At 66.4% G+C, this 56,901-nt stretch carries 53 protein-coding genes (1 of these 53 only partly in view); 24 read left to right on the top strand and 29 right to left on the bottom strand.

The genetic code is table 11. The annotated features are described in order from the left end of the window. The first annotated feature begins 43 nt into the window (after nucleotides 1–43). Entirely contained in the window at nucleotides 44–793 is a 750-nt protein-coding gene (locus P9A17_RS22150; RefSeq protein ID WP_278040889.1) for an acetyltransferase, read from the top strand. 17 nt (nucleotides 794–810) lie between these two features. On the opposite strand, the gene P9A17_RS22145 is transcribed toward P9A17_RS22150, so the two are convergent. The 8 genes from P9A17_RS22145 to P9A17_RS22110 all read right to left on the bottom strand — a co-directional run bounded on the left by P9A17_RS22145 (nucleotide 811) and on the right by P9A17_RS22110 (nucleotide 11,608). Beyond that, entirely contained in the window at nucleotides 811–1,998 is a 1,188-nt protein-coding gene (locus P9A17_RS22145; protein ID WP_278040888.1) for an N-acetylmuramoyl-L-alanine amidase, read from the bottom strand. An 84-nt stretch (nucleotides 1,999–2,082) separates the two neighbouring features. After that, nucleotides 2,083–2,412, bottom strand: coding sequence for a thioredoxin (gene trxA, locus P9A17_RS22140; RefSeq protein WP_278040887.1), 330 nt, complete (start codon nucleotides 2,410–2,412; stop codon nucleotides 2,083–2,085). After that, a complete protein-coding gene (gene trxB / locus P9A17_RS22135) occupies nucleotides 2,409–3,404 on the bottom strand; it encodes a thioredoxin-disulfide reductase (protein WP_278040886.1) in 996 nt (331 codons plus the stop codon). Before trxB ends, trxA begins: the two co-directional genes overlap by 4 nt. Nucleotides 3,405–3,528: 124 nt before the next feature. Continuing rightward, nucleotides 3,529–4,137, bottom strand: a complete 609-nt coding sequence (locus tag P9A17_RS22130; RefSeq protein WP_278040885.1) for a hypothetical protein — start codon at nucleotides 4,135–4,137, stop codon at nucleotides 3,529–3,531. Between the two features lie 21 nt (nucleotides 4,138–4,158). Next, complete coding sequence (gene sigM / locus P9A17_RS22125; protein ID WP_278040884.1) at nucleotides 4,159–4,737, bottom strand: RNA polymerase sigma factor SigM; 579 nt, start codon at nucleotides 4,735–4,737, stop codon at nucleotides 4,159–4,161. 67 nt (nucleotides 4,738–4,804) lie between these two features. Then, nucleotides 4,805–8,413 (bottom strand): murein biosynthesis integral membrane protein MurJ, encoded by a 3,609-nt coding sequence (gene murJ, locus P9A17_RS22120; protein WP_278041055.1) that lies wholly within the window; start codon nucleotides 8,411–8,413, stop codon nucleotides 4,805–4,807. Continuing rightward, nucleotides 8,406–10,826, bottom strand: a complete 2,421-nt coding sequence (locus P9A17_RS22115; protein ID WP_278040883.1) for a DUF6049 family protein — start codon at nucleotides 10,824–10,826, stop codon at nucleotides 8,406–8,408. The genes murJ and P9A17_RS22115 overlap by 8 nt, the downstream gene beginning before the upstream one ends. Continuing rightward, nucleotides 10,823–11,608: an NUDIX hydrolase gene (locus tag P9A17_RS22110; RefSeq protein WP_278040882.1), complete on the bottom strand. Its 786-nt coding sequence runs from the start codon at nucleotides 11,606–11,608 to the stop codon at nucleotides 10,823–10,825. Before P9A17_RS22110 ends, P9A17_RS22115 begins: the two co-directional genes overlap by 4 nt. Nucleotides 11,609–11,710: 102 nt before the next feature. Between P9A17_RS22110 and P9A17_RS22105 the strand changes: the two genes are divergently transcribed. Further along, entirely contained in the window at nucleotides 11,711–13,156 is a 1,446-nt protein-coding gene (locus tag P9A17_RS22105) for a CCA tRNA nucleotidyltransferase (RefSeq protein WP_278040881.1), read from the top strand. 18 nt (nucleotides 13,157–13,174) lie between these two features. Next, entirely contained in the window at nucleotides 13,175–13,672 is a 498-nt protein-coding gene (locus P9A17_RS22100; protein ID WP_278040880.1) for a pullulanase, read from the top strand. Here P9A17_RS22100 and P9A17_RS22095 read toward each other — a convergent pair. Together P9A17_RS22095 and P9A17_RS22090 are read right to left on the bottom strand one after the other, a co-directional pair. Further along, nucleotides 13,669–14,445 carry a TIGR03084 family metal-binding protein gene (locus tag P9A17_RS22095; protein ID WP_278040879.1) on the bottom strand — a complete coding sequence of 259 codons (777 nt, stop codon included), beginning with the start codon at nucleotides 14,443–14,445 and terminating at the stop codon, nucleotides 13,669–13,671. The two genes, P9A17_RS22100 and P9A17_RS22095, sit on opposite strands and share 4 nt — an antisense overlap. A 10-nt stretch (nucleotides 14,446–14,455) precedes the next feature. Continuing rightward, complete coding sequence (locus tag P9A17_RS22090; protein ID WP_278040878.1) at nucleotides 14,456–15,739, bottom strand: MFS transporter; 1,284 nt, start codon at nucleotides 15,737–15,739, stop codon at nucleotides 14,456–14,458. Between the two features lie 78 nt (nucleotides 15,740–15,817). Here P9A17_RS22090 and P9A17_RS22085 point away from each other — a divergent pair, with 78 nt between their 5' ends. After that, the gene (locus P9A17_RS22085) at nucleotides 15,818–16,432 is read left to right on the top strand and encodes a YqgE/AlgH family protein (protein WP_278040877.1); all 615 of its coding nucleotides are present in this window, start codon (nucleotides 15,818–15,820) and stop codon (nucleotides 16,430–16,432) included. Here the strand turns inward: P9A17_RS22085 and P9A17_RS22080 are convergent. Both P9A17_RS22080 and P9A17_RS22075 read right to left on the bottom strand, forming a co-directional pair. Then, on the bottom strand, nucleotides 16,429–16,797 hold the full coding sequence (locus P9A17_RS22080; protein WP_278040876.1) for a hypothetical protein: 369 nt from the start codon (nucleotides 16,795–16,797) through the stop codon (nucleotides 16,429–16,431). The two genes, P9A17_RS22085 and P9A17_RS22080, sit on opposite strands and share 4 nt — an antisense overlap. Before the next feature lie 74 nt (nucleotides 16,798–16,871). Then, on the bottom strand, nucleotides 16,872–17,822 hold the full coding sequence (locus P9A17_RS22075; RefSeq protein WP_278040875.1) for an LpqN/LpqT family lipoprotein: 951 nt from the start codon (nucleotides 17,820–17,822) through the stop codon (nucleotides 16,872–16,874). A 175-nt stretch (nucleotides 17,823–17,997) separates the two neighbouring features. Between P9A17_RS22075 and leuS the strand changes: the two genes are divergently transcribed. Both leuS and P9A17_RS22065 read left to right on the top strand, forming a co-directional pair. Then, a complete protein-coding gene (gene leuS, locus P9A17_RS22070; RefSeq protein ID WP_278040874.1) occupies nucleotides 17,998–20,844 on the top strand; it encodes a leucine--tRNA ligase in 2,847 nt (948 codons plus the stop codon). Between the two features lie 99 nt (nucleotides 20,845–20,943). Next, entirely contained in the window at nucleotides 20,944–21,798 is an 855-nt protein-coding gene (locus tag P9A17_RS22065; RefSeq protein ID WP_278040873.1) for a DUF559 domain-containing protein, read from the top strand. A 45-nt stretch (nucleotides 21,799–21,843) separates the two neighbouring features. Here the strand turns inward: P9A17_RS22065 and P9A17_RS22060 are convergent, their stop codons facing one another. After that, nucleotides 21,844–22,509: an SDR family oxidoreductase gene (locus P9A17_RS22060; protein WP_278040872.1), complete on the bottom strand. Its 666-nt coding sequence runs from the start codon at nucleotides 22,507–22,509 to the stop codon at nucleotides 21,844–21,846. Nucleotides 22,510–22,565: 56 nt separating this feature from the next. Here P9A17_RS22060 and P9A17_RS22055 point away from each other — a divergent pair, with 56 nt between their 5' ends. Further along, entirely contained in the window at nucleotides 22,566–23,906 is a 1,341-nt protein-coding gene (locus P9A17_RS22055) for a glycogen debranching protein (RefSeq protein ID WP_278040871.1), read from the top strand. Nucleotides 23,907–23,909: 3 nt separating this feature from the next. Here P9A17_RS22055 and P9A17_RS22050 read toward each other — a convergent pair whose 3' ends face one another. The 6 genes from P9A17_RS22050 to P9A17_RS22025 all read right to left on the bottom strand — a co-directional run bounded on the left by P9A17_RS22050 (nucleotide 23,910) and on the right by P9A17_RS22025 (nucleotide 30,624). After that, nucleotides 23,910–24,350, bottom strand: coding sequence for a MarR family transcriptional regulator (locus tag P9A17_RS22050; RefSeq protein WP_278040870.1), 441 nt, complete (start codon nucleotides 24,348–24,350; stop codon nucleotides 23,910–23,912). 82 nt (nucleotides 24,351–24,432) lie between these two features. Beyond that, nucleotides 24,433–25,164 carry an amino acid ABC transporter ATP-binding protein gene (locus P9A17_RS22045; protein WP_278040869.1) on the bottom strand — a complete coding sequence of 244 codons (732 nt, stop codon included), beginning with the start codon at nucleotides 25,162–25,164 and terminating at the stop codon, nucleotides 24,433–24,435. Further along, complete coding sequence (locus tag P9A17_RS22040) at nucleotides 25,164–26,954, bottom strand: ABC transporter substrate-binding protein/permease (RefSeq protein WP_278041054.1); 1,791 nt, start codon at nucleotides 26,952–26,954, stop codon at nucleotides 25,164–25,166. Before P9A17_RS22040 ends, P9A17_RS22045 begins: the two co-directional genes overlap by 1 nt. A 50-nt stretch (nucleotides 26,955–27,004) precedes the next feature. After that, entirely contained in the window at nucleotides 27,005–27,670 is a 666-nt protein-coding gene (locus tag P9A17_RS22035) for a GntR family transcriptional regulator (RefSeq protein ID WP_278040868.1), read from the bottom strand. Nucleotides 27,671–27,722: 52 nt separating this feature from the next. After that, nucleotides 27,723–28,520, bottom strand: a complete 798-nt coding sequence (locus P9A17_RS22030) for an LLM class F420-dependent oxidoreductase (RefSeq protein WP_278040866.1) — start codon at nucleotides 28,518–28,520, stop codon at nucleotides 27,723–27,725. Nucleotides 28,521–28,548: 28 nt separating this feature from the next. Continuing rightward, nucleotides 28,549–30,624, bottom strand: coding sequence for a PhoX family phosphatase (locus tag P9A17_RS22025; RefSeq protein WP_278040865.1), 2,076 nt, complete (start codon nucleotides 30,622–30,624; stop codon nucleotides 28,549–28,551). A gap of 328 nt (nucleotides 30,625–30,952) precedes the next feature. Between P9A17_RS22025 and P9A17_RS22020 the strand changes: the two genes are divergently transcribed. Together P9A17_RS22020 and P9A17_RS22015 are read left to right on the top strand one after the other, a co-directional pair. Continuing rightward, on the top strand, nucleotides 30,953–32,668 hold the full coding sequence (locus P9A17_RS22020; RefSeq protein WP_278040864.1) for an Ig-like domain-containing protein: 1,716 nt from the start codon (nucleotides 30,953–30,955) through the stop codon (nucleotides 32,666–32,668). Nucleotides 32,669–32,860: 192 nt separating this feature from the next. Beyond that, nucleotides 32,861–35,755 carry an Ig-like domain-containing protein gene (locus P9A17_RS22015; RefSeq protein WP_278040863.1) on the top strand — a complete coding sequence of 965 codons (2,895 nt, stop codon included), beginning with the start codon at nucleotides 32,861–32,863 and terminating at the stop codon, nucleotides 35,753–35,755. On the opposite strand, the gene P9A17_RS22010 is transcribed toward P9A17_RS22015, so the two are convergent. Continuing rightward, the gene (locus P9A17_RS22010) at nucleotides 35,752–36,654 is read right to left on the bottom strand and encodes an alpha/beta hydrolase (protein ID WP_278040862.1); all 903 of its coding nucleotides are present in this window, start codon (nucleotides 36,652–36,654) and stop codon (nucleotides 35,752–35,754) included. The genes P9A17_RS22015 and P9A17_RS22010 overlap by 4 nt on opposite strands. 65 nt (nucleotides 36,655–36,719) lie before the next feature. Between P9A17_RS22010 and P9A17_RS22005 the strand changes: the two genes are divergently transcribed. Next, the gene (locus tag P9A17_RS22005; RefSeq protein ID WP_278040861.1) at nucleotides 36,720–37,913 is read left to right on the top strand and encodes an enhanced intracellular survival protein Eis; all 1,194 of its coding nucleotides are present in this window, start codon (nucleotides 36,720–36,722) and stop codon (nucleotides 37,911–37,913) included. A 52-nt stretch (nucleotides 37,914–37,965) separates the two neighbouring features. On the opposite strand, the gene P9A17_RS22000 is transcribed toward P9A17_RS22005, so the two are convergent. The 3 genes from P9A17_RS22000 to P9A17_RS21990 form a co-directional block, all read right to left on the bottom strand. Beyond that, the gene (locus tag P9A17_RS22000; protein ID WP_278040860.1) at nucleotides 37,966–39,054 is read right to left on the bottom strand and encodes an inositol-3-phosphate synthase; all 1,089 of its coding nucleotides are present in this window, start codon (nucleotides 39,052–39,054) and stop codon (nucleotides 37,966–37,968) included. Nucleotides 39,055–39,103: 49 nt separating this feature from the next. Continuing rightward, nucleotides 39,104–39,649: a PadR family transcriptional regulator gene (locus P9A17_RS21995; RefSeq protein WP_278040859.1), complete on the bottom strand. Its 546-nt coding sequence runs from the start codon at nucleotides 39,647–39,649 to the stop codon at nucleotides 39,104–39,106. A gap of 115 nt (nucleotides 39,650–39,764) precedes the next feature. Continuing rightward, nucleotides 39,765–40,634 (bottom strand): DUF1707 domain-containing protein, encoded by an 870-nt coding sequence (locus P9A17_RS21990; RefSeq protein WP_278040858.1) that lies wholly within the window; start codon nucleotides 40,632–40,634, stop codon nucleotides 39,765–39,767. Nucleotides 40,635–40,734: 100 nt separating this feature from the next. Between P9A17_RS21990 and P9A17_RS21985 the strand changes: the two genes are divergently transcribed. The 3 genes from P9A17_RS21985 (at nucleotide 40,735) to P9A17_RS21975 (ending at nucleotide 45,324) form a co-directional block, all read left to right on the top strand. Beyond that, nucleotides 40,735–41,169 carry a DUF5318 domain-containing protein gene (locus P9A17_RS21985; RefSeq protein WP_278040857.1) on the top strand — a complete coding sequence of 145 codons (435 nt, stop codon included), beginning with the start codon at nucleotides 40,735–40,737 and terminating at the stop codon, nucleotides 41,167–41,169. A gap of 79 nt (nucleotides 41,170–41,248) precedes the next feature. Further along, nucleotides 41,249–43,726 carry a transglycosylase domain-containing protein gene (locus P9A17_RS21980; RefSeq protein ID WP_278040856.1) on the top strand — a complete coding sequence of 826 codons (2,478 nt, stop codon included), beginning with the start codon at nucleotides 41,249–41,251 and terminating at the stop codon, nucleotides 43,724–43,726. Further along, complete coding sequence (locus P9A17_RS21975; protein ID WP_278040855.1) at nucleotides 43,723–45,324, top strand: glycosyltransferase family 87 protein; 1,602 nt, start codon at nucleotides 43,723–43,725, stop codon at nucleotides 45,322–45,324. The genes P9A17_RS21980 and P9A17_RS21975 overlap by 4 nt, the downstream gene beginning before the upstream one ends. Here P9A17_RS21975 and P9A17_RS21970 read toward each other — a convergent pair. Beyond that, on the bottom strand, nucleotides 45,290–45,814 hold the full coding sequence (locus tag P9A17_RS21970; RefSeq protein WP_278040854.1) for a hypothetical protein: 525 nt from the start codon (nucleotides 45,812–45,814) through the stop codon (nucleotides 45,290–45,292). The two genes, P9A17_RS21975 and P9A17_RS21970, sit on opposite strands and share 35 nt — an antisense overlap. A gap of 171 nt (nucleotides 45,815–45,985) precedes the next feature. Between P9A17_RS21970 and rpsF the strand changes: the two genes are divergently transcribed. The 5 genes from rpsF to dnaB all read left to right on the top strand — a co-directional run bounded on the left by rpsF (nucleotide 45,986) and on the right by dnaB (nucleotide 49,539). Beyond that, nucleotides 45,986–46,276 (top strand): 30S ribosomal protein S6, encoded by a 291-nt coding sequence (rpsF, locus tag P9A17_RS21965; RefSeq protein WP_278040853.1) that lies wholly within the window; start codon nucleotides 45,986–45,988, stop codon nucleotides 46,274–46,276. Between the two features lie 117 nt (nucleotides 46,277–46,393). Further along, nucleotides 46,394–46,903, top strand: a complete 510-nt coding sequence (locus P9A17_RS21960) for a single-stranded DNA-binding protein (protein WP_278040852.1) — start codon at nucleotides 46,394–46,396, stop codon at nucleotides 46,901–46,903. Between the two features lie 36 nt (nucleotides 46,904–46,939). Beyond that, nucleotides 46,940–47,206 (top strand): 30S ribosomal protein S18, encoded by a 267-nt coding sequence (gene rpsR / locus P9A17_RS21955; RefSeq protein ID WP_278040851.1) that lies wholly within the window; start codon nucleotides 46,940–46,942, stop codon nucleotides 47,204–47,206. A 10-nt stretch (nucleotides 47,207–47,216) separates the two neighbouring features. Next, the gene (gene rplI / locus P9A17_RS21950; RefSeq protein ID WP_278040850.1) at nucleotides 47,217–47,666 is read left to right on the top strand and encodes a 50S ribosomal protein L9; all 450 of its coding nucleotides are present in this window, start codon (nucleotides 47,217–47,219) and stop codon (nucleotides 47,664–47,666) included. Between the two features lie 484 nt (nucleotides 47,667–48,150). Beyond that, nucleotides 48,151–49,539 carry a replicative DNA helicase gene (gene dnaB, locus P9A17_RS21945; protein WP_278040849.1) on the top strand — a complete coding sequence of 463 codons (1,389 nt, stop codon included), beginning with the start codon at nucleotides 48,151–48,153 and terminating at the stop codon, nucleotides 49,537–49,539. A gap of 172 nt (nucleotides 49,540–49,711) precedes the next feature. On the opposite strand, the gene P9A17_RS21940 is transcribed toward dnaB, so the two are convergent. After that, nucleotides 49,712–50,071 carry a hypothetical protein gene (locus tag P9A17_RS21940; RefSeq protein ID WP_278040848.1) on the bottom strand — a complete coding sequence of 120 codons (360 nt, stop codon included), beginning with the start codon at nucleotides 50,069–50,071 and terminating at the stop codon, nucleotides 49,712–49,714. A gap of 156 nt (nucleotides 50,072–50,227) precedes the next feature. Between P9A17_RS21940 and P9A17_RS21935 the strand changes: the two genes are divergently transcribed. Beyond that, the gene (locus P9A17_RS21935; RefSeq protein WP_278040847.1) at nucleotides 50,228–50,596 is read left to right on the top strand and encodes a hypothetical protein; all 369 of its coding nucleotides are present in this window, start codon (nucleotides 50,228–50,230) and stop codon (nucleotides 50,594–50,596) included. Here P9A17_RS21935 and P9A17_RS21930 read toward each other — a convergent pair whose 3' ends face one another. Both P9A17_RS21930 and P9A17_RS21925 read right to left on the bottom strand, forming a co-directional pair. After that, the gene (locus P9A17_RS21930; RefSeq protein WP_278040846.1) at nucleotides 50,597–51,490 is read right to left on the bottom strand and encodes an aldo/keto reductase; all 894 of its coding nucleotides are present in this window, start codon (nucleotides 51,488–51,490) and stop codon (nucleotides 50,597–50,599) included. A 16-nt stretch (nucleotides 51,491–51,506) separates the two neighbouring features. After that, nucleotides 51,507–52,421, bottom strand: coding sequence for an alpha/beta hydrolase (locus P9A17_RS21925; protein ID WP_278040845.1), 915 nt, complete (start codon nucleotides 52,419–52,421; stop codon nucleotides 51,507–51,509). A 105-nt stretch (nucleotides 52,422–52,526) separates the two neighbouring features. On the opposite strand from P9A17_RS21925, the gene P9A17_RS21920 reads away from it, so the two are divergent. Then, entirely contained in the window at nucleotides 52,527–53,366 is an 840-nt protein-coding gene (locus P9A17_RS21920; RefSeq protein WP_278040844.1) for an IclR family transcriptional regulator C-terminal domain-containing protein, read from the top strand. 93 nt (nucleotides 53,367–53,459) lie between these two features. Next, entirely contained in the window at nucleotides 53,460–54,044 is a 585-nt protein-coding gene (locus P9A17_RS21915) for a DUF308 domain-containing protein (RefSeq protein WP_278040843.1), read from the top strand. Nucleotides 54,045–54,066: 22 nt separating this feature from the next. Here the strand turns inward: P9A17_RS21915 and P9A17_RS21910 are convergent, their stop codons facing one another. After that, nucleotides 54,067–54,795, bottom strand: a complete 729-nt coding sequence (locus tag P9A17_RS21910; protein WP_278040842.1) for a Sua5/YciO/YrdC/YwlC family protein — start codon at nucleotides 54,793–54,795, stop codon at nucleotides 54,067–54,069. 120 nt (nucleotides 54,796–54,915) lie between these two features. Here P9A17_RS21910 and P9A17_RS33245 point away from each other — a divergent pair, with 120 nt between their 5' ends. Genes P9A17_RS33245 through P9A17_RS21900 form a run of 3 tightly spaced genes read left to right on the top strand, consistent with a single transcriptional unit; the run spans nucleotide 54,916 to nucleotide 56,705 of the window. Next, nucleotides 54,916–55,191: a hypothetical protein gene (locus P9A17_RS33245; RefSeq protein WP_347403853.1), complete on the top strand. Its 276-nt coding sequence runs from the start codon at nucleotides 54,916–54,918 to the stop codon at nucleotides 55,189–55,191. Further along, the gene (locus tag P9A17_RS33240) at nucleotides 55,128–55,382 is read left to right on the top strand and encodes a GyrI-like domain-containing protein (RefSeq protein ID WP_347403852.1); all 255 of its coding nucleotides are present in this window, start codon (nucleotides 55,128–55,130) and stop codon (nucleotides 55,380–55,382) included. The genes P9A17_RS33245 and P9A17_RS33240 overlap by 64 nt, the downstream gene beginning before the upstream one ends. Before the next feature lie 36 nt (nucleotides 55,383–55,418). Then, complete coding sequence (locus P9A17_RS21900; protein WP_278040841.1) at nucleotides 55,419–56,705, top strand: MFS transporter; 1,287 nt, start codon at nucleotides 55,419–55,421, stop codon at nucleotides 56,703–56,705. Nucleotides 56,706–56,723: 18 nt separating this feature from the next. Here P9A17_RS21900 and P9A17_RS21895 read toward each other — a convergent pair whose 3' ends face one another. Then, nucleotides 56,724–56,901, bottom strand: the 3' end of a protein-coding gene (locus P9A17_RS21895) for a class I SAM-dependent methyltransferase (RefSeq protein ID WP_278040840.1). The gene runs 449 nt beyond the window's last position; only the last 178 of its 627 coding nucleotides appear in the window; the start codon falls outside the window, past its right edge; the stop codon is at nucleotides 56,724–56,726.

Here is a 56,901-nt window from a genome sequence, read left to right as displayed (position 1 = left end):
GGCAGCCGCCTGTCAAAGCGCGGCGAGAAGACCGGGGAGATTAGTGGCCGCACGTATCACGCCCCTTCGGCTCGAGGCGTTCGAGCAGTTGCCGAAGCATGCGCGTCGCTGCGTGTACTGGGAAGTTGATCCGGCGATCGTCGGCGGAGCAGAGCAGCTGTCCGATCCCGAGTTCGAGAAGGAAGCGTGGCTGTCGATGGTCATGCTCGAATGGGGGTCCTGCGGGCAACTTGCCGTCGACTGTCCGACGACCGGACTCGATGAAGCCCCGGCCCCGGAAACCGGAGACGAACCGTGCCTCGGGTACGCGTTCTATGCGCCACCGCGATCCGTGCCGCGAGCGACCCGTTTTCCGACAGGGCCCGTCAGCGCCGACGCCGTCTTGCTGACAACACTCGGAATCGAGGCAGGCGACAACAGCGAGGACATGTCGCGCACGCTCATCGCCGCGGTCGTCGGAGATCTGGTCCGCCGAGGTGTTCGCGCGCTCGAGGCGTTCGGCCGCACCCCGCAGGTGGGCGAGCTGTCCGGACTGGAGTCGGTGCCGCCGGACATTCGGCCGGTCGTCGAGGCACTGGGGGACTGCTCGGTTGAGCAGTGCGTGCTCGATGCCGATCTCCTGATCGATGCGGGATTCGTCACCGTGTCTCACCACGCGTACTTTCCGCGGTTACGGCTTGAGCTCGAGCAGGGACTTGGGTGGAAGGCCGGCGTCGAGGCAGCGCTGGAACGACTGTTGCAGAGTGCGCAGCTTCAGCAGCCGGTGGGGGCAGGCGCGAGTCCCTGCGCCTAGCGGTGTGACTAGTGCGACTAGCCTCGGCGGGCCTGCTCCACGGCGAGCTCGTGAGCGAGCAGCTCGGCGAACGTGAAAGTGCCTGTGGGACGGTCGTTCTTACCGAGCAGGTACAGCCGTTTCACCGCGGCAAGGATGCCTTCGGCGAGTGCGTCACGGGACTCGGGCGAGACCAGGGTGTCACGATCGTTCGGGTTGGTGATGTATCCGACGTCGACCTGGACGGTGGGCATCCGGGTCAGGCGAAGCAGGTCCCAGGTCCGCCCGTGCACCCGGCAGTCGCGTAATCCGGTACGCGCCACCACTTCCCGCTGGATGAAGTCGGCGAGATTGCGTCCGATCGTGGACACCGAGCCGTGGGAGTTCCCGAAGTGGAAGGATGCGACGCCGCTGGCCGCCGGGCTGATGTGCGTGGCGCAGCGGAGGCTGATCATCATGTCAGCGCCGACGGTGTTGGCCGTCGCAGCGCGTTCGGCGTCGGTGGGTGCGGCATTGACCGGCCGGGACACAAAGGTCTCGATCCCGATGGCCGTCATCCGGCCTTCGAGCCGACTCGCCAAGTCCCACAGGATGTCCGCTTCGCTGATCGGGCCGGCGGGGCCGTTCATGATCAGCCCGTGGTCGGAACCTCCGCGGCCCGGATCGACGATGATGCGCTTACCGGACAGCCGCGGTCCGGAGCTGCGGACGAGTTCCTCTTCGCGGATGGCGTGCGGCGAGCCGCCGGTGACCCGTGATCCGAGGAAGTACAAGGAGCGCAACGTTTCTGGACCACAGATACCGTCGGGGTAGAGGCCGTACTCACGTTGATAGGACGACAGCGCGTTATGCGTCTGTAGCCCGAAGTGCCCGTCGACCAGACCGGTGTAGAAGCCGAGATCCTGCAGTCGGGCCTGGAGAGTGGCGACGTCGTCACCGTACATCGGTGCCCCGAACTGGTGGTTCAATGTGCGCGCACCCAGCCGGTAGGACGCCTCTTTGAGCGCGCGGTAGGTCGCCTCGCCGACTACGCCGTCCACCAGAAGCCCACGGTGCTGCTGGAATGCTCGGACCGCATGATCGAGGTCATCGTCGAACATGTCCGCGGCGAAGTGCTTACCGGTGGTCAGGTCGTCGTCTGAGCCGGCGAGCATCCCGAGCGCGGCGAGTGCGGCCCTGATCTCGGCGACCGCACCACCGCGGTCACCGCGACGCAGACTCGACATAGGCAGCATTGTCTCAGACCGTCAGGGGATTCGGAAAAACCCCAGGCAGCTGTTCATGCCACGTTTCGCGGCGCGAGGGGGTCCTCAGATGATGTCGGCGAGCTCGCGCAGCAGCGCTGCTTTGCCCTTGGCACCGACGATGCGCTTCACGGGCTGACCGTCTTTGAAGACGATCATCGTCGGGATGGACACCACCTGGAAGTCACGTGCGGTGGCCGGGTTCTCGTCGACGTCGATCTTGGCGACGGTCAGCGCGCCGGCCTTCTCGGACGCGATCTCCTCCAGGACGGGCGCGACCATCTTGCACGGTCCGCACCACGTCGCCCAGAAATCCACCAGCACGGGGGTGCCGCTGGTGAGGACATCGTCGGAGAACGAGTCGTCGGTGACGGTCACCGTGCTGGATTCACTCATTGCTGCGCTCCAATCAGATCAGTGTCTTCTGTTGTTGTAGAGGTTCTTTCACCGGGCTCAGCGTGTTCGGCGAGCCAGCGCTCGGCGTCGATCGATGCAGCACAACCACTTCCGGCGGCGGTGATGGCCTGCCGGTAGGTGTGATCGACGAGATCGCCTGCGGCGAAGACACCTTCGAGTGAGGTGTACGTGGTGCGGCCCTGGACCTTCACATAGCCTTCGTCGTCCAGGTCGACCTGACCGCGCACCAGCTCGGAGCGAGGATCGTGGCCGATCGCAACGAACACGCCCGTGACCGCCAAGGTGGACTCTTCACCAGTCACGCTGTCGCGCAACTTGATTCCGGTGACCTTGGGGTCACCTTCGATGCCGGTCACCTGGGTATTGGTGAGGATGGTGATCTTTTCGTTCTGCTGCGCACGCTCAAGCATGATCTTCGACGCGCGGAACTCCTCGCGGCGGTGGATCAGCGTCACACTGCGAGCGAAGCGGGTCAGGAAGGTGGCCTCCTCCATCGCGGAGTCGCCACCGCCGACGACGGCGATGTCCTGGTCGCGGAAGAAGAAGCCATCACAGGTGGCGCAGGTGCTGACGCCCATACCGAGCAGATCGTCTTCGCCGGGCACGCCGAGATGACGCGCCGCGGCGCCCATCGCCAGGACGACCGAGCGGGCGCGGTAGGTCTCGTCGCCGACGGTGACCGATTTCACCGGGCCGGCCAGGTCGACCTCGTCGACGTCTTCCATGCGCAGGTCGGCACCGAAGCGCAGCGCCTGTTCGCGCATCTCGTCCATCAGCTCGGGACCGGTGATGCCGTTGCGGAACCCGGGGTAGTTCTCGACCTCTGTGGTGGTCATCAGTGCACCGCCGAACTGCGAGCCCTCGAAGACCAGCGGCTTGAGCTGGGCGCGGGCCGCGTACACGGCCGCGGTGTATCCGGCCGGGCCGGACCCGATGATAATGACGTCGTGGACGGTCTCTGAGGAGGTCATGCGAACCTTTCTGCCTAGGGCAAGAGTTCTCCAGAACCGCAGCTGAGTAAACAACTGCAATTACTGAACAACAGGGTAGGCGTGGGTGTTCCCTAAGGCGCACCCGGCGCGTCCAGTGCCCCTGTCAGCGGTCGATGACGGTTTCGGCGAGCCGTCCGGCGTGGACGGCGCTGCACCCCGGTTCGACCGCCACCGCATCGATCTGATCCGGTGTTTCGCCGGGGAGCAACAGCAGGACGCCCGGTCGTCCGGACACCTCGAGCTGCCGCCCACCGAGGGGTTCGAGGGTCGGGGCGTACCCGAGGCCGGCCAGGCACGACGCGCGGCGCTGCGGATCGGTCAGCGGGCCGAGGTCGGTCGGGGCGCCGACTGCGGCGCGTAGCTCGTCGTCGGATACCGGGAAGCCGGGCCGCTCCACGGTGATCTGCGACGCGGTCGCCTCGGCGGGGAAGGTGGGCGCGGGATCGCGGGTGAGGGTCAGGACGCTGACCACCGCGGCGGTGCCGATGGCGGCGATCCCGGCGATGAGACCGATCCGTTGAGGACGGGTCAGTGTAGGGCGAGGAAGCGCGTGTGCCGTCGAGGGGTGGGGTGCGTCGCGCAGCGCGGCGCCGATGCGGGCGACGACGTCGGCGGGAGCCTCGGGTGCGGAGTCGGCGTCCAGGTGCGCCAGTTCGCGGCGGACGCGGTCGTCGATGTCGGGATCGTCGACGGGCCCCGCGCCGTCAGTCATCGCTCGAGGCTATCTGACAGGTCAGTCGGCGCCGGCTCCCGCCGCCAGGCAGTTGAGGGATTGCGCCAGTTTAGCTCTGGCGCGCGAGCATCGGGATTTGACGGTCCCCTCGGCGACGCCGAGCATGTGCGCGGTCTCGGCGACCGAGAACCCTTGCATGTCGACCGCGACGATCGCAGCGCGCTGCTCGACGGGCAGGCGCAGCAGCGCACGTTCGATGACGATGGCCGTCTCCAGCCGGCCCGTCGGATCGACCGCGCCGCACGCGTCGTCCTCGAGGGTGTCCCAGGCTCGGGTTCTGTTGCGGCGCAGACGATCCAGGCACGCATTCACGACGATGCGGTACAGCCAGCTGCTGACGGCGGAATCGTGGCGGAACGAGTGGGCTCTGCGGTGCGCCGCGAACATCGCGTCTTGCAGAGCATCGGCCGCGTCGTCAGGATCACGGCTGGTCAGGTGCGCGAGGCGGTAGAGCTGGCGGTGGTGGCGGTAGAACAGTTCTTCGAAGGCGTAACGGTCTCCGTCGACGTGAGCGGCCAACAGCTCGGCGTCGGTGCGCAGCCGTCCCGACTGCTCCGGCTCGCCCCCGAATATCCCCACAGCCGAACACTAATCGGGCGCCGGGGAGGGTCAGGACACCAGTTTCACGGTGCCTTGAGGAGTGCCGTCACGACTTCGCGTTGAGCGTGACCTCGGCGATATCGCTGCGGCTTTCGCCGCCCACCTTTCCGAGGGTCGTCACCCACACCAGAACGTTCGATGTCGCCTCGGCGTCCTCGACCTCGATGGTGTTGGAGCCCGGTTTGAGCGGCGTGGGCTCGGTCAGCGCGGTGGTGGCGTCGAGCGAGGACGGCGTCGCGGAATCCGACGAGCGGATCTGAACTGACGTCCCGGTGCTGTTGAGGTTGATCGTGACGGAGCCGATGGTGGCCGGCTCGGACAGCTGCAGCATCAGCCCGACGCCGTTCTTGAAGTTGGGGAACGGCACCGGGTCGGTGTAGGTGTCGATGGGCCACACAGTCGTGGGGTTCCCGTCGATCGCCAGCGGCGCGAGCTCGGGCGCGTCGGCCTCACCCTCGGGCGAGAAGACCGTTGCGCGAACGGGTTTGATCGCAGAGCCGGTCCCACTCGGGCTCTCGGCCTCCGTCGACGATGGGGCGTTGAGGCCGAGTTCGTCGCCGCCGAGACCGTTGCCGACGTCCCCGAAAATCCGGCTCAGCACCGTGGCGAGCAACACGACCGCGACGATGACGATCGCCCCGGCGACCGTCAGGCCGATGACGACGCCCTTGCGCCGGCGCGCATCGGCGTCCGGGTCGGCATCCTGGTCGAACCCGGAATCAGTGCCGGCGCCGCGTGTTTCGGGGGCCGGCTCGCTGACCGGAGCGATGTGGTCGGTCCGATCGGCGATCGCCGTCGCCTGTTGCAAGAGGTTCAGCAGTGTCGGTGCGCTGCGGATCCCGCCGCCCTCCTGGACGGCACGCGCCGCGGCCGCCGAGATCTGGAACGGGATGTCGCGATCGACCGAGCGGGGTTCCACCGGCTGGCCGGCGGCGTCGAGATCGGCTTGTGCGAGCCCGCTGGGGTCTCCGGCTTCGGGCAGCGGCCACTTGTCGACCAGCAGGGCGTACAGCGCGGCGCCGATGCCGCGGATGTCATCGTCGGGCGACGCGCTGGAAAGCGTCGCGGGAAAGGCGAGGGCGACGTCGCCGTCGATGCTCACCCTGATGCGGCTCGGATGGTCGATGGACAGCGCCACACCGTTGCGGTGGGCCACCTCGGCCGCGGCGGCCAGCGACTGGATGGCCCGGGCGCCGCCGATCGGCGACGGGTTGGTCTCGGCGACCTCGGCGAGCGAGCCTCCCCGGATCCATTCGGAGACCACCAGACCGCCGGTGCCGGACTTCACGACGTCGAGCACGCGGGCGACGCCGGGCATGTCGATGCGGCTGAGCCGCTGGGTGCGATCCAGGATCTCCTGGACCGCGGAGTCGGACATCGTTCCGTCCGGGTCGACGAAGGTCAGTGCCACCGGCCGGTCGAGCGCCGTATCGAGGGCCTGCCAGAACTGCAGATGCTCCGGACCGCCGTGGGCGACGAGAAGGCGGTATCGCCCGCTGACGGTGGCGCCGGGGATGAGGTGGACCTCGTCGGCCGCTGTCGCTGTCTCGATGGCCGGCTCGCGGGGCGGGTCGAACGCCAGCGCTTCGCGGGTGGGGTCACCGCCGTAGTCGGACGGAGGGCGGACGGCGGGGTTTGCCGTGGGAATTGCGGTGGTCGCCGAGTCGTCGGAGACAGTCTCCGGGATGTCAGGCACGTCGGGCTGGAAATCGTCGGGATGCACTGTCGATTCGGAATCAGATGCACCCGGCCGGACGAAGCGCGTCGTCGCAGTGGAATCGGGGTCGGGCGAAGAATCGCCGGTGGGTTTGTCGCTCACCGCAGATCCTCTCCGCCTCCCGTCGTCGGCAACTTCGGCCCGTGGTCCCCGCGGCACCGATCTGGGAAGCTGACCTCGGCTTGGCGGGGGCCGATCACTTCGATCAGCGTACGTGAGGGGACGCGGCGACATGTCCCGGACGGGCGGGGTGACCGGCTGCGGGCGCCGTCCGAGGCGGCGTTGCACCGCGGCCACCGCCGATCGGGCGTCGGGGACCTTCGCGGCCAGCATGATGCCGACGATGATCGGCACCATCACCAGGCCGAGGGCGACCAGCCGCAGCAGCGAACCGCCGGCACCCCAGTGGTTGGTGAGGTTCTCCAGACCGAGAAGCTGGTCGACCACGTGCGCGATGAGGCCGGCCGCCAAGGACGCCGTGATGGTGACGAGGATCGTCCGGATCACGTCGTTGTCGAGGAGCCGTCCGCCAGGTGGGTCCAGCCGGGCACGGAGCAGCAGGTAGCCGACCGTGGCGCCGGCGAGGAAACCCAGGCCGTTGGCAAGGCCGAGGTAGCCGGCGACCAGGTCGGGGTTGTCGGTGACGTGCGGGGCGGCCAATGACGCGGCGACCTTGACGATGGTGATGACGACGATCAGCAGGATCGGCGTCCACGGCTCTTCGCGCGCGTAGAACACGCGCAGTTGCAGCAGCACCAACGCGTACGGGATCAGCGTGAACGACGACAGCGTGATGGCCACGCCGAGATAGCCGGCGTCGACCGCGCCGAAGTTTCCGTAAGAGAACAACGCGCTGCCGATCGCGGGGCCGCCGACCGTCATCATCGCGACGATCGGGATGAGCGTCACCATGGTCAGCCGGGTGGCCAGGGACAGGTCGGCGAGCACGGCGGGGCCGTTCTCGGCGGCGGCGTTGCGGGACAGCCTCGGCATGACGACGGTCAGGACGGTGACGCCGACGATCCCGAACGGCAGCTGCAGGATCAGCCACGTGTAGTTGTAGATCGCGGGCCCGGATGCCGCGGCGGCGCTGGCGACCTGGTTGCCGACGATGAAGCCGACCTGGCTGATGAGGACGTAGAGGACCATCGCCACGGCCATCATCCCGAACTTCTTCAGCCGGGCGTCGATGCCCCACAACGGTCGGAGGCTGACCCGCTCGCGCCGGATCGCGACGAACAGCACGCTGGCCTGCGCGACGACGCCGAGGGTGGTGCCGATGCCGAGGACGAGGAGCTTGGCATCGCCCATCTCGACGGGGTTGAGTGAAAGTTCGCCGGGGACAACGACGTACAGCCCGAGCGTGGCGATCGCGACGATGTTGTTGACGACGGGGGCCCAGGCGGGTGGCCCGAACACGTTGCGGGTGTTCAGAATTGCCATGAACACCGCGTTGAGGCCGTAGAAGATGATCTGCGGTAGCAGTAGGTAGGCGAACGCGGTGGTCAGGGACCGGTCGACGAGCGGATCTGACCCCAGCATGAGGTCGACCAGCAGCGGGGCCGCCACCGTCGAGATCAGGGTGACGGTGAGCAGCAGTGCGGTGGCGAGCGTCAAAAGCCTTCGGATGAAAGCGGTTCCGCCGTCGGGATCGTCGCGCTCGGCGCGCGCCAGCACCGGCACGAAGATCGCCGTGAACGTCGCTTCCAAGACCAGCGCGGCGATCATGTTCGGCAGCTGGTTGGCCACCGTGAACGCGCTCGACAGCGCGGCACCGAGGATCGCCGCAAGCAGCACGATGCGTGCGAACCCGGTGAGCCGGCTGACGAGGGTGGCCAGCGCCATGCCCCAGGAACGGGACACCACTGCGGCGTCGGACATCTCGGGCCGGGGTGCCGCCGGGCGTGGCGGCGGCATGGGGGGAGGAGCGTCACGCATCGTCGCCGCCGGATGCTGTTCGGGCGCGGCGCTCGGCGCGCCGATCGGGGAAGGCTTCGTCATGGCCGTAGGAGAGCGCCACCTCGATCGGGTCGGGACGGTCGAGGTCCGCGCGGTCGGGTTGGCCGCGGAACCGGTGCCACAGCCGCCGGCCGACGAGCAGCGCCAGGATCCCGCCGCCGGTCAGCGTGATGAAGAACAGCACCTTGCCGTATGCGTTGGAGTGCACCGACAACCGGGCGGGTTCGCCGAGCGGCACACCGTCGGCGGTGCGAAGGGCTACGTCCACGGCGACGCGCTGGGTGAAGTGCACCTCGATCGGCACCTTGAGCGGCAGGAAGCCCGGCGGCAGCACGATCTCGCCCATGTCGGTCACCGTCATGCCGGGGGGCGCGTCGATGTCGAGTCGGACGCGGATCGGCACCGGAAGGTCGTTGCGCAGTGCCAACGGCAACGGACTGCGCTCGGTCGCCAACGTGTAGGAGCCGCCGGGGTTGACGATCGTCACGGCATTGAAGAGGTCCTCCACGGTTCGGCCCACCGTCGTGAGCCGCTGCTGTGCGAGCCCGTTGCGCGCATCCGGTGGCACCGAAAGGCTCAGTGCGCGAAGGAGATCCTCACGCAGCGGGGCCGTGTACTGGTATCCGGTGAGGCCGGTGCGCTCGTCGGTCGTCAGTGCCGAGGTCAGGCCCCACAGACGTCCCGTCGCCGCGGCGATGCCCGTCACCACGCCTGCGTCGAACCGGCCCCGCGGGTTGCCGAGTGGGCCGGTGGGCAACGGGGCGTTCATCGCCGCGGTGTTGGCCTCGTTGATCAGCACGGGCAGCGGGCGCGGCATCGCGAGGCCGGACCGGATGCTGGTGGCGAGCGCGGTCAGGACGGACTGCGCGTCCTCCGGCGTCAGATTCCACATCAGCGGCGGCATCAGCACCTGGGTCCGCGGGGTGGTCTCGGGGTGCAGGCTGCGCCACAGCAGGGAGGCGAGTCCGTCCTGGCGCCGAGCCGCCGCCGAGTCCTGCTTGACGGAGATGTCGAGGGATGGGTCGACGTAGGAGGGCGACTCCGGGGCGGGGCCCATGCCGGCCAGGGCGGCGCCGACGGCGGGATCGAACGGTGCCGCGACGACGTTGGGGGTGTATCGCACCGGCGCGGTGTCGGCGGTCGCGGCGGTGCCGTCGGAGGTCTCTTCGGGGCCGACGAGATTTGCCGCCCCGATCGCGACGGTGGGGCCCTGCCCGGAGAGCAGTTGCACCGCCGAGGCGGTCAGCGGTCCGTCGCCGACGAGGCTCACACCTTTGGTCGACGTGATGCCGAGGATCTGGTCGACGATGCCGCCCGCACCGTTGGTGGCGGTCGCGGACAGGCCGGGGTCGGCGACGCGGTTGAGGGCGTCGAGGTCGGCCTGTGCGTAGGTGGTTGGTGCCACACACATCCGCTGCGCCAGCGCTTTGAGCCGGTTGAGCCAGTCGACCGCGGCCTGCTGCCCGACGCCGGGGTGGGTCGGGGTGCCGGGGCCGGCGTCGGCGGCGTCGTTGACGACGTAACCGTTGGTCATCGCGTTGACCGTCACCAACAGGTCGGGGTCGACGGCCAGACACAGCGATCGGGTGACGGCGCCGCCGGGATCGACCTCGGGGCTGGTGGCGAAATCGACGGCGGTCAGCATCGTGTCGAGCCGCCCGCCCGTACCCAACGACGTCGCCAGCTCGTCGTCGATGAGCCGCACTGGAGTCGTACCGCCCGGGGCGCCTGCGGCCAGCCGGGGCCGGTCGGCCAGCGGCCAGAACATGGTCAGCCCGACGGGGCGGGTGGTGTCAGGAGGTACGGCCGAATCCAGCGCCTCACTGTCGGTGTCCCCGCCGTCGGGGCTCTCCAGCGGAGGGACCCCGAGCACCGGCAGCAGGAAACGCGAGTCGTCGAGGCGCGCCGCCGAGCCGTAGTCGGGTGTGCCGTTGACGTTGACCATCAGAGGGTAGACGCCAGGGCTGTCGATGCGCATCGACGCCCCGTCGGCTGTTCGCAGCGGATAGGCGAGGCGGAACGGAACTTGTTGTCCGCGAGCAAGCTCCGGTGCGGCGGTGATGAAGTCGGCGACGGGCTGGTACTGGTCGACGTTGCCCGCGAGATCGGTGCGCAGCGCGCTCGACGATGTCACGGCCGGGCCGCGTTCGAGGCGGACGACGACGTCGCGCACAGCGCGGTCACCGATGTTGCTGATCGAGCCGGTCACGGTGACCATCTGGTTGCTGGTCGTGGTGATGACGTCAGGGGTGATGCTGTCGATCTGGACGCGCAGGAACGGGATGGATGCGGGTTGAGCGCCGGCGGGTGGGGGAGCGGCGACCGGTGCCACGGCAAACAGGAGCGCGACGATGACGGCGAGCAGGCGCCCGGAGCGCCCGGGCTCCGTCACGGTCCTTGACCGCAGCCGTTCGTCCGCCTGCCGGGCTGTGGCTGCGCGGTGGGGTCGGGCCTGCGTTGGCGCGTGTGCGAATGCGTCTGGCCGCGCCGCCGCGGTGCCGTGCGCGGTAACGGTGGCAGCGCGTCGGGCCCGTCGGTGTGCAGTTTGTCGATGAGTTCGTCGGCGACCTCGGCGAGCTTGCGTTCGTCGGCGTAGGCCAGCCGCGACGGAAGTTCACGCAGCGGTACCCAGGCCACCTCGGTGACTTCGACGTCCTCGTCGGAGAGCTCACCCCCGAGGAAGCGCATCAGATAGTGGTGCACCGTCTTGTGGACCCGTCTGCCCTCGGTGACAAACCAGTAGTCGATGCTGCCGAGCGCGGCGAGGACGCTGCCTTGGATGCCGGTCTCCTCGGCCACCTCGCGGATCGCGGTCTGTTCGGCCGTCTCGCCCATTTCGATATGGCCCTTTGGCAGCGACCACAGCATGCGGCCGCGGCGGTCGATGCGCCCGATGAGGGCGGCCACCTGGCTGTCCTTCGGACCGTCGAGTCCGTCGATGACCAACCCGCCGGCCGACGTCTCGTGCACGGTGCGCAGACGTTCCTGCGGGCGGCGGGTGCGGGTCTTCTGGGGCTTGGGGGCTTGGCCGGGTTTGTCGGTGGACGCGGTGCTGGGAGTCTGCTGGCGGTGGCCGGCGGGCTGTTCCGAGCCGCTCTCCGGGGGACCTGCCGCGCGTCGGCCGCGGCGCCGACCCCGGCGCCGTCGTGGTTTGGCCTGCTCGCCGTCCGACACCCAAGCGATAGTAGTTGGCATGAACATTGCCTTTCACCGCACTCGCCGGTCGGTGACATGGCTGTGACCAGTGGGCTCTGCTAACCAGTAGGCTCACCGGACGTGCCCGACCCCATCTCCGACGCCGAACGGCTGGCGACCGCGCAAGTCGCGTTGAATCGTCATGGCGCGGTGCTGCGCGACCTCGGCCAGGTGTTCGCCGACAACAACCACGAGTTGTATCTCGTCGGTGGGACGGTGCGCGACGCGCTGCTCGGGCGGTTCGACCCGGCGAAGAACGACCTCGATTTCACCACCGACGCGCGCCCCGAGCAAATGCTGCGCTTCCTCCGGGGTTGGGGGGACGCGCTGTGGGACACGGGCATCGAGTTCGGCACCTTGGCGGTGGGCCGGGGCAGTGACCGGCTGGAGATCACGACGTTCCGCGCCGACACCTACGACCAGGTGTCGCGCAATCCCGAGGTGCGCTTCGGCGACAACCTGGCCGACGATCTGGTGCGCCGCGACTTCACGGTGAATGCCATGGCCGTGCGGGTCACCCCGGAAGGGCCGACTGAGTTTTTGGATCCGGTGGGCGGTCTGGCGGCGCTGCGCGACGGGGTGCTCGACACCCCGTCGGAGCCGGAGGTGTCGTTCGGAGACGATCCGCTGCGCATGCTGCGGGCGGCGCGGTTCGTCTCGCAGCTCGGGTTCACCGTGGCGCCGCGGGTTCGGCACGCGCTCGAGGAGATGGCGCCGCAGCTGTCGCGGATCACGGCCGAACGTGTCGCCGCCGAACTCGACAAGCTGCTCCTGGGCGCCGATCCGGTCGCCGGTCTGGACCTGATGGTCGACACCGGGCTGGGCGACGTCGTGCTGCCGGAGATCGGTGCGATGCGGATGGCGATCGACGAGCACCATCAACACAAGGACGTCTATCAGCACTCGCTGACCGTGCTGCGTCAGGCCATCGATCTCGAGGACGAGGGCGCCGATCTGGTTCTGCGGTGGGCCGCGCTGCTGCACGACATCGGCAAGCCGGCCACCCGCAGGCACGAGCCCGACGGCGGCGTGAGCTTCCACCACCACGAGGTCGTCGGCGCGAAGATGACCCGTAAGCGCATGCGCGACCTCAAGTACTCGAAGCAGATGGTCGCCGACGTGTCGCAGTTGGTGTATCTGCATCTGCGGTTCCACGGGTACGGCGACGGCCGCTGGACCGATTCGGCGGTACGGCGGTATGTCACCGACGCGGGTCCGCTGCTGACCCGGCTGCACAAGCTGGTCCGTGCCGACTGCACGACACGCAACAAGCGGCGCGCGGCACGGTTGCAGGCGAGCTACGACGATCTGGAACAGCGCATCGAGGACCTCGCGGCCAAGGAGGATCTCGAGCGCGTGCGCCCCGACATCGACGGCAACGAGATCATGAAGATCCTCGGGATCCCGCCGGGGCCGCAGGTCGGTCAGGCGTGGAACCACCTCAAGGAGTTGAGGCTGGATCGTGGGCCTCTCGATCGCGAGCAGGCTGTCGATGAATTGATGAAGTGGTGGAACGAGCGGGCGTAGCCGTGCGTCTGATCAAGTGTGGAGTACTGCTTGGGTGACCCGGACGGGTCCGCCACGTTGTGGACTGCCGGTCCCGACACGGATTTCGACGGCGACGGGGTGTTCGACGCCGTGGGACTCGACGTCGACGACGACGGATTCGACGACGTGCTGCTCGATCTCGACGCCGACGGGACGGCCGATCACGCCGTCTTCGACCTGGACGGCGACGCGGTTCCGGAGGCGTATTTCACCGACGACGGCACGGGCACCTGGGCGGTAGCCGCGGACCGCAACGGCGCGGCACTGCGCTGGCTCGGGCTCGACGGTGTCGAGCATCCGGCGTCGTCGGCCCCTGTGGATCTCGACGCCGACGGTTCTCCCGAGCGGCTGGGCGATGTTGACGGCAACGGATTGGCGGACCGTGCGTTCGGGGCGGGGCAGGCGTGGGTCGACACCGACGGCGACGGGCGCTGGGATGTGCGGCTGTCCGACGGGGACGGCGACGGAGCGGCCGACGCCGCCGAATATCTCTAACCCCGTCCCGGCCCCGGCGGTCCCGCGAATGCCTGCGCGATCGTCAGCCACTTCTCGGCGTCGGCTCCGTGGGCGACGACATCCAGCTGCGCACGCGGCCGGCGCTGCGTGACGAGCATGCAGAAGTGTTCGGCGGAACCCGTCACGCGCTGAGCGGCGTCCTCCGGTCCCCACGTCCAACTCGAGCCGTCTGGCGCGGATAGTTTCACGTGGAACGGTTCCGCAGGCGGGGTGAGCCCGTGCACGGCGTACGCGAAATCCCGTGTCCGGACCCCGATATGGGCGATCGAGCGCAGCCGCGCCGTCGGCGTCCGCGTCACCCCGAGCGCGTCGGCGACGTCGAGGCCATGCGCCCACGTCTCCATCAGCCGTGCCGTCGCCATCGATGCTGCGCTCATCGGGGGACCGAACCACGGCAGCTTGCGGCCCTCGGCGACGGTGAGCAGTTCGTCGTGAAGGGCAGCGCGGGTCGCACGCCAGTCGGCCAGCAGTTGGGCTGGCGGCGCGAGGGCGAGCGCTTCGGCACCGGCGTCCACGAACTCCGTCGGGTTCTCCGCGCCTTCGGCGAGCACCGCGGAGAACCCGGCTTCGTCGGTGACCGATGTGAGCGCCACCCGGTCGGTCCACAACAGGTGTGCGATCTGGTGGGCGATCGTCCAGCCGGGCGCGGGGGTTTCCGTCGCCCACCGCTGCGGCGGTAGCTCCGCGATCAGGGTGTCGAGATCGTCGCTTTCAGCACGCAGATCGGCGACCATCGGGGCAGCTCCGGCCATGCCGATCACCCTAGCCGCGCCGTCGGCGGCGCTTGGCCACCGTCGCGTGCACGGCGAGCCCGACAAGGTAGAAGCCGGAGCCGGCGACGGCGAGCGCGGGTGACCGACCGTCGGGAGGAATGACGGCGGCGGTGCCGACCATCGAAAGGATGTAGGCCACCCAGAACAGCGAGTCCTGGACGGCGAACAGGTGCCCGCGCAGTGCGTCGTCGACGTCGACCTGCATCGCGGTGTCGGCACACAACTTGACGACCTGACCCGCCGCGCCGAGCAGGAATCCGCACACGATCATCACGGGCAGGTTCAGCGTCGCGCCGACGAGCTGCACGCCGGCGGCGAACACGAGGGCCCCGTTGGGCGTCACGTAGCGGCCCCACCTCTTCACCATCCACGGTGTCAGGAGCGTCGCGAGGAAGAGCCCGGCACCGCCTGACGTGAGGAACAGAAAGCTCGTTCCGAAGCCGGCTACGGTGGCCTCCTCGGCGTGGCGCACCATCACCAGCACGAGCATCGTATTGATGCCGAAAGCCATCCGATGTGCGGCCAGTCCGCCGAGGGTGGCCGTGACGGTGGGGACGGCGATGACCGTCCGCAAACCGTGCACCCAGCCGGTGGCCACCGCATAGAGGACTGAGCCGTGGACCGCGCGCACGCTGTCGTCGGGGCCGAGCAGCCGAGGCGGAAATCGCTTCGACAACCACAGCGCCAACGCCACCGGCACCGTGACGAGGACGATGACGACGGACCCGCCCGAGTCACCCGCACCGAACAGCCAGCGCGGCACCAGCATGAACACCACCCCGCCGAACGCGGCGATCGAGCCTGTCGCGGTGTACACGGAGTTCATCGCGATCACCTGGGCCCGGGGCACGACGTGCGGCAGCGCCGCCGACATCCCCGACGAGACGAATCGGGTGAAACCGTTGACGACCAACGCGCTCAACAGGATTGGAATATCTCCGACACCGGCGGCCAGCAGTGCGCTGACACCGACGACAACCACGAGACGGCCGGTGTTGGCTGCGAGCAGGACCAACCGCCGGTCCCAGCGGTCGAGGAGCGCGCCGGCGAACGGTCCGAGCAGTGAGTACGGAAGGAACAGCACGGCGAACGCGGCGGCGATCGCCCACGGTTCGGCTTCGCGTTCGGGATTGAACAGGATCGCGCCGGCGAGCCCCGCCTGGAACAGGCCGTCGGCGAACTGACTGACGGCGCGCAACTCCAGCAGCCTGCGGAACTCCGGGAGGGCTCGGACCGAACGCCACAGCGTGCGTAGAGCGTGGTCGTCGGGCACGCGACCAACAGTACAAATATCGGCGTGCGGACCGCTTGTTCGCCCCGATCCTGGTGTCGGTGGTGACATGATGGTCGGATGGCGCAGCCAGACGATCCGGAGGATTACCACGACAGGGCTGCACCCATCGCTCCCCGGGTCCGCGCGGGCACACTGCTGCTGGCCAACACCGATCTGCTGGAGCCCACCTTTCGCCGCAGCGTCATCTACGTGGTCGAGCACAACGACGGCGGCACCCTCGGTGTAGTACTGAACCGCCCGAGCGAGACGGCGGTGTACAACGTGCTGCCGCAGTGGGCGAAGCTGGCGACGAAGCCGAAGACGATGTTCATCGGCGGGCCGGTCAAGCGCGACGCCGCACTGTGTCTGGCGACGTTGCGGGTCGGGGCCGACCCGGCGGGGGTGCCGGGACTTCGGCATGTCCAGGGACGCGTCGTGATGGTGGATCTCGACGCGGAACCGGACGGCTTGGCACCGCTGGTCGAGGGAGTGCGGATCTTTGCGGGCTATTCAGGCTGGACGATCGGTCAGCTAGAGGGAGAGATCGAGCGTGACGACTGGATTGTGTTGTCCGCGTTGCCTTCTGATGTTCTCGTGGAGCCGCGCGTCGACCTGTGGGCCAGGATCCTGCGCCGCCAGCCGATGCCCCTGTCGCTGATGGCGACACACCCGATCGACCTCAGCAGGAATTAGCGCCCGCAGGACAGCGTGCATGAACCGCACGCGCTGTCGCTGCCGCATCCGCCGGTACCACTCGCGACGGTTTGCCGGGCGTTCTCCCGGGTGACGGCCTTGGCGCTCTGCCAGCATCCCGCGGCGACGGTGCCGATCGCGCCGACTATGCACACGATGAGGATCGTCAGCCCCGTCGATGGTCGGGCCGATAGGGCGACCACACCGCCCGCCCCCAGCATCACGGCGGCGGCGAGCTGGGTCGGAGCCACGGCGCGCAGCACCCGCTGCACGAAATCATCAGACGGCCGGCGCATCAGCGACCACACACCCAGAGCGGCGGTCACGAGGGCCGCGCACAGACTCAACACGGCGGCGACCAGCATGAGCTTCAGAATACGGTGTGCCGGTTAGGCCGCCGTCCCCCGGGCGCCAGGCTTCGCCCGGGGGACGACGTCGTTTATCCCTGCAGTCCCAACAGCTGTGGCGGGGGAGCCACTGCGGGGACGCTGGGAGCTTGGGGCGGCGCCGCGGGCTGCGGCGGCACCGGGCCGGCGGCAGGAGGCGCTGCCGGGGCTGCCGAGGGTGCGCTGACCTTGAAGCCGTTGACGATCGCCTCGGTGGCGCCTGCGGCGGCGACAACCTGGTCCACGCTGGTCGTGACCGCGAGCGATACCAGGTAGCTGTCCGGGCCGACGGTGGCGATGACATTGCGCCGCGACGTGTTCAGCGTCATGTTGTTCTCGCGGTAGGTGCCCTCGATGATCGACGACGGCATGCCGCCGAAGTCGGCGAGCGAGGCATCGGTGGACCGCCAGGCCGGCAGCTTCTGGCTGTCGATGAAGCCGTGGCTGATCGCTTCCTTCGGATCGAACTGGCCGACCAGCTTGTAGACGACCACCTGCGCGTTCGACGAATAGAGGCCATTGCCGCCGACGCGGTCGGCGAGGACGGCGAACGCGTCCGTCACGTTGGGGTCGGGGATGTGCTCCCAGCCGCGGGGCATGGGCAGGACGATGTTCAGCGCTCGGAAGTCGCGACTGACCTGGGGTTCCATCGCGACACCCTTGGAGGCGAAGAACTCCGCGAGTGTTCCCGACGTGGCGGGGACGATCGTCGACACCGGTGGGGGCGGCACGGCGGGGGCGACAGCTGCGCCCGCGGCGGCGGGGATGGCGGCCGGGCCGGCCGCGGCAGGCGTCACGGGTTGGGCGGCAGCCGGTTGGGCCGCGGCGTTGGGGGTGACCGTTATGGTCTGCGTCACCGTGGCGGGGACCGGAATCGCGGGCTGAGGAATAGCAGGCTGGGCGGATGCCGTGGAGGCGGTGACGCCGAACACCCCCGCGACACCGGCGGCGCAAGCCCCGATGCCTCCTGCCAGAACCCGCCAGTGGCGGGCGATTTCGCTCATCCGAGTCCAGTCCCTTCCAACGTGTGGAGCCGTCAGGCGAGAAATGTATCCACGGCCGTCGCGACGTCACCAGCCCTAAAACCGACCTGGAATCAACCCCTGATGCATCCGCAACGGAACCGAGACCTACCCGACGCCCGGAAATCGGCGAGCGGGGTGCTTATACCCTGGTGGGGTGACTGAAACGCCCATCGCTCCTGTCGACGACACCCCCGAGCACCGCTACAACGCGGAACTCGCTGGTGAGATCGAGCGCGCCTGGCAGCAGCGGTGGACGGAGTCGGGAACGTTCGACGTCGCCAATCCGGTCGGATCGCTGGCACCGGCCGACGGCAGTGCGGTGCCCGCCGACAAGATGTTCGTCCAGGACATGTTCCCGTATCCGTCGGGCGAGGGCCTGCACGTCGGGCACCCGCTGGGCTACATCGCCACCGACGTGTATGCCCGGTACTACCGGATGACCGGACGTAACGTGTTGCACGCCTTGGGTTTCGACGCCTTTGGTCTGCCCGCCGAGCAATACGCGATCCAGACCGGCACCCATCCGCGGACCAGGACCGAGGCGAACATCGTCAACTTCCGGCGCCAACTCGGGCGGTTGGGTTTGGCGCACGACGCCCGGCGCAGCTTCGCGACCACCGACGTCGACTACTACAAGTGGACACAGTGGATCTTCCTGCAGATCTTCAACGCGTGGTTCGACACGTCGGTCAACAAGGCGCGCCCGATCGCGGAGCTGATCGCGGAGTTCGAGTCCGGCGCGCGTTCGGCCGGGGACCGGGCGTGGGCATCGCTGACCGAGGACGAGCGGGCCGACGTCGTCGACTCGTATCGACTGGTGTATCTGGCCGATTCGGTGGTGAACTGGTGCCCGGGTCTGGGGACCGTGTTGGCCAACGAGGAAGTCACGGCCGACGGGCGCAGCGAGCGCGGCAATTTTCCGGTGTTCCGGAAACGCCTGCGGCAGTGGATGATGCGGATCACCGCGTACTCCGACCGGCTGCTGGATGACCTCGATGTGCTGGACTGGCCGGACAAGGTCAAGGCCATGCAGCGCAACTGGATCGGCCGATCCACTGGCGCCTCGGTGCTTTTCGGCACCGACGCAGGCGACATCGAGGTGTTCACGACGCGGCCGGACACACTTTTCGGCGCGACGTACATGGTGCTGGCTCCCGAACACGAGCTGGTGGACCGCTTGGTGGCGGGCGCGTGGCCGGAGGGTGTCGACGAGCGCTGGACGTTCGGCGCGGCGACGCCCGCCGGTGCGGTGGCCGCCTACCGCGCCGGGATCGCCGCCAAGTCCGATCTGGAGCGTCAGGAGAACAAGTCCAAGACGGGTGTGTTCCTGGGTGCGTACGCGACGAATCCGGCCAATGGACAACAGGTTCCGGTGTTCATCGCCGACTACGTGTTGGCCGGGTACGGAACGGGCGCGATCATGGCGGTGCCCAGCGGTGACCAGCGCGACTGGGATTTCGCCACCGAGTTCGGGTTGCCCATCGTGGAAGTCGTTGCCGGCGGCGACGTTTCCGTGGAGGCCTACACCGGTGACGGGCCGTTGGTGAACTCGGGATTCCTGGACGGCATGGATGTCGCCACCGCGAAGACGGCAATGACGGACCGGCTGACCGCCGACGGGCACGGTTGGGCGCGGGTCGAGTACAAGTTGAGGGATTGGCTTTTCGCGCGGCAGCGGTACTGGGGCGAGCCGTTCCCGATCGTCTATGCCGAGGACGGGCGTGCACGTGGCCTGCCCGAGGAGCTGCTGCCTGTTGAACTGCCCGACGTTCCCGACTACTCGCCGGTGTCGTTCGATCCCGACGATGCCGACAGCGAGCCGTCACCGCCCCTGGCGAAGGTGATCGACTGGGTGAACGTGGAGCTGGACCTGGGCGACGGCTTCAAGAGCTACACCCGCGACACCAACGTGATGCCGCAGTGGGCGGGCAGCTCCTGGTACGAGCTGCGCTACACCGACCCGTTCAACAAGGAAGCCCTGTGCGCCAAGGAGAACGAGGCGTACTGGATGGGTCCGCGGCCGGCCGAGCACGGCCCCGGCGACCCGGGCGGCGTGGACCTCTACGTCGGTGGTGTCGAGCACGCCGTGCTGCACCTGCTGTATTCGCGGTTCTGGCACAAGGTGCTGTTCGACCTCGGCCACGTCAGCTCGCGAGAGCCGTACCGCCGCTTGGTGAACCAGGGCTACATCCAGGCCTTCGCGTACACCGACTCCCGCGGGTCCTATGTCCCTGCGGCCGACGTCGTCGAGCGGGACGGCAAGTTCTGGTATCCGGCCCCAGAGGGCGAGATCGAGGTCAACCAGGAGTTCGGCAAGATCGGCAAGAGCCTGAAGAACTCCGTGTCGCCCGATGAGATCTGCGACAACTATGGAGCCGACACCCTGCGCGTCTACGAGATGTCGATGGGGCCGCTGGAGGCCTCCCGGCCGTGGGCCACCAAGGACGTCGTCGGTGCGCACCGATTTCTGCAGCGGGTGTGGCGACTGCTGGTCTCCGAAGACACTGGGGCACCGGCCTTTTCCGATGACGCACTCGACGACGACACACTGCGACTGCTGCATCGCACGATTGCCGGGGTGGCCGACGACTATGCGGCGCTGCGCAACAACACCGCGGCCGCGAAGCTGATCGAGTACACCAACCATTTGACGAAGAATGCGGTGACGTCGCGCGCCGCGCTTGAGCCGTTGGTGTTGATGGTCGCCCCGCTGGCGCCGCACCTGGCCGAAGAGTTGTGGCGGCGACTCGGTCACGACGGCTCGCTGGCGCACGGCCCGTTCCCGGTGGCCGACGAGCGCTACCTGGTCGAGGACACCGTCGAGTACCCGGTTCAGGTCAACGGCAAGGTGCGTGGCCGCGTCACGGTTGCGGCCGACGCTGCGGCAGACGCGGTCGAGGCGGCGGCGCTGGCCGACGAGAAGGTCGTGGCGTTCTTGGACGGGAAGTCCCCGAAGAAGGTCATCGTCGTCGCGGGCCGCCTCGTCAACGTCGTCGTCTAACCCGCGATTTCGGCGTACTTGGACAACCTCAGCGTTACCAACTACGCCCGAATCGCCATTCCCGGAACCGTTCCGCTAGACCCGTGCGTCAAAACCTATGTGCTAAAGGAATATCTCCGGCGTCAAGACGGGGTAGTCACGCTGGCGCAAGCGTGTCGTGCGGGCCTGAGCCGACAGTCGGTGCATCAGCGCGTTCGATCTGGACTGTGGCGGCAGTGCTCGCGAGGCGTCTACTTCGTCGACGATCGGCCTTTCACGGACGCCGCACGTCTTCGAGCGGCGGTCTGGTCATTCGGCGAGCATGCGGTGGCCAGCGGGCTGGCTGCCGCGTGGTGGCACAGCCTCACACGCTACGCACCGCGCGACATCGAAGTGACCGTGCCGCGGAACTCCAGCGGGCGGAAGCGAGAAGGCACGCGCGTACGCCGGCGCGACCTGTGCCAAGGTGACGTCGTCGAATGCAAGGGCCTTCGTGTCACCGCGCTGCCACTGACGGCCATCGAGGCCGCAGTCCGCGGCTATGGCAATGCGGCAATCATGGACAGAGCGCTGCAGAGTGACGCCGGCCTCGGTGACTTGTGGGCGACGCATGTGCGAAACAAGGGTCGGTACGGTTCACCGTCGGCTCGGATCCTGTTGCAGGCTGCCGATGGCGAGCACTCCGAAGCCGAGCGGCTCTTCACAAAGCTGTTGCGTGCGTCGGCGATAACGGGCTGGCGGACCAACGTGCGTGTCGGGCAATACGTTGTCGACGTCGTGTTTCGCGGAGCCAAAGTCGCGATCGAAGTGGACGGTTGGGCGTTCCACAGCGATCCGGAAGCATTTCAGAACGATCGCAAACGGCAGAACCATCTTGCGCTGCAGGGCTGGCAGGTTCTCCGATTCACATGGCTCGATCTGGTGGAGTATCCCGACCGCGTGATCGCGACGGTGCGTTCGGCGATTCGGGCGTAGAACGTCAACGCAGCATTGTCGAAGTACGCCGAAATCGCAGGGGGATTACCGCGGGCGGATGACGACTTCGCGGACGTGTGCGTCGGGCGGGGCATTGACGGCCTCGACGGTCAACTGCGCCACGGTCTCTGGGCTCAGGAACTCGCTGGGTTCGTAGGGCCTGCCCTCGTAGGCGACGAGGTCTTCCTGCATGGGGGTCGCGATGCGGCCGGGGTGGATCGACGTGACACGTAAGGACGGCTCGTCGACGCGCAACGAGTCGGCGAATCCCCGCAGCGCGAACTTGCTCGCCGTATAGGACGCCAACCCCGATGAGGCGTTGATGCCCGCGCCGGAGTTGATGAACACGACGTGGCCGCCTGCGCTGCGCAGGGCGGGCAGCAACTCGAGGGTCAGGGCGACGGTGCCGACGACGTTGACGGCCATGGTCGCGCGCCACTCGTCGACCTGGGATTCGGCGACCCGGCCCGGGTAGGCCACTCCGGCGTTGTGGATCAGCACATCGAGCTCGACGATCGGCTCGACGACCGCTGCCATCGCGTCAGGGTCGGCGAGGTCGATGGGCCACGTGGTGGCTCCGAGACGCTCGGCTACGGCGTCGAGCCGGGACGACGGTCGCCCGGCCAGAAACAGCGTGTGTGTCGAGGCCAGCGCGTCGGCGAGGGCGGATCCGAGACCGCCGGACGCCCCGGTGATCATGGCTGTCGGCACACCCGAAACCCTACCGGCCTGCATATCGGGCAGAGTCGTCGCATCATTGACGGACAATGCCGCACGATCCCAGCTTCGCCCCGACACAATTGGCGGCCCGCGCCGCCTATCTGTTGCGCGGTAACGACCTCGGTGTCATGACCACCGCCGCGCCCCTGCTGTATCCACACATGTGGAGTTGGGACGCCGCCTTCGTGTCCATCGGCCTGGCGCCGCTTTCGGTGGAGCGCGCCGTGGTCGAGTTGGACACGCTGCTGTCGGCGCAGTGGCGCAACGGCATGATCCCGCACATCGTCTTCGCCAACGGGGTGGACGGGTACTTCCCTGGCCCGGCCCGCTGGGCCTGTTCGGCCCTGTCGGCCGACGCTCCGCGGTCGCGGCACACGTCCGGAATCACCCAGCCGCCCGTCCATGCGATCGCGGTCCAACGCATCCTCGACCACGCGCGGAGCCGCGGCCGCTCCACCCGCGCGGTCGCCGAAGCATTCCTGGACCGGCGCTGGAGCGATCTGGTGCGCTGGCACCGCTGGCTGGCCGAGAGCCGCGACCCCAACGGGCATGGCCGCGTCACCATGTACCACGGCTGGGAGTCCGGGATGGACAACTCGCCGCGCTGGGACAGCGCCTACGCCAACGTGATTCCGGGAGATGTGCCGGAGTATCAGCGCGAGGACAACAAGATCAACACCGACGCCACCCAGCGTCCCTCCGATATGGAATACGACCGGTACCTGTGGCTGCTGGAGGAGATGAAGGCCGCCCGCTACGACGACGAGTTACTTTCCAAGACTGTCAGTTTCGCGGTCGAGGACGTCTTCGTCTCGGCGATCCTGTCGGTGGCGTGTCAGGTGCTCGCCGAGATCGGTGAGGATCACAAACGGCCGCTCGCCGACGTGAGGGATCTGTATTCCTGGGCGGACCGCTTCCGCTCCGGAGTGATTGCGACGACTGACGAAAGAACTGGTGCGGCAAGGGATTACGATCTGCGGGCGGAGAAGTGGATCGTCACCGAGACGGCGGCACAGTTCGCGCCGCTGCTGTGCGGCGGACTGTCCCACGATCGGGAGCGGGCGCTGCTGCGGTTGCTGGAGGGGCCGCGCTTCTGCGGACACCCTGACCTCGCGTATGCGCTGATCCCGTCGACGTCGCCGGTGTCGCGGGACTTCCGTCCGCGGGAGTACTGGCGGGGACCTGTCTGGCCGGTGATGACGTGGCTGTTCTCGTGGTGCTTCGCGCGGCGCGGGTGGGCAGAGCGCTCGTCCACGCTGCGCCGGGAAGGACTGCGCCAGGCCAGTGACGGCACGTTCGCCGAGTACTACGAACCGTTCACGGGTGAGGCGTTGGGCAGCATGCAGCAATCGTGGACCGCGGCGGCGGTGCTGGACTGGTTGGGTTGAGCGCTATTCCGCGATGCGCTCGAGCGGCGCGAGCGCCTTCGTCAGCGCTTCGAGCTCGTCCTCGCTGAGCTTGCTCAGCAACGCGGCGAGGTGAGCCTGCCTGGACCCCAACGCCTCCCGGTGTTGGGCCAGACCCTGGGGGGTGATGTCGACGAGGACGGCGCGCAGATCGGACGGATCGCGGTCGCGCTTGACCAGGCCGAGCTTCTCCAGCCGGCGGATGGCCACCGTCGTCGTCGGTGTGCGGACCCGTTCGTGGGCGGCGAGTTCGGTCATGCGCATCGGGCCCTGATCGAACAGCGTGAGCAGGATCGACAGCTGGGCGAGCGTGAGGTCGCCGGACGTCGCAGTCCGCCCGGTGTGCCGCATCACCGACATCACCTTGGACAGCACGCGTTGCAATTCACCAGCGAGTTCGCTGACCCGTGCTTCGGTGGCCACCATAATTCAGACAGCCTAACCTGTCCGATGCTGCCAAGTTGGGGTGTCCGCGCGATTCTCGCGAAATCGCGGCTGGTCGCAGGGTTCAGAGGACCTGGGCGAGGAAGCGCCGCAGCCGATCGGTCTCGGCGGATTCGAATAGTTGCTCGGGCGGTCCGGTTTCGACGACCTGGCCGTGGTCCATGAAGACGACGGTGTCGGCGGATGAGCGAGCAAACCCCATCTCGTGTGTGACCACCACCATGGTCATGCCGTCCGCGCCGAGGTCCGCGATCAACTCGAGCACCCCTTTGACCAGCTCGGGGTCGAGCGCAGAGGTGGCTTCGTCGAAGAACATGACCTGCGGTGCCATGGCCAGTGCCCGGGCGATGGCGACCCGCTGTTGTTGGCCGCCGGACAGCGTCGTGGGCCGGACCTCGGCCTTGTGGCGCAATCCGACCCGATCCAGCTGGGCGAGGCCGAGATCGCGGGCCTCGTCGGTGCTGAGCTTCTTGAGCTTTCGCGGGGCCAGCGCGACGTTGTCGAGCACCGTGCGGTGCGGGAAGAGCTGAAAGTGCTGGAACACCATGCCGATTCGCTGCCGCAACTGGTCGGGGTTGTCGCCGAGCACCGAGCGTCCGTCGAGCAGGATGTCGCCCCGGTCGGGTTCGTACAGCCGGTTCAGCGTGCGCAGCAAGGTCGATTTGCCGGACCCGGACGGTCCGATCACGGCGGTGCTGGATCCGGCGGCAACGTCGAGGTCGACACCTCGCAGCACCGCGCTCTTGCCGAACGACAGGTGAATGTCCTTGGCAGTCAGGGAAACCGCAGTGGTCATCAGTTCATCTCCTGCGAGGTCGACAGTGTCAGTGGGTCCTCGTCGGTGGGTTGTCGTCCTTTGCGCAGCCGGGAGTCGATGAAGTTGACGAGGTGTGTCAACGGGATCGTCAGCGCCAGATAGAACAGGCCGGCGGCCACCAGCGGCGACAGGTTGCCCGTCTGGGCATTGAGATCCCGGCCGACCTGGAAGAGTTCACGTTGGTCGGCGACGAGCCCGAGGAAGTACACCAGCGACGACGCCTTCAGCAGTGAGATGAACTGGTTCATCAGTGCGGGCAGCACGCGCCGGACGCCTTGAGGTACGACGACGAGCCGCATCGACGTGGGGTAGCCGAAACCCAGTGCGCGAGAGGCCTCGAGCTGGCCGGGATCGACGCTCTGAATGCCGGAGCGGAAGATCTCTCCGATGTAGGCGGCGGCCATCAGACCGAGTGCCGCGATGCCCAGCGGATAGGGATTGTTGCCGGTCAGTCCGCCCACGACGGGACCGATTCCGAGACCGATCAGCAGGATGATCACCACTTCGGGCAGCCCGCGGAAGATGTCGGTGTACACCCGGGCGGGCCAGCGCAGCCATCGCGATTTCGAGATTCCGGCGACGGCGAGCGCCATGCCGAGGATCAGGCCGATGATGCTGGCGGAGATGGTGAGGATCAACGTGTTGGGCAGGCCGGTCTTGAACAGGTCGGGGATGGCCTGGCGGTAGAGGTCCCAATCGAGGAAAGCCGAGCCGAGTTGGGACAGCATGGATTTCGGCTGGACGGGAGCTGCGGGCGTGTTGCCGGCCTGGTTCTCGGCGGCGATGGCGGTGAAGTCGGGAAGCTCAGGTTCCGGGGCTGCCTTGGATCCGGGTTTCCATCCGGGCGGCAGGGCGCGGGGCACCCAGTCGGTGTACAGCTTCGCCCACGTGCCGTCGGCGATGACGGCGTCGAGGCCGGAGTTCAGCGCGTCGATCAGGGCGGGGTTGTCATTGGCGACCGCCCAGGCGATGAAATTGTCCAAGCTGAAGGTGTTCTCGATGATTTGCGCCGGGTCACCGGGCTGCACCGTGCCCTGTGCCTGCTGTGACGGCGCCACCCACGCGTCGAGTTGACCGGACTTGAGACTGGCGTAGACGGTGTTGTAGTCCGGGAACTTGACGGGTTGCAGCTTCAGCGTGTCGATGACGTAGGCCTCTTGCACGGTGCCCTGAACCACCCCGATGCGTTGCCCGGAGGCGAGCTTGCCGAAGCCGTCGATCGGGGAGCCGTTGGGAACGACGAGCGAGAAGTAGCCGAAGTCGTAGCCGTTGGTGAAGCCGACGGTGCGGCGCCGGGCGTCGGTGGTGGTGATCGACGACGACCCCACGTCGAACCGCCGGGCTGCGACTTGGGCCAGCAACCCGGAGAACTCGGTGCCGACGAAGTTGATCCGAAGACCCAGCTTGTCGGCGACGGCGCGCAGCAGTTCGTTGTCGAAGCCGGTGAACTGGCCTGCAGAGTTGATGCAGATGCTGGGGGGCGCGTCGGAGAGCGTGCCGACGGTCAGAACGCCCGGCTGGCTCAGACCCAGGGCGTTGACGTCGACGGAGTCGAGGGGCTTGACCGTCGCTGTCGTGTACTTGTCGGCCTCGGGGCCGCTCGCGGCCGCGGCGAGATTGGTGGGTAGCGCGCTGGCGCTCTCGACACCCGGTGGAGAGCATTGGCCACCTGGGCACTTGCCGGGACGGCAAACCCCATGGTGAAGACGATTCCCACCACCAGCGCGATCACGAAGGTCTTCACGGTGTGGCGCAGTACCCGTAAGCACGTCATTCAAAGCAAGGTAGCGCGCCGCCCGATCGAGTCGGCGGCTTCTCCTCAACCGGAACGCAAAGCGCACAGCACGCCGCGCCGGACCAGCTCGTTCAACAGGATTCTGGCCATGACCTCGGCGCGTTCTGCGCATGCGGCACGGGCGGCAGTCCCGTCCCGGGCGATGATCGCGGCGAGCTCGGCCTCGTACGAGGGCAGCAGCTGCTCACGGTGCTGCACGTACGTCTCCCAGAAGGACTCGGGGATGAACGTCTTCGACGAGTCGATCGCCGCCTGCAGTCTCGGCCCGGCGTACTCGGCGTTGACGATGGCGCGGAACCGCTTGGCGTGGGCATCGAACTGTCGCGCGTCGCGACCGGTCCGCATCTGCGCGACCTCGCTGTCGAGCTCGGCGATCACCGTCGGGTCCGCGGCGGCCGCGGCACGCCCGGACGCGATGCCGCTGATGAGGCCGTAGAGCTCGTGATGTTCGCGGACAGCCGACTCGTCGAACCTTTCGACGTAGGCCCCACGGTGATAGCGCGTCGACAGGATCCCGTCGTGCTCGAGTTGCACGACCGCCTCTTGGATCGGCACCCGACTGAGCCCGAGTTGAGTGGCAATCTCGTTGCGGTCCAGGCGATCTCCGGAGCGGAGCTTTCCTGTCAACACCAGATTGACCACGTGATTGACCACGAGGTCCTTCTCTTTAACCCCATACTTCTTGGGCATGGCGGCGACAGTCTCTCACGGCAGCTCCCGCCCGCAGGGCCGTTCCGCAGCATCACCCGCCGGTGTTTTGGCGGTCCCGCCAGCGGCAGAGGGTTTCCGCCGTCGACAGGTCGTAGTCTGGCCCGTTGACGCCGACGGTCAGCATCGAGATGCCCAGCGACGTCAGCGCTGCGGCGTTCTCGAGAAGGTCTTCGGAGTTGCGGCCCTTGGCTTCCGCCGACCGCTCGATCGTCGCCGGGTCGCGGCCCACGTCGGCGCAGTGCCGCGCCAGGATCTCGGACTTGCGGGGGTAGCTGTCGGTGTCCGAGAAGGAATGCCAGATGTGGGCGTGTTGGGCGACCAGGCGGAGAGTTTTCTTCTCGCCTCCGCCGCCGATCAGCACCGGGATGTCGCGCACCGGCTGGGGATTGAGTTTCGCCAGCCTGGATTCGATCCGGGGCAGCGCATCCGCAAGGTCGTCCAGGCGGCTGCCCGCGGTGCCGAACTCGTAGCCGTACTCGTCGTAATCCTTCTGCTTCCAGCCGGATCCGATGCCCAGGATGAGCCGTCCGTCCGAGACGTGGTCGACGGTGCGGGCCATGTCGGCAAGCAGTTCAGGGTTGCGGTAGGAGTTGCACGTGACCAGCGCGCCGAGTTCGATGCGCGATGTCTGCTCGGCCCACGCACCCAGCATCGTCCAGCACTCGTAGTGCGCGCCGTCGGGGTCGCCGTACAGCGGGAAGAAGTGATCCCAGTTGAACACCACGTCGACGCCGATGTCCTCGCAGCGGCGCACGGCATCGCGGATGAGACTGTATTGCGGGGAGTGCTGCGGCTGAAGCTGAACGCCGATACGGATCGGAAGAGTCATGATTCCAACGTAACCCTGCGCCCGGCACTTACATGCCGATCTGGCCGCCGCTCTTCCACACCGCGACCACCGACGGCCGCGCCGTGCCGTTGCCGCCTTCTGGCCACCTCGACTGCGGGTCGTCGATGCTGTTCTCGTCGTTCTCACCCGGGTGCTGGACAGAGACGGTGACGATGTCGTCCGTCACCACCGGGCCGCACGTTTCGGCTCCGAGCGGCACGGTCAGGAACTGCTTGGTCTCACCGCGGTTGGGGCCCTCCAGCGCGACGGCGAACAGTCCGTCGTTGGAGTCGAGCGCATTGCCGTCGGTGGAGATCCACAGGTTGCCGTGGCTGTCGAAGGCGAGGTTGTCCGGGCAGGAGATCGGGCTGACCTTCGTCTTGTCGAACCCGCCGTAGTAGGTGTCGGCGGCGGCGGGGTCACCGCAGACCAGCAGCAGGTCCCAGGTGAAGTCGGTGCCCGTGTGGTTGTCGGTGATCTCGAGGATCTGCCCACTCTTGTTGTCGTTGCGCGGGTTTGACGCGTCAGCGGGCGCTTCGCCGTCGGCGCCGCGCTCGTCGTTGTTGGTCAGTGCGACGTAGACCTTGCCGGTCTTGGGGTTGGCCTCGAAGTCCTCGGGGCGGTCCATCTTGGTGGCGCCGGCTTTGTCGGCGGCCATTCGGGTGAACACGGCGACTTCCTGCGCGGTGATGCCGTCGACGAGCGACTCGGCCTGCCCGTTGGGTCCGGACTTCAGCAGCGGCAGCCAGGTACCGGAGCCTGCGAACGAGCCTTTGGCGGGAAGCTTTCCGGAGCCGTCGATTTCGTTGACGGGGATGTCGCTGGACAGCTTGGCGACGTAGAGCGTGCCCTCGTCGAGGATGGCCAGATTGTTCGCCATCGCGGCGGGGTCGGTCCCCGGCTGGATCTTGCGGGTGGAGACGAACTTGTACATGTAGTCGAAGCGCTCGTCGTCACCCGTGTACGCGACGACGGTGCCGTCGTCGGTGACGTAGATGTTGGCGCCTTCATGCTTGAGGCGGCCCATCGCGGAGTGCTTGATCGGGGTGGACGTCGGATCCCACGGGTTGAGTTCGACGACGTAGCCGAACCGGTTGTTCTCGTTGGGGGTCTTGACGAGGTCGAAGCGGGGATCGAATGTCTCCCATTTGAGTTCGGAGGGCTCCGGGGACAGACCGTAGCGGTCCCAGCGATCCGCGTCGACGGGCTGGGGCGTGGGCGAACCTTCGGGTGCGCCGAAGTAGCCGTGGAAGTTCTCCTCACCGGAAAGAACAGTGCCCCAGGGTGTTACGCCTCCGGCGCAGTTGGCGATGGTACCCAGCACGGTGCGGCCGGTGGGGTCGGCCTGGGTCTTGACGAAGTCGGTGCCCGCGGCGGGCCCGGCCAGTGTGAACGGACTGTCGCCGGTGATGCGCCGGTTGTACTTGCCCATCACCGGTTTCAGACCACCTTCGGGGGTGCGCTCGACCTCGACGACGCCCATACCCATCGACGCGATCTCGACGTCGAACTGGTCGCGGGTGGGGGCGTCGGCGTTGTAGCCGGGGAACATGAATTGCGGTGTGGCGTACTCGTAATTGGTCACCAGAAGGTAGTGCCCATCCTGGCCCTCGATGGGGAGCAGCCCGGCGAAGTCGTTGTTGAAGCCGAACTGGCCGCGCTGCGAGGCGCCGGTCTGCTTGGTGACGTCGAACGGGGGCGCATCGGGCAGCACGGGGTCCCCCCAGCTGATGACGACCCCTTGCTCGTAACCGTCGGCGACGACGACGGCGTCCTCACTGTTGGGGGCGACGGAGGCGAAGTTCATGCCGGCGGGGGGCTCGGCTGCTGCAGGCGACGATGAGGCGGTCGTGGGTGCCGGCTGCGAGTTGTTGGAGCATGCGGCCAGCGCCGAGCCTGCGCCGACGGCGAGAACGGCGACGCCGCCGGCCTGCAGGATGGAGCGCCGCGAAACCGCCTTGGCGATGTCGCCGAAGTACTCGTTGTCGCTCTTGTTGGGCACCGGCTTCGAGCATGCGTTGCCACACTTGTGCACACAGGTGACGTGCTGTCGCTTGGACTTTCCGTTGTGGCTGACAAGCAGATTGAGCGGCACTAGCGCCATGGCGACAGTTTCCTTCCGGCATGAATTCCGGCCGGGGGGCTGGGCGGCCGGACCCGCAGGAAGTTACTGCAGCCGGGGTAGCAGAAGGCAAGCAATGGGTGAACAAGAGTTGACGGCCACCCCGCCGGCACGTGCGGCGCGGAATGCCACGGTTTTGCTAGCAAACACTGATGCCATCCGGTATAACGTTGCGTAAGCAACTAACCAGGGGGTAAATATGGCTGCGCTTCGAAGAGAACCATCGTCCGCCAGACGGACTGGCCGTCATCGCAAGTCGGAGGAATTCGCGGTACGCCGTTGGCTCCAGCTCGGTGTGGCTTCTGCGGGTATGGGCGCAGCATTGCTCGGCTTCGGCCTGGTCGGGCCGAGCCAGGCGACGGCCGGCGCCGACACGGGTGCCGAGTCGTCGGCATCGTCGGATTCCTCCGATTCAAGCGACTCGGGATCTGCTGGACCGTCGTCGTCGGAAGAAAGTTCCTCCGACACCGACACCGACACCGACACCGACACCGACACCGACGCCGACGAAGCCGATTCTGACGAAGCGGATAGGGACGTCGACACCGACGACTCGGAGTCGGACGTCGTCGACGACGCGCTCGATGAGACGGACGAGGACCACGCCAGCAAGGGCGTGGACACCGACGGTGGTGAGACCGACGCGGACGTTGCCGCCCTCCATGACGCCGGTGACAACGTGGCTGAGGTCGTGGCCGAGAGCACCAATGTCGTTGTGGAACAGACCCGTTCAGCACTTGCTGGCTCACCGATCCCGGATCCGCCGAATCCCCCATACGTGTCTGAGCTGACCGAGCGGCAGCAGCGGGTGGCCGACTTCCTTGATGAGTGGACCGAGAAGAACCAGGCGTGGGTGAACTCACTCGAGATCTCGGACGCGAGAAAGGAAAGGCTGCAGGCCTCGTTCCTCGCGATGCGGCGGACCTTCTTCAACCAGGCGCCTACGGTCGCGCCGATCCAAATCACCGGTGTGATCACAGGATCGATCACAGGCACGGTCGGCGCGGTCGATCCCGACGGTGACCGGATGATCTACATCGTGTCGAAGTCGCCGACCACGGGCACGGTAAAAATCGCCGCCGACGGCAGTTTCACCTACACGCCCGACGAAGACTTCAACGGCGTCGACACCTTCTACGTCCGCGCCATCGACATCGGTTTCCACGTCAACCTGCTTCAGCCGCTGCGTCCGGTCGCCAGCGGTCAAGCCACCTCACTGATCAACCAGGGTGCCGTCAAGTTCGAATTCCACATCAAGGAAGCGGACCTCGATAAGTGGGACAAGCCCAAGCTGGATGCGATGGAGCGCGCTGCCAACATGCTGGTGTCGTACTTCCGTGTGCTCAAGCCGGTGAACCTGACCTACGACGTCACGACGTTCTCGAACGACTCGGGACTCCTAGCGGCGGCGGGAAGCCTGTACACGAGCTATGACCCGGGTACCTGGCTGACCCGAGTCCAGCACAAGCTGCTCACCGGAACAACGGCGCCCGGCACGGGGGACGACGGACTGCTCTACGTCAACTTCGGAAAGAAGTGGTCGTTCGACGACACGCTTGCCAGCGACCAGAACGACTTCACCATGGTCATCATGCACGAACTCCTTCACTCCTTCGGGTGGGTATTCGCCGGTGACAACGCCCCGTACCTGAACAACCGGCGCTACTGGTCCGTCTACGCCAGCCTCCTGGTCGACAAAGACGGCCGCACGCTGTGGAACGACGACCATACGTGGAACACCGAGTTCAATCCGAATCTGTTGAGGGGCAACGGCGGCCTCTTCTTCGGCGGAGCCAACGCGGTGAAGGCCAACGGCGGTAAACCCGTACCGCTCTTCGCGTTCCCCGAAGGGTGGACCGGAAGCACGGGCCAGCACCTCGATGACTATTCACCGTCGACTGCAGGGCAACTCATGGACGCGGTCGCGCCCGCCGGCACCTCGATTCGGGTGATCAGTCCCGTCGAGTTCGGCGTCTTGAAAGACCTGGGTTACACGGTGGTCCCCCAGACGATCATTGCTGTCTGAGCCTGCCAATAGAGTGGTTTGCTAGCAAACTACGGCGATCTGCGGTATAAATTCCCTGGGAAACTAACTCGGGGGTCAATAGTGACGAAGCATCGTAGAGATTCGTTGTCCACCAATCGAACTGGGCACAATCGCAAATCGAAGGACCTGCCGGTCCGACGCTGGCTACAACTTGGGGTCGCATCGGCGGGTATGGGTGCGGCATTGCTTGGGTTCAGCCTTGTCGGGCCGGATCCAGCCACGGCGTCGGCCGACACCGGTAGCGAGTCGTCGGCGTCGTCGGACTCGTCCCAGACCGGCAAGTCGGACAAGGCCGGTCCATCGGCGTCGAGTAAAGATGACTCCGACGCAGATGACACGGACGCCGATGGAGATGACGTAGACGCCGCCGATGAGTCCGATGCCGAGGATGCCGACGACGAGGCCGACGTCGCCGCTGAGGTAGACGACGAGATCGACGACGACGAGGTCGAGGCGGAGGACAGCGCTGCCACCACCGACGCTGCTGACGAGCCCGCGCTGGACGAGCCGGCCGTCGAGACTTCGGTCGAGGATGTCGACCTGGTCGAGTCACCGATGGAGACGGAGAACACCTCCACTGCAACGGATTCGGGCGCGACGGCGCTGGCAGATCCAACGGACGACGAGCAGCCGGTAACACCCTGGAGCGAGGTCGTCGCCCAGTTCCTCGACGACTGGACAGCGCGCCACGTCGCGTGGATCGACACCTTGAACGTCTCGGATCAGCGCAAGTTGCGGATGGAAGAGTCGTTCTACGCCATGCGGCGGGCGTTCTTCAACCAGGCTCCCACCGTCGACCCGGTGCAGATCACCGGTGTGATCACCGGGGACATCACCGGTCGGGTCTACGCAGACGACGCCGATGACGACCGCATCTACTACCGGATCGTTCAAGGCCCGACGACCGGCGCCCTGCGTTTCCACGCGGACGGTACCTACACGTACACGCCGGGTGAAAACTTCAACGGGGTCGACACTTTCACGGTAATGGCGATCGATGCGGGTCTGCACATCAATCTCTTGAATCTGTTCCGCCCCATCGGAACCCAGGCCACCTTGCTGATCAACCACGGGGCTGTCAAGTTCGAGTTCAACTTCACCAACGATCCCGATCGCGAGATCTGGACCGACGAACGGGTCGCCGCTCTCCAGCAGGCGGCCGACCAACTCGTCTGGTACGTGCGCGTGCCGAAACCCGTGCTTCTGACCTACGACGTCGTCGTGTACAACGACCCGAACTCCTTCACACTTGCGAGCGCCAGCGGCGAGCTGATGACCGAGCTGACCGGCTTCGTCCGCACACGTCTGCAGCACGAGATCATCACCGGTGAGGACACCAACGGACTGAAAGCCGACGGCAACATCACCGTCAACTTCGGCAAGAACTGGTCGCTGGGCCCCTACATCCCCCCAACTCAGTCCGATTTCGTCGGCGTGATGATGCACGAGTTACTGCATTCGTGGGGCTGGGGCAATCTCAGCGACGCTGAGCTCAGAAGGGCGATCTACTCGTCATTCCTCGTGACCAGAAACCGCGAGCACCTCTTCAACGAAGACACGACCTGGAACACGAAGTACAACCCCAATCTGATCGGCCAGAACGGCGGACTGTACTTCGGTGGCGCCAATGCGGTCGCAGAGTACGGCGGACTCGTTCCGGTTTACACGCCACTGCAATTCGCCGGGGGCAGCACGATCCACCACCTCGACGATTTCACGTTCATCGGTGACAACTACCAACTGATGAACGCGTTGCGGCCGAACGGGCTCAAGTGGCAGACGCTCAGCGACCTCGAGATCGCGATCCTGAAAGACCTTGGCTACAACGCGGTCCGGCTGCCGAAGGTGACGCAGGACGAAGTCGACTCCACCGATCCAATCGATGTCTGGACCGAAGAGACGATCGCGCGGATTGACGCGCTGCAGGTTTCCGCGCAAACCAAGTTGTCGCTGGAGCAGTCGTTCTTCGCGATGCGGCGGGCGTTGTTCAACCGGGCGCCGTCGGTGGACCCGGTCCAGATCACCGGCGTGGTCGAAGGTGCCATCACGGGCAACGTCAACGGTGACGACGTCGACGAGGACGACATCACCTATCGGATCGTCGAGGGGCCGAAGACGGGCTCGCTGCGACTGCACGCCGACGGTACGTACACCTACACGCCCAATGCGGACTTCAATGGTGTCGACACCTTCACCGTGATGGCGATCGACGAGGGTCTGCACGTCAACTTGGCGAATCTGTTCCGCCCCTTAGGAACCAAGGGCTCTCAGCTGATCAACCAGGGAGCCATCAAGTTTGACTTCGACTACAAGAACGACCCCGACGGCGAGATCTGGTGGTCGGCACGGTTGGCGGCGGTCAAGCGTGCGACCGACGAGCTGCTCTGGTACTTCCGCGTGAACAAACCGGTGGTGCTCAGCTACGACGTGTTCGCAAAGGACGATTCCGAGAGCTTGACGCTGATGTCAGCGCGCGGCGAGTTGATCACCGAGCAGCCCGGCTTCGTCCGAACCTTCATCCAGCACGAGATCATCACCGGAGAAGACCTCAACGGGGACGCGGCTGACGGCGAGATCAACGTGAACTTCGGGCAGAATTGGTCGCTCACCGACGTCGTGCGCTACGACCAGGTTGACTTCGTCGGCACGATGATGCACGAAGTGTTGCACTCGTTCGGGTGGGGGGCGCTCACCGGCGCGAACAGCACGAGGATGCTCTACGCGTCGATGATCACGGACGAAGGCGGAGAGAAGGTCTACAACAGCGACACCACCTTCAACTCTGCGTTCGACGACAACCTGATCGGGAAGAACGGCGGGCTGTACTTCAGCGGAGTCAATGCAGTCAAGGAGTACGGCGGCCTCGTCCCGGTGTTCACCCCGGAGAAGTACGCCGGCGGCAGCACGGTGCATCACCTCGATGACGACACCTTCACCGACGAAAGCATGAAGATGATGAACGCCGAGGTCCCCGACGGCGTCAAGATCTGGACGCTGAGCGCCGTCGAACTGGCCATACTGAAAGACCTTGGCTACAACGTGGTTCCGTTGCCCGCCGACGATTAATCGGAAGAGTCGAGCACGTCCCGGAGCAGGGCGACCAGATTCTGCGGCTGGTCGCTCTGCACCGAGTGTCCCGAGTTCTCGACGATGTGTACCTGCTGGAATCCCGGTGCGGTGCGGGCGAATTCGGCGGCGTCATCGTCGTTGACGAAGAACGAGTTGGCGCCACGGATCAGTGTGGTGGGCGTGGTGAGCTTAGGGACATCGTCCCAAAGTCCTTCGAAGCCCTCACCCTTGCGGATCGAGTCGTAGCGCCATGTCCAGGTGCCGTCGTCGAGTCGTTTGGCGTTGTGAAATACGCCGCGGCGCAGGGACTCTCGATCGCGGTGCGGTGCGGCGGCGACGGTCACCTCAAGCATCGAGTCGAACGTCGGGAACGTTCGCTCGCCCTGCACGAGCGCGACGGTGCCCTTCTGGGCATCCGTCATCTCGGTGTGCCGTTCCGGTGCTGACGGTGTCACGTCGACCATGACGAGCTTGCGCACGAGTTCGGGTGCGGTGACGGCCAGTCGCAGCGCAGTGAGTCCGCCGAGCGACATCCCGACGACGAGGTCGGCGTCCGGCGCGAGTTCGCGGATCACGGGTTCGACCGCTTCGGCGTTGAACTTCGGGCCGTAGTCGCCGTCCTCGCGCCAGGCCGACCGGCCGTGGCCGGGCAGGTCCAGTGCCAGGGCGGGCAGGCCGAGTCCGATGATCACGGTGTCCCAGGTGTGGGCGTTCTGACCGCCACCGTGCAGGAACACGACGCGGGGGTCCTCGTCGCCGAACTTCAGCCCGCTGACCGGTCCGGCATCGACCCGGGACGCCGGCGGGAGCGCGCCGGTCACCCCGGCCTGGCGAGCGTTCTCCCGCAGGAAGATAAACTCGGACAGGCTGGCGAGCTCGTCATCGGTGTCGTCCATGGTCTGACAGTACGCAGCCGAAATTCACGTGCGTTTCCAGGTCCTGGTGTGCCACCGTCGAAGGTGTGGCAGCTCCCTTGACGTTTCGCAGTGCCGACGATGCCGACTGGCCGGCGGCGAGCCTCATTGCGGCAACAGGGTTCGGTGTCCAGCGCCCTGACGAAACCAATGCCGTCTGGCGGTCGATGATCCCTGAGGGTGGCGCCGTCGTCGCCTGCGACGGCGACGATGTGGTCGGTGTGGCCCTCTTCTACGGCCTGCAACTGACGGTGCCGGGCGGGGCAGTACTGCCGATGGCGGGGGTGTCGTGGGTGGCCGTCGCCCCGACGCATCGCAGGCGCGGGGCACTCGCCGGGATGTTCGCCGAACTGCACAGCCGCATGGGCGCCTATCCGATCGCCGGTCTGGAAGCCAGCGAAGGCGGCATCTATGGCAGGTTTGGGTACGGCCCCGCGACGGTCTGGGAAAGCCGCGAGATCACCCGTGCCGAAGCGCGATTCACTCCCGGCGTTCCGGACCCGGGTGGTGTTCGTGTCGTCCGGCCCGCCGACCATCGCGGCCAACTCGAAGACATCTACGAGCGGTGGCGCCTCAAGACGCCGGGCGGACTGCACACGCCGCCGCAATTGTGGGACGAAGTGCTGGCCGACCGTGAATCGTCGCGAGGGGGCGGCACACCGTATTACTGCCTGCTGCATCCCGACGGCTTTGCGATGTACCGCGTGCACGGCGGCGACGAGTCGAAGGACGTCAACGTCACCAAGTTCGCCGCGGTGACGACGGAGGCGGAAATAGCGCTGTGGCGCGTGCTGCTCGGCTTGGACCTGAAGAAGACGATCAGCATCGACACTCACCCAGACAACCTGTTGCCCTACCTGCTCACCGATTCCCGGTTGGTACGCACGACCCATGTCGAGGACGGCTTGTGGCTGCGGATGCTCGACATCCCGGCGGTGCTGCAGGCACGTACCTATGCCGCGGATCTGTCTGTGGTGGTGTGTGTTTCGGACGCCGTGCTGGGTGGTGGCGGCCGATTCGCGCTGGACATCAGCGGTGGCCGTGCGAGGTGCGAGCCGACCGATGCGCCCGCTGACGTGCACACCAGCTTGTCGGTGCTCGGCAGCATCTACCTCGGTGCCCATCGTGCGTCGTCGTACGCGGCCGCGCACCGGCTGCGGTGTGAGGACGCCGCGCTACTGGCCGCCGTGGACGCCGCATTCGTCTCCGACACCCCCGCCGAACTCGGGTTCGGGTTCTAAATGGAAAGGAGCCCAAGGTCTTCCGACCCTGGGCTCCTCTCCGAAAGTGCTTCTAGCCCTCGATGAACTTCTCGAGCTGAACGCGCGCGATGTCGTCGGCGATCTGCTTCGGCGGGCTCTTCATCAGGTAGGCCGAGGCTGCCTCGACGGGGCCGCCGATGCCGCGGTCCTTGGCGATCTTCGCGGCCCGCACCGCGTCGATGATGACGCCTGCGGAGTTGGGCGAGTCCCAGACCTCGAGCTTGTACTCCAGGTTCAGCGGCACGTCACCGAACGCACGGCCCTCGAGGCGGACGTAGGCCCACTTGCGGTCGTCGAGCCACGCGACGTGGTCCGACGGGCCGATGTGGACGTTCTTGTCCTCGACCTTGCCGGCCAGCGAACCGGTGAGGTTCGACGTGACGGCCTGGGTCTTGGAGACCTTCTTCGACTCGAGGCGGGTGCGCTCGAGCATGTTCAGGAAGTCCATGTTGCCGCCGACGTTGAGCTGGTAGGTGCGGTCCAGCGTGACGCCGCGGTCTTCGAACAGCTTGGCCATGACGCGGTGGGTGATGGTCGCGCCGACCTGGCTCTTGATGTCGTCGCCGACGATCGGGACACCGGCGTCTTCGAACTTCTTGGCCCACACCGGATCCGAGGCGATGAACACGGGCAGCGCGTTGACGAACGCCACGCTGGCGTCGATGGCGCACTGGGCGTAGAACTTGTCGGCCTCTTCGGAGCCGACGGGCAGGTAGGAGACGAGCACGTCGACCTCGGCGTCCTTGAGGACCTTCACGACGTCGACGGCTTCGCTGTCGGAGATCTCGATGGTGTCGGCGTAGTACTTGCCGATGCCGTCGAGCGTCGGGCCGCGCTGTACGACGACGTCGGTCGGCGGCACGTCGGCGATCTTGATGGTGTTGTTCTCCGAGGCGAAGATTGCCTCGGACAGGTCAAAGCCGACCTTCTTGGCGTCCACGTCGAACGCGGCGACGAACTTCACGTCGCGGACGTGGTACTGGCCCAGCTTGACGTGCATCAGCCCGGGGACGCTGGCGTTCTCGTCGGCGTCCTTGTAGTACTGAACCCCCTGCACGAGCGAGGACGCGCAGTTGCCTACGCCAACGATCGCGACCCGGACGTCATTGCTTGCGGTCATGACGGCTTCTCCTCTGTCCTTACTTCACTGCCTGTTTCGGAAACAACGTTTACGTCTGCTCGGCGCGCCCCTGCGCCGACTTCTCTGCCGCGATCAACTCGTTGAGCCACGTGACTTCCCGCTCGCTGGACTCCAGGCCCAGCTGGTGGAGCTGACGGGTGTACCGATCGAATGAGCTGCTCGCCCGCGCCACTGCTTCACGCAGGCCTTCGCGACGTTCCTCGACCTGGCGGCGACGGCCCTCCAGGATCCGCATCCGGGCCTCGGCCGGTGTGCGGTTGAAGAATGCAAGGTGGACCCCGAAGCCGTCGTCGGAGTAGTTCTGGGGGCCGGTGTCAGCGACGAGCTCGGTGAAGCGCTGCTTACCGGCGTCAGTCAGCTGATACACCCGCCGCGCGCGACGGACTTTCACGACGCCTTCAGGGGCGGCGTCCTCGACGATCAGCCCGTCGGTCTGCATGCGGCGCAGCGCCGGGTAGAGCGAGCCGTAGGAGAACGCGCGGAACGCCCCCAGGAGACCCGTCAGCCGCTTGCGCAGCTCGTAGCCGTGCATGGGCGACTCCTGAAGCAGACCCAGGATGGCGAGCTCAAGCATCGGGGGCCTCCTCCCTGATATATGCGTCGCTACGACTGTTCAACACGTCGCGCAATAGTATCGCGCCGATATATTGAACGCCACAACGATGCCGCGCAGCGGGCAAAAACCCAGTTCAGGAAGCGGGCCAGATGGCCTTGGTGTCGCCGTTCGGGTAGAGCTCGATGCGGCCACTGCCGAAATCACTGCTGACGTAGATCTCGACACCGACGGCGTCCGGGGTGGCGGGATCCGCGGATGGGCTGACCCGCATCCAGACGTCCTTGAGGTCGGGACGGGCCACTCCGACGGTTTCCGGGGCCCCCCGCAGAATGCCGAGCACCCTCTCGTAGTCGAACTTCGCCAGGTCCACCAGCCGGTCGTCGGCGCTGGGCGTCGACGGCGAGCTGCTCGGATCGCTCCAGCCGCCGCGGTAGGTGTAACTCAGGCTGCGCCGGTTGTCCTGCGGATCCGGGCGGTCCAGGTAGGCCATGTCGGTGTGGATGTCCAGCTCGTAGCCCATGGTGCTGCCGAACTTCTTGCGCATCTGCTCGAACAGCCCGTTGAACCCGCCGAGTGACTGCAGCTGCCGGGGCGGGGTCAGCACCTGCGCCGGGACGCCGTCGTCCTTGGCGCCCGGGTCGGTCTCGAAGCTCAGGGGCGAGGAAGTGTTCCCGTAGAGGCCCCAGCCGACCGCGACGCCCAGCACGATCAGCACGGCGGCCATCGCAGCCTTGAGCCCCCAGCCGGGCTTGATCGTCGGGCGCTTGATGACTTTCTTGACTGGGGTGTCGGTCAGCGACTTTCCGGTCTGCAAGTCGGTGATCAGTTCTTCCAGCTGACCCAGCGTCGAGGCGTTCGTGGCGGTCTTCACCCGCTCGCCGTGCTCGGCCATGGACAGCTGGCCCTCGGCCAGTGCGGTGTCGAGGATCTGGCACGTCTCGTTGCGATCGCTGTCTTTCGCCCTCGTCCGCGATGTCCGAGGTCCTGAGCTGCCCGAAGCCACGTCGAAGATCGTAAGAGTTCGCACCGCGATACCGCAGGCCAGATTCGATTGCGCGCACGTCGAGGCTCGGTGCCCAACCCACCGACGTACTCTGGTCATCGTGCGATTGCAGCGACAGGTGGTGGACTACGCCCTTCGGCGTCGATCACTGCTCGCCGAGGTCTACTCGGGGCGCACCGGCGTTTCCGAGGTCTGCGACGCGAATCCGTACCTGCTTCGAGCAGCGAAGTTCCACGGCAAGCCCAGTTCGGTCACGTGCCCGATCTGCCGCAAGGAACAACTGACATTGGTGTCGTGGGTGTTCGGCGACCACCTCGGTGCGGCTTCGGGTTCTGCCCGGACCGCCGAGGAGCTGGTTCTGCTGGCCACCAAATACGACGAGTTCTCCGTACACGTGGTGGAGGTATGCCGCACGTGCAGCTGGAATCATCTGGTCAAGTCCTACGTGCTTGGCGCGGTACCGCCCCCGAAGGGGTCACGCGGGCCGCGACGCACCCAGAACGCGCGCGGTACTGCGCGCACGGCCAGTGAATAGCGAAGGGCGCCACGAGAGGTCAGCCAACGACGCCCGGGACGGGCAGCGTGCGGCGGACAACTTGGGCGCCAGGAAGCCGATGAGGCGGCCGGACGCATCGTCCGGGCGTCCGCCCGCCGCCGACGGCGGACGTCACCGTCCAGCCGATGCCCAGCGCAGGCCGCCGACGCCGCCGGATGACCGGCGCACCGCGATCCTGCCGCCGGTGCGCGACGGCGCGCCGCCGCCGATGCGGGATCAGGTCGATGCGGCGAAGCGGGCCCTGGACGGCCGCGCTAGAAAGGCGAAGCCGCCGGGCCCGCCGAAGGGTCCGCCCCCACGTGGCGGTGGCGGTCCGACTGGAGGCGGCCTGTCAGGTCCGGGTCCGCAGAAACGCTCGATTCGCGAGCAGATCAACTGGAAGTGGGTGCGGCGCGGATCGCTCATCGCGGCGGTCGCGCTGATTCTGCTGCCGCTGCTGACGTTCGGGATGGCGTACATGATCGTCGACGTCCCCAAGCCCGGGGACATCCGCACCGCTCAGGTGTCGACGATCCTGGCCAGCGACGGCAGCGAGATCGCCAAGATCGTCCCGCCGGAAGGCAACCGCGTCGACGTCAACATCGACCAGATCCCGGTGCCGCTGCGCAACGCGGTGATGGCCGCCGAGGATCGCGACTTCTACTCCAACCCGGGCTTCTCGTTCACCGGGTTCCTGCGCGCGTTCAAGAACAACATCTTCGGCGGAGACCTGCAGGGCGGGTCGACGATCACCCAGCAATACGTGAAGAACGCGTTGGTGGGCGACGCCCGGTCCGGTATCGGCGGTGTGATCCGCAAGGCCAAGGAGCTGGTCATCTCGACGAAGATGTCCAGCGAATGGTCCAAGGACCAGGTGCTGCAGTCCTACCTGAACATCATCTACTTCGGCCGCGGCTCCTATGGTGTTGCGGCGGCGGCGCAGTCGTACTTCGGCAAGCCTGTCGAGCAGCTCAACGTCGCCGAGAGCGCGCTGCTTGCCGCGTTGATCCAGCGGCCGTCGGTGCTCGACCCGGCCGTGGACCCCGATGCGTCGGAGGTCCGGTGGAACTGGGTTCTCGACGGGATGGTCGAGATCGGTGCGCTATCTCCCGAGGAGCGCGCGGCGCAGGTCTTCCCGGTGACGATTCCGCCGGATCAGGCGAACAACCAGAACCAGACGACCGGTCCGAACGGCCTCATCGAGCGCCAGGTCGTCAATGAGCTGCTGTCGATCTTCAACATCAACGAGCAGGCGCTGAACACCGAGGGCCTGCAGATCACCACGACGATCGACCCGAAGATGCAGTCCTCGGCCGTCGACGCGGTCGAGGAGTACATGGAGGGGCAGGACCCCGACATGCGCACCGCGGTCGTATCGATCGATCCCAAGACCGGGGCGGTCAAGGCGTACTACGGCGGCTCCGACGCAAACGGGTTCGACTTCGCACAGGCCGGCCTGCCGACGGGTTCGTCGTTCAAGGTGTTCGCGTTGGTGGCGGCGCTGCAGCAGGGGATGGGGCTGGGCTACCAGGTGGACAGCTCCCCGCTGGACGTCAACGGCATCAACATCACCAACGTCGAGGGCAGCAGCTGCGGCAACTGCAACATCGCCGAGGCGTTGAAGCGGTCACTGAACACGAGCTACTACCGGTTGATGCTGGACCTGAAGAACGGCCCGCAGGATGTCGCCGACGCCGCGCACCAGGCGGGCATCGCCGAGAGCTTCCCGGGCGTGGACCACACGCTGTCCGAGGACGGTCAGGGCGGCCCGCCGAACAACGGCATCGTGCTGGGGCAGTACCAGTCCCGCGTGATCGACATGGCGTCGGCGTACGCGACGATCGCTGCATCGGGCGTCTACCACAAGCCCCATTTCGTGCAGAAGGTCGTCAACGCCGAGGGTGAGGTGCTCTTCGACGCCAGCGGTGAGGACAACGCGGGCGAGCAGCGCATCGACAAGGCGGTGGCCGACAACGTCATCGCCGCGATGCAGCCGATCGCCGGCTACTCGGGTCGTGGCCTTTCGGGTGGCCGGCCGTCGGGTGCCAAGACCGGAACCAACCAGCTCGGTGACACCGGCGAGAACCGCGACGCCTGGATGGTGGGTTTCACGCCGTCGCTGTCGACGGCGGTCTGGGTGGGCACCACCGACGGCACCAAGCCACTGATCAACGAATCCGGCGGATCGGTGTACGGCTCGGGGCTGCCCGGCCAGATCTGGAAGTCCACGATGGACGGCGCCCTCGACGGTACCGACAACGAGACGTTCCCCAAGCCGGAGGAGATCGGCGGCTACGCCGGTGTGCCGCAAGCGCCTCCGCCTCCGCCGTCTGCGCCGCCCACCCCGTCGCAGTCGGTGATCCAGCCGACGCTGGAGATCGCGCCCGGCATCACGATTCCATGGGGCCCGCCGACGACCGTGCCCGTCGGGCCTCCGGGGCAGCCTGTGCCCGGTCAGCCCGGACAGTCCGTGCCGCCCGGTCAGCCGGTGCCACCGGGCGCGCCCGTCGGCGCGCCAGGCCAGCCGCTGCCGCCCGGTCCGCCGCCGCCTCCGTGACGTCACCCGCGCCACTCGGGAAGGACCTGCGCAGCCTCGACAGTCGCGATTTGCCCAGTCGTACAGACACTCTCGGGGCGGCCTTCGCGGACACGATCGGTGGACCTGTCGGCAAGCACGCGCTGATCGGTCGCACCCGATTCATGACGCCGCTGCGCGTCATGATGATCATCGCGCTGGTTTTCCTGGCCCTCGGCTACTCGACCAAGGCCGCCTGCCTGCAGACCACCGGGACCGGGACGGCCGACCAGCGTGTCGCCAACTGGGAGAACCAACGCGCCTACTACGAGCTCTGCTACTCCGACACCGTTCCGCTCTACACCGCAGAGTTGTTGAACCTGGGCAAGTTTCCGTACAAGTCGAGCTGGCTGGAAACTGACAACGGCCAGCCGCGGTTGCAGTACGACGGCGAACCTGCGGTGCGGTACATGGAGTATCCGGTGCTGACCGGGATCTACCAGTACCTGTCGATGACGGTCGCCAAGACCTACACCGCGCTGACGAAGCTGGTGTCGATCCCGGTCATCGCCGAGGTGGTCATGTTCTTCAACATCGCCGCGTTCGGACTCGCGCTCGCCTGGCTGACGACGTTGTGGGCGACGGCGATGTTGGCCGGTCCCCGACGCATCTGGGACGCTGCGATGCTGGCTGCGTCCCCGATCGTCATCTTCCAGATCTTCACCAACTTCGATGCTCTGGCAACGGCTTTCGCGGCGTGCGCGCTGCTGGCGTGGGCGCGGCGAAAACCGTGGCTGGCCGGTGTGTTGATCGGGCTAGGGGTTGCGGCCAAGCTGTATCCACTGTTGCTGCTCGCACCGCTGGCGCTGCTGGCGGTGCGGACCGGGCGGATGCGGGAGGTCGGCAAGACGGCGCTGACCGCTGTGTTGGCGTGGTTGGTGGTGAACCTGCCGATCATGGTGTTGTTCCCGCGCGGGTGGTCGGAGTTCTTTCGGCTCAACACCCGTCGCGGCGACGACATGGATTCGATCTACAACGTCGTGAAGACGTTCACCGGCTGGGGGGGGTTCGACACCGACCTGGGGTTCTGGGAGCCGCCGACGGTGCTGAACTCGGTCACCGCAGCGCTGTTCGCCGCGTGCTGCATCGCGATCGGCTACGTGGTGCTGACGGCGCCCCGGCGGCCGCGCGTCACGCAGATCGCGTTCCTCGTCGTCGCTGCCTTCCTGCTGACGAACAAGGTGTGGAGCCCGCAGTTCTCGCTGTGGCTGGTGCCGCTGGCTGTGCTGGCGCTGCCGCACCGGCGGATCCTGCTCGCGTGGATGACGGTCGACATGCTGGTCTGGGTGCCCCGAATGCTGTATCTGTTCGGCGAGCAGAAGATGGGGCTGCCGCAGGAGGTATTCACGACGACCGTACTGCTGCGCGACGTTGCCGTGGTTGTGTTGTGCGCGTTGGTGATTCGCCAGATCTACCGGCCGCAGCTCGACCTGGTGCGGCAGGACGGCGTCGACGACCCGGCGGGTGGGATATTCGACCGGGCTCCGGACAATCCACCTGGCTGGCTGCCGGACTGGCTGCGGCCTCGGCCTTTTGACTTCGGTATCAAGAGAATTCCGGTGGATTCCGGCGCGCGGTGAGCCATGCCGTCGTCGGCGGTACCAGCACCAGCATCAGCGTGGCGACGGGGAAGATGAAGCTCACGATCTCCAGCCCATCGCCCCCGAAGGCGCCGTACGGCGTCGTCGATGAGGCGGCGTATCCGAGGCTCAGCAGGGCGGAGCCGATCGTGACCCCGCATCCGCCGACGATCAGCCCGCGTCCGTTCAGCCTGCGTCGGGCCAACTGCACCGTGCCCACGGTCAGCAGGACGCCCGACACGAAATTGAGCGCGACTCCGAAGACAAGGACGGGGAACAGATCGCCCGCGATGCCCGCCGATGTCCGGAACCCCGACGTCGATCCGGGTGCGCTCAGCCCGATGAGGCCGAGAATTCCGAGTAGTCCGCTGCCCAGGCAGGCCAGAGCGCCCAGGCCGGCGAGAATGATCGCGAGAGCCGCGGTCACGCCGCTGGGTGGGGGCGGCGCCGGTCGGGGGGCGAACCCGTAGGTGCCGAGCGGACCGTCCACTGCGCCCCCTCACTCACAGGTGCGGAGACTTCAGCCTAGCCGCCTGCGGGCGGCGCCGATTTCGCAGATCAGCGGGGGTCGCTGTAACCTGGGCGGGTTGCCGACGCAGGCGACCCTCCTGCCACGGATAGGCCGTGGCCGCACCAGACCAGAGGAGGTGATGGGTTCCTTATGCGTCCATACGAAATCATGGTCATTCTCGACCCCACTCTTGACGAGCGCACCGTTGCTCCGTCGTTGGAGACGTTCCTGAACGTCGTCCGCAAGGACGGCGGCAGTGTCGACAAGGTCGACATCTGGGGACGGCGCCGCCTGGCGTACGAGATCGCCAAGCATGCCGAGGGCATCTACGCGGTTGTCGATGTCAAGGCTGAGCCCGCGACGGTGTCCGAGCTCGACCGCCAGCTCAACCTGAACGAGTCCGTGCTGCGGACCAAGGTGATGCGGACCGAAAAGCACTAAGTCTCAATGACGGGCTGTGCGCGTCGGGGCTGTTCCGTAGGCTCGCCTGCGACTGTCCACGCGCACGCCGTCAATGAGTGCTTGCGCTAGAGCCGATAGAGCACACAGGAGGACCTCGTGGCTGGTGACACCATCATCACGGTGATCGGAAACCTGACCGCTGACCCCGAACTGCGGTTCACGCCGTCGGGCGCGGCCGTCGCGAACTTCACGGTCGCGTCGACGCCCCGCATGTTCGACCGTCAGACCAACGAGTGGAAGGACGGCGAAGCGCTGTTCCTCCGCTGCAACATCTGGCGGGAGGCGGCCGAGAACGTCGCCGAGAGTCTGGTGCGTGGGTCGCGCGTCATCGTCAGCGGTCGGCTCAAGCAGCGGTCGTTCGAAACCCGTGAGGGTGAGAAGCGCACCGTCATGGAGCTCGAGGTCGACGAGATCGGTCCTTCGTTGCGCTACGCGACGGCGAAGGTCAACAAAGCCAGCCGCAGTGGCGGCGGGGGCGGCGGATTCGGTTCCGGCTCGGGGGGCAACTCGCGCCCCGCGCCGAGCAGCGCACCGGCCGAGGACCCGTGGGGCAGCGCCCCCGCGTCGGGTTCGTTCGGTGGCGCCGACGACGAACCGCCCTTCTGACAAACAACATTCAGTGATTTCCAGAAAGAGATAGATATGGCCAAGTCCTCCTCCACGAAGAGGCGCCCGGCTCCCGAGAAGCCGGTCAAGACTCGCAAGTGCGTGTTCTGCTCGAAGAAGGGCAAGAACCAGACCATCGACTACAAGGACACCCAGCTGCTGCGTACCTACATCAGCGAGCGCGGCAAGATCCGTGCCCGTCGGGTGACCGGCAACTGCGTTCAGCACCAGCGCGATGTCGCCATCGCGGTGAAGAACGCTCGCGAGGTCGCGCTGCTGCCGTTCAGCTCGTCGACGCGATAGGGGCGAAGAGATGAAACTGATTCTTACTGCAGAGGTCGATCACCTCGGTTCGGCCGGCGACACGGTCGAGGTCAAGGACGGCTACGGCCGCAACTTCCTGCTGCCCCGCGGCCTGGCCATCGTGGCCACCCGTGGCGCGCAGCGTCAGGCCGAGGACATCCGTCGCGCCCAGGAGCTCAAGGGCGTCAAGAGCCTCGAGCACGCCAACGAGCTCAAGACGGCCATCGAAGGCCTGGACTCGGTGGAGCTGTCGGTCAAGGCCGAGGCCGGCAGGCTGTTCGGTTCGGTGACCGCTGCCGACGTCGTGTCTGCCATCAAGAAGGCCGGCGGACCGAACCTCGACAAGCGCACGGTGAGCCTGCCCAAGGCTCACATCAAGACCACCGGCACCCACGCCGTCACGGTGCGCCTGCACCCCGACGTGAACGCCACGGTGTCGCTGACCGTCGTCGAAAGCTAGTCGCGAAGACGTCAGCACCGGCTTGATACGGCCGGGTGGAGACCCTCAGGGTCGCCACCCGGCCGTCGCCGTTTCAGTGGCGAACAATTCTTTTCAAATCAAGCCCAGCTAACATAACCGCCTGTTAACCTGCGGGGCCCCTCCGCGAAACACAACACGCCCGGGGTTGAAACCGGACGCGACACGCCGGACAATTTCCCATCCACAGCCAGTGCACCGGCCTATCGTGCGTTGAACAGGTAAAACAGGGTCAGCGTCGACTGTTATCAACAGGTTCTCCCCAGGCGCTCAACATCGTCCACCTGAGCTGTCCACACGCCATCCACAGGGTCATCCACAGGTGGTGGTTGCGCCTCCGCCAGCAACATCTAACGTTGGCCGTCGCGGGGTCGGTTGGGGCGTTCTTGTCAGTGGCAGTTCGTACCGTGTTGGCAAGCGAACCGAACACGCGTTCGACAGACATCTGGGGAGGGTGAGGCGCCACGTGGCCGTAGTCGATGATCGTGGGCGTCCCGGTGGTCCGTCGGACCTGGAGCCGCCTCCGAGCGAGGATTTCGGCCGCCAGCCCCCACAGGACGCCGCGGCCGAGCAGGCCGTGCTGGGCGGCATGCTGCTGAGCAAGGACGCGGTCGCTGACGTCCTGGAGAAGCTGCGCCCCGGCGACTTCTACAAGCCGGCCAACCAACTCGTCTACGACGCGATCCTGGACCTCTACGGCCGCGGGGAGCCCGCCGACGCCGTCACCGTCGCCGCGGAGCTCGACCGGCGCGGGCTGCTGCGCCGGGTGGGCGGTGCGCCGTATCTGCACACCCTGATCTCGACGGTGCCGACGGCAGCGAATGCGGGCTACTACGCCGAGATCGTCGCGGAGAAGTCGCTGCTGCGCCGTCTCGTGGAGGCGGGCACGCGCGTGGTGCAGTACGGCTACGCGGGTGCCGACGGAGCCGATGTCAACGAAATCGTGGACCGGGCGCAGGCGGAGATCTACGACGTCACCGAGCGCAAGTCCACCGAGGATTACGTGATCCTCGAAGAGATCCTGCAGCCGGCGATGGACGAGATCGACGCGATCGCCTCCGAGGGCGGCATCTCCAAGGGTGTCCCGACGGGATTCACCGACCTCGACGAGCTGACCAACGGTCTGCATCCCGGTCAGATGATCGTCGTCGCGGCGCGTCCCGGTATGGGGAAATCCACGCTAGGCCTCGATTTCATGCGATCGTGCTCGATCAAGCACCAGTTGCCGAGCATCGTGTTCTCCCTGGAAATGAGCAAGACCGAGATCGTCATGCGTCTGCTGTCGGCAGAGGCGAAGATCAAGCTCGCCGACATGCGGTCGGGCCGGATGAGCGACGACGACTGGACGCGCCTGGCGCGCCGTATGAGCGAGATCAGCGAAGCGCCACTGTATATCGATGATTCGCCGAACCTCACGATGATGGAGATCCGGGCCAAGGCGCGACGTTTGCACCAGAAGGCTGGGCTGCGGTTGATCGTGCTGGACTACTTGCAGCTGATGACATCCGGCAAGAAGGTCGAGTCGCGGCAGCAGGAAGTCTCCGAATTCTCCAGGCAAATCAAGCTTTTGGCCAAAGAGCTGGAAGTACCCGTGGTAGCGATGAGCCAGCTGAACCGCGGTCCGGAGCAGCGCACCGACAAGAAGCCCATGCTGTCTGACCTGCGTGAAAGCGGTAGCATCGAACAGGATGCGGACATGGTCATCCTGCTACATCGGCCCGATGCATTCGAGACCGACGACCCGCGAGGCGGCGAGGCGGACCTGATCGTCGCCAAGCATCGCGCCGGCCCGACACGCACGATTACCGTTGCGCACCAACTACATTTGTCACGATTCTCGAACATGGCCAAGTAGCAGGCCCGGCGAGAGTCGTTTCCCTGACGGCCACCTGCTCGTTCGGAAACCGGCGGCGGGGACCACTGCAGAGCGCTGAACGCCTTAGTCGTGCCACCGGCGAACGGTACGCAATGACGTGACGGCTCTGCAGACTTGCGTGGTGCGTGCGCCGACTTGACCATCGGCGCGATCACGCTTGATCCAAGCGAGGCCGGTAATCAGCCGCCTCCGTCTCGGCAACAAGCAGCGCATCAAGCTCGCCCTCTTGCTGGGCAACGAACACACCGATCACCTGCCGACATACCTCCGGCACGCTCACCCCGCGCAGATCGGCAATACGTTTGAGTCCGATCAGCATTGACGTCGATACATGAAACTGCACGGCGAACTGTCCGCACGAACCATCCTCAGGAGGTAGCCCCGGACCCACCACCACAGGTTCATCCACCCCGTATTCGCTCACCTCACCACGCCTGGCCGGCTCAACAACACCGCCACCGCCAACGCCGTCGGATGGTTCGGCAGGCTCCGCATGACTGAACAAACCCATCCCGCCAAGCTAGACCTCGCAGATGTCGGCAGGGCCTCGCCGGCGTCGTACGGATCGTCGTGGTGCACTGTGTCCGGGTGTCCGACTGACTACTGGGGAAACGACGCGGAGCGAGTGTGTTCGCAAGACCGGACATCGGCTAGCCTCTGACCGACCATGGTTGAGTCTGTCTGCGTCGGCTTCCTGGCCCAAAAGGTCGTTTCGCGGCCGGCCTTCCTCGCGCGTGCACCGATCGACGACGTCTGCAGCGTCAGCGAGTGCATCTCGCCAGGCGCGCCCGATCGGCTCAAGCACCACGCCCACAACTCCGCCGGGTTCTACGACACGGAGGCGGTGGCGCGGAGTGTGGTGCCCGAGACCGAGCGAGACGCGTACACCGTGTTCGCATACCGCGCGGTCTGCATCCGTTTCGCCGACGACGGCAGCGCTCAATGGTCGCCCGCTGAGGAATGGCCGGGGCTACTTGTCAACGCCGATCTGTCGGCGTACACACGTGGTCGAGGTGTTGCGGCGCACCGGTGGTGATCAACTGCCGGCTGCGCTGAGCGTGTGGAGCTCTTCCTGAGTCAACTGCAGGTCAGCCGCGGCCATGTTCTCTTCCAGATGCGCACGCCGCGATGTCCCCGGGATTGGAAGCATCGCCGGTGAGACATGCAGAAGCCAGGCGATCGCCACCTGGCCCACGGTGCATTGATGCGCCCGAGCGATGTCGGCGAGTGCCTGGTGGGCCGTGTCGAGCCCGCCTTGGGCGACCGGTGCCCACGGAATGAACGTGAGCCCATCGCGCTCGCACACCTCCAGCATGTCCTGCGCGCTGCGGTCCATGACGTTGAATCGGCTTTGCACACTGACGATGTCGGCGATCTGCCGCGCCTCGTCGAGTTGCTCCACTGTGCACTGCGACATGCCGATCTCGCGGATCTTGCCCTCGTCCTGGAGCGACTTGAGCTCACCGATCTGATCCGCCAACGGCACCTTCGGATCAACCCGGTGCAGCTGCAGCAGATCGATCTGGTCGACGCTCAGACGGCGCATGCTCATCAACGCCTGCTGCCGCAGGTATTCGGGTCGTCCGACCGGCGGCCACGCCGCCGGGCCGAGGCGTTTGGGCCCGGCGTCAGTGTCGATGACATCGGGTCCATTTCGGGTCAGGCCAGCCTTCGTCGCGATCACGACATCGTCGGGGTACGGATGCAACGCCTCCCGCAAGATCTCCTCGGCGACATGGGGTCCGTAGGAGTCGGCGGTGTCGATGAACTGCACGCCGAGGTCGACGGCCCGCCGGGCCACGGCGATACATTCGTCGCGGTCCTCGGGCTCGCCCCAGATCCCGCGACCCGTGAATCTCATCGATCCGAAACCCAACCGCGACACCTTCCTGCCGGCAATACCGATTGCCTGCGGGTGCAGGTTCACCATGACAATTACCTCCAGTTCACAATCTTTTGAACACATTTCGCGAGTCCGCGTCGAAGTCGCAGAACATCTTGGTGAAGTACGCCGGCTGCTCCTCGGCCACCCAGTGGCCGCAATCCGAGACGAGGTGCTCTGTCACCGATTCGGCGATCTCTTCACACATCGCCCGGAAGTTCTTGGCCAGAGGCCCGGAAGCCCCCCCGGACGCCAGCACCGGAACGGAGAGCTTGCCGTGCTCCTGCAACGAGGCGCGGTTGTCATCGGCGTCGCGATCGAGTTCCCGGTAGAGCTCACACATCGCGCGCATGGCTCCTGGCGCTTCGAATGCGCGGGCGTACACGTCGAGGTCGTCATTGGAGATCGCATCCGGTTGGTAGGTCAACTCGTCGAAGAATCGATTGATGTACCACCGCTCACGTCCGTGCGTGAGGTACACCGCGACATCGGGGTTGGCATGGAACGAGAACTGCCAGGCCGACTTCTGGGTCACGCGCCAGTCGTAGTAGGCGGTGCCCGGCAACGGCGCTTCCATGAAAGTGGCGCTGACGACATCGTCGCGGTAGCGCAGCGCGTAACTCAGCGCCAGCGTCGACCCGAGGTCGTGCCCGACAAGCGAAACCGGCTCCGTCACGCCCAAGGTGTTCCGCAGTAGCGAGTGAATATCGGCGGCCATCGTCCACTTGTCGTAGCCGTCACGAGGTTTGTCAGAAGCTCCGGCGCCGCGATAGTCGGGCATGATCACCCGGTAACCGGCGGCGGCGAGCGGCATCATGACTTTGCGCCACTCGTATCGCGTCTGGGGAGCGCCATGCAGAAGCACAACGGTCTTGAGAAATTCAGCGGGGGCGACCACCGTGTAGCCGAGGCGAACCGTCTTTTCCGGGTCGACCCAGTCCCGACCGTGCCGCACCTCGGCATCGTGTGCTGTGGTCATGTTCCGGTTTCTCTCGGCGAAGTTTCGCTTGTTTCGAGACAACAGTGGACAGCGCGCACAGCGTGCTCCAAACTTGGTTTCGCCAGCTGAAACCAACAGGTTGTGATGTCAGGACCCCGAAAGTCGCAGAAAACTTCCCAGCCGGATCTTCTCCGAAGACCGCTGCTGGTGCTGGAAACGCTTGCCGCAATGGAACAACCAGCGAGCCTGCTGGCAATCGCGTCGGCTGTCGGGTTGTCCAAGGCCGGCGCGTACCGGGTGTTGCGCACGTTGCAGGCCGAGGGGTACGTCGACCATGCCGGCCGCCGCGGCTACCGGATAGGGAGCCGCTCCATAGCACTGGCCTCATTGGTAGGGCCACGCCCCGCGCTGCTCGAACGTGCACGCCCCGTGCTGTCCAGACTGGCGGCCATGGCTCAGGCAACCGCGACCCTGCATCTTCGCAGCGGCGAGCACCGGGTCCTCGTGCTCGGCGCCGAACAAGGTACCAACCTGCAGTCGCGGCGGATCCACATCGGTGAGCGGTCACCCCTGACCTCCGGTTGCAGCGGGCGCGTGATCTTGGCTCATCTGCCTACCGAAGAGGCAAGCGCGGTGTTGGCAGAACATGCAATCGGCAGACATCGCGCAAACCTCGAGCGCGAACTCGGCGACATCCGAGCCGACGGCTATGCCCTGTCCTTCAGCGAGAATCGTCCGTCCTTCAACGGAATCGGCGCAGCGCTTCTCGGCCTGGACACCGGTTACCCGCTCGGGTCGATCGCCATCGCCGGACCCGACGAGCAACTTCCGGCGACAGCGCTGCGTACGTTCGTCCGGCCATTGATCAGCGCGTGCGACGGACTCGCACCACATTTCTCGGCCCTGCTAGGTCCGAACTCTTCGGCGCGTCGCGAAGCCCTCGATGTCACCATCCAGGACTTGGTGGCTGCTGCGCGGGCATGAGGCATGGTTGCACCACCTGAAACTTCAATGGCCGCCATTGCGCATGCCGATTCACAGTGAGGTCCGTAACCGTGAACGGCCAAAGGACAGCACATGACCGACCAATCCTTGAAAGATCGAACTTCCGTTGATACAAATCAATGGTTGCGGCTCTATTACGCTGTGCGAGCGCTGTTTTCCCTCCTTTGGGTCGCCGCTGTTGTCATCATCGGCTCGCATTCCTCGCTGCTGGCGGGTGCGCTACTGCTGATTTATCCGGCTTGGGATGGCTTGGCGAACGTCGTCGACGCCCGCCACAACGGGGGATTACGCCGTAATCCGACCCAGGCCCTCAATACGGCCGTCAGCTGTCTCACCACTCTGGCTGTCGCCTTCGGGCTGGCCGCGAGTATGAACGTGGTGCTCGGCATCTTCGGTGTCTGGGCGAGCGTGTCAGGGGTGCTGCAGCTCGCGACGGCCCTTCGCAGATGGAAAAACGTTGGCGCACAATGGCCGATGGCGCTCAGCGGTGCGCAGTCCGCGGGTGTCGGCATCATGTTCCTGTGGAAGGCTGCCGGCCCTGCCACACCCAGCCCCGTCGATATTGCACCCTATGCAGCGTTCGGAGCCTTCTACTTCCTGGTTGCGGCGATCGGGTTGACCGTGCGTGCAGCACGCCGGCAACGCCGCGGCGCCTGAACAAAGACATCGTGTTGCCCGCTCACCGTGGCAGTAGGTGCTCGCGCAGATGACCCGACGGCAGCGCATCCCAGCCGGGATCGGCGGGAAGGTCGATGCCGAACCGGGTGGCGAAGATGTCACAGATCAGCTCGTAGCACGCACCGATGCGCACGACCTCCATCGTGGAGAAATCAATCATCGTTGACGATCGGCGATAGAGGTGGTACTTCCGCAGACCGTGGTCCACGACCAGATCGACCGCGTCGAGGATCGGTGGTTCGATGTCCCGCACCCGGAATTTCGTCCCGGCGCCAGTCAGGTTCGCGGATGAACCAAGCAGCGGTGTCTCGTTCGCATGCGCGATCCGAACCACCGCGTCCTGGAGCGCACCACCGTTGACGAGCATCGCGAGAGTGTTGCCGACAGTGCTCGCCGCAAGCGTCTCGGGTTCGACGGCCGCGACGACGGGGTGAGTGGCGTCGTAGTGGCCTACCACCGCCAACGGAAGATCCGCATCGAGCACAACGGCGTCGACCATGTCCTGCTCGCGTCGGCCGAGCTTGTGGACCTCGCGGTAAAGGTCGTAATTGCCCGCCATCGCATGGCGTTTATGCGGAGCCCGTCGCTTAGCCCGAAAGAGTCGAAGCAGCGCCTCTGAGGAACTGGCGATGGCCCCGTAACCGATATCGCTCGGAACGATCGCGGCGCCGCCGGCGACAACCGTGTCGTAGATGCGCTGCGCGTCACGGGGAATGTCGTATCTGCCCATGGCTTCTCCGCTCGGCCGACGTCGTTCGTGTTCGGGTCAAGACTCGACAGTCATCGTGAACCGTACAAGCTTGGTTTCGTCCACCGAAACCAACGAGACGTCGGCGGGGGTATCGGTCCGGTGGGTGAGCCCGAGCGCCTCGTGTGGTCGATCGGCGCCACCATCGAGGTGGCCGACATCGACAACTGGTTCGGGACGACGCTGAGGAAACTCCGCGACGCCGTGGCGACCGCGACGAACGGTGATTTCACCATGACGCCCGGCGGCCTGTACGACCGGGCACTATTTCTCGAAGAGCGCGGTGCCGCAACGCTGTTCGTCACCGCGCCACCTTGCACGCAACCCCCCGGGGGGGCCGTGCCGAGATCCTGGCGTCGGCCGAGTACGCGGTACTGACCCATTCCGGCAGTCACGACGGCATCGACCGCAGCTACGCGGCGCCGGGGACCTACGTCAACGAGCGATTGATCAGCGACCAGGGACCGATCCGCGAACACTATATCGTCGGCACACACTCAGAGCCGATGACCTTCACCGCCACAGAGATCTGCTGGCCGATCTTCACTACCGTTCCACCGGCCGAATAGGTCAAGCTGCTCGGCAGCGATTGACGGAGGAGGACCATGTCGACACCACAGGATGCAGCCACCCGTGACACCCAGGCTGTGCATTCGCCATCCCGCGCATGGACCGCCGTCGTGGTGCTCGCGCTCGTCGGCACCCTCAACTACGTCGACCGCTTCCTGCCGGGCGTACTGGCCGAACCGATCAAGAAGGACCTGGCCCTGTCCGACACCGCGATCGGTGTCATCAACGGGTTCGGCTTCCTCATCGTGTACGCCGTGGTAGGCATCTTGATCGCACGTGTCGCCGATCGCGGCCTCTTCGGCACAGTCATCGCCGGCTGCCTGACGTTGTGGGGCTCGATGACCATGCTGGGCGGCGCGGTCCAGTCCGGCTTCCAGCTCGCCCTGACCCGCGTCGGTGTCGCTGTCGGCGAGGCGGGCAGCACGCCGGCAGCGCATGCCTACGTAGCGCGAAACTTCGCCCCGGACAAGCGCTCGGCGCCGCTGGCGGTCACCACCATGGCAATCCCGCTGGCCAGTGCCGCCAGCCTGCTCGGGGGCGGTCTGCTCGCCGAAAGCCTCGGCTGGCGAGCGGCTTTCGTAGTGATGGGTGCCATCAGCGTTCTCCTCGCCCCTGTGGTGCTGTCGGTCGTGGGCTGTCGCCAGAGCCTGCCCGCCCCGCCGCTGCGGCGGAACACCGCAGCATTGAACTGGTGGGATCTCCTGCGCAAGCCCAGCTTTTTGGCCATGGTCGCCGGCACCGCGCTGGTATCTGCCGCCGGCTACTCGCTGACGACCTTTGCCCCCGCATTCCTGATGCGCGACCTGGGCATGTCGCTCGGCGAGGTCGGTATCAAGTACGGGCTGGCCACCGGTGTACTCGGAATTCTGGGGTTGGTTATCGTGGGGCGGATTGCCGACCGGCTGGCCGCCCGCGACCCGCGCTGGTTGCTGTGGATCGTGGTCATTCTGATCGCGACGTTGCTGCCGGCGTCCGCGTTGGCGTTCATCGTCGAGAACCGCATCTGGTGCGTCTTGCTTCTCGCCTTGGCGTACGTGATCGGCATCGCCTATCTGGCACCGTCCATCGCGGCGATCCAGCGCCTGGTGCTTCCAGAGCAGCGGGCGACGGCGTCCGCCGTCTTCTTGTTCTTCAACGCCACCTTGGGTGCCGTCGGGCCGTTCGTGACGGGGTTGATCAGTGATTCGCTGACGGGCGAACTGGGCCCGCAGGCGTTGGGCCGCGCCCTGCTGATCCTGGTACCAACAATGCAGCTGGTGGCGGTCGGCTGTTACGCGCTTGCCGCACAACGCTATCGGTGCGACATCGTCGCCGAGATCTGAGTGGGGCGCTCGACTACATCAATCGCGTTGTGCGACAAGGACAACCGCGGGGCCGCTGGTCTCGTCGGCAGGAAGGCGGAGATCCGCCACGGGCCGCAACCCCTCCTGTTTCACTAGCGCGATGAGTTGTTCTGGCTGCCACTTGTAGGTCGTCCACTGGACCGGCACCCCGTTGTAGGCCTCGGTGCGCTCGACA

This window comes from Mycobacterium sp. 236(2023) (assembly GCF_029623955.1).
Classification (GTDB): Bacteria; Actinomycetota; Actinomycetes; order Mycobacteriales; family Mycobacteriaceae; genus Mycobacterium.
Note: the sequence above shows the minus strand (reverse complement) of the source record. Positions and strands in the feature narration are given on the sequence as shown.

Excerpts from the sequence above, each read along its gene's own strand:
- P9A17_RS22010 (WP_278040862.1), bottom strand. The coding sequence starts at position 36,654 with ATGGACGACACCGATGACGAGCTCGCCAGCCTGTCCGAGTTTATCTTC.
- P9A17_RS21930 (WP_278040846.1), bottom strand. The coding sequence starts at position 51,490 with ATGGTGAACCTGCACCCGCAGGCAATCGGTATTGCCGGCAGGAAGGTG.
- rpsR (WP_278040851.1), top strand. The coding sequence starts at position 46,940 with ATGGCCAAGTCCTCCTCCACGAAGAGGCGCCCGGCTCCCGAGAAGCCG.
- P9A17_RS22050 (WP_278040870.1), bottom strand. The coding sequence starts at position 24,350 with ATGGTGGCCACCGAAGCACGGGTCAGCGAACTCGCTGGTGAATTGCAA.
- P9A17_RS21980 (WP_278040856.1), top strand. The coding sequence starts at position 41,249 with ATGAGGCGGCCGGACGCATCGTCCGGGCGTCCGCCCGCCGCCGACGGC.
- P9A17_RS21995 (WP_278040859.1), bottom strand. The coding sequence starts at position 39,649 with ATGCTTGAGCTCGCCATCCTGGGTCTGCTTCAGGAGTCGCCCATGCAC.
- trxB (WP_278040886.1), bottom strand. The coding sequence starts at position 3,404 with ATGACCTCCTCAGAGACCGTCCACGACGTCATTATCATCGGGTCCGGC.
- P9A17_RS22025 (WP_278040865.1), bottom strand. The coding sequence starts at position 30,624 with ATGGCGCTAGTGCCGCTCAATCTGCTTGTCAGCCACAACGGAAAGTCC.
- murJ (WP_278041055.1), bottom strand. The coding sequence starts at position 8,413 with ATGCGTGACGCTCCTCCCCCCATGCCGCCGCCACGCCCGGCGGCACCC.
- P9A17_RS21910 (WP_278040842.1), bottom strand. The coding sequence starts at position 54,795 with ATGGGCAGATACGACATTCCCCGTGACGCGCAGCGCATCTACGACACG.
- P9A17_RS22035 (WP_278040868.1), bottom strand. The coding sequence starts at position 27,670 with ATGCCCAAGAAGTATGGGGTTAAAGAGAAGGACCTCGTGGTCAATCAC.
- rplI (WP_278040850.1), top strand. The coding sequence starts at position 47,217 with ATGAAACTGATTCTTACTGCAGAGGTCGATCACCTCGGTTCGGCCGGC.
- P9A17_RS22085 (WP_278040877.1), top strand. The coding sequence starts at position 15,818 with ATGGCGCAGCCAGACGATCCGGAGGATTACCACGACAGGGCTGCACCC.
- trxA (WP_278040887.1), bottom strand. The coding sequence starts at position 2,412 with ATGAGTGAATCCAGCACGGTGACCGTCACCGACGACTCGTTCTCCGAC.
- P9A17_RS21940 (WP_278040848.1), bottom strand. The coding sequence starts at position 50,071 with ATGGGTTTGTTCAGTCATGCGGAGCCTGCCGAACCATCCGACGGCGTT.
- P9A17_RS22095 (WP_278040879.1), bottom strand. The coding sequence starts at position 14,445 with ATGGCCGGAGCTGCCCCGATGGTCGCCGATCTGCGTGCTGAAAGCGAC.
- P9A17_RS21900 (WP_278040841.1), top strand. The coding sequence starts at position 55,419 with ATGTCGACACCACAGGATGCAGCCACCCGTGACACCCAGGCTGTGCAT.
- P9A17_RS21915 (WP_278040843.1), top strand. The coding sequence starts at position 53,460 with ATGACCGACCAATCCTTGAAAGATCGAACTTCCGTTGATACAAATCAA.
- P9A17_RS22075 (WP_278040875.1), bottom strand. The coding sequence starts at position 17,822 with ATGAGCGAAATCGCCCGCCACTGGCGGGTTCTGGCAGGAGGCATCGGG.
- P9A17_RS22045 (WP_278040869.1), bottom strand. The coding sequence starts at position 25,164 with ATGACCACTGCGGTTTCCCTGACTGCCAAGGACATTCACCTGTCGTTC.
- P9A17_RS22080 (WP_278040876.1), bottom strand. The coding sequence starts at position 16,797 with ATGCTGGTCGCCGCCGTGTTGAGTCTGTGCGCGGCCCTCGTGACCGCC.
- P9A17_RS22000 (WP_278040860.1), bottom strand. The coding sequence starts at position 39,054 with ATGACCGCAAGCAATGACGTCCGGGTCGCGATCGTTGGCGTAGGCAAC.
- P9A17_RS21920 (WP_278040844.1), top strand. The coding sequence starts at position 52,527 with ATGTCAGGACCCCGAAAGTCGCAGAAAACTTCCCAGCCGGATCTTCTC.
- rpsF (WP_278040853.1), top strand. The coding sequence starts at position 45,986 with ATGCGTCCATACGAAATCATGGTCATTCTCGACCCCACTCTTGACGAG.
- P9A17_RS21925 (WP_278040845.1), bottom strand. The coding sequence starts at position 52,421 with ATGACCACAGCACACGATGCCGAGGTGCGGCACGGTCGGGACTGGGTC.
- P9A17_RS22015 (WP_278040863.1), top strand. The coding sequence starts at position 32,861 with ATGGGTGCGGCATTGCTTGGGTTCAGCCTTGTCGGGCCGGATCCAGCC.
- P9A17_RS21935 (WP_278040847.1), top strand. The coding sequence starts at position 50,228 with ATGGTTGAGTCTGTCTGCGTCGGCTTCCTGGCCCAAAAGGTCGTTTCG.
- P9A17_RS22030 (WP_278040866.1), bottom strand. The coding sequence starts at position 28,520 with ATGACTCTTCCGATCCGTATCGGCGTTCAGCTTCAGCCGCAGCACTCC.
- P9A17_RS22130 (WP_278040885.1), bottom strand. The coding sequence starts at position 4,137 with ATGACTGACGGCGCGGGGCCCGTCGACGATCCCGACATCGACGACCGC.
- P9A17_RS22145 (WP_278040888.1), bottom strand. The coding sequence starts at position 1,998 with ATGTCGAGTCTGCGTCGCGGTGACCGCGGTGGTGCGGTCGCCGAGATC.
- P9A17_RS22020 (WP_278040864.1), top strand. The coding sequence starts at position 30,953 with ATGGGCGCAGCATTGCTCGGCTTCGGCCTGGTCGGGCCGAGCCAGGCG.
- P9A17_RS22055 (WP_278040871.1), top strand. The coding sequence starts at position 22,566 with ATGCCGCACGATCCCAGCTTCGCCCCGACACAATTGGCGGCCCGCGCC.